The sequence below is a fragment of the Microbacterium foliorum genome, assembly GCF_003367705.1.
Lineage (GTDB): Bacteria > Actinomycetota > Actinomycetes > Actinomycetales > Microbacteriaceae > Microbacterium > Microbacterium foliorum.
In genome coordinates this window covers 2,830,804-2,886,793 of record NZ_CP031425.1, presented here as the reverse complement: position 1 = coordinate 2,886,793, position 55,990 = coordinate 2,830,804, and the positions used below count along the sequence as shown (strand labels likewise).

The 55,990-nt window shown below is 70.4% G+C and carries 54 protein-coding genes, 1 tRNA gene and 1 pseudogene (1 of these 56 cut by a window edge); 27 read left to right on the top strand and 29 right to left on the bottom strand.

The window, feature by feature from the left end; translation table 11 throughout:
* The 5 genes in view from phnC to DXT68_RS13715 are tightly spaced (at most 11 nt apart) and all read left to right on the top strand, a layout consistent with a single transcriptional unit that may run on beyond the window.
* A protein-coding gene (gene phnC / locus DXT68_RS13735; protein ID WP_045253917.1) for a phosphonate ABC transporter ATP-binding protein crosses the window boundary here: on the top strand, window positions 1-80 show its final stretch. 769 nt of this gene lie to the left of the window's left edge; 80 of the gene's 849 nt are visible here — the last part of the coding sequence; the start codon falls outside the window, past its left edge; its stop codon occupies window positions 78-80.
* Entirely contained in the window at window positions 77-1,813 is a 1,737-nt protein-coding gene (phnE, locus tag DXT68_RS13730) for a phosphonate ABC transporter, permease protein PhnE (RefSeq protein WP_052677696.1), read from the top strand. Before phnC ends, phnE begins: the two co-directional genes overlap by 4 nt.
* A complete protein-coding gene (locus DXT68_RS13725) occupies window positions 1,810-2,973 on the top strand; it encodes a TIGR03364 family FAD-dependent oxidoreductase (protein ID WP_244268169.1) in 1,164 nt (387 codons plus the stop codon). The genes phnE and DXT68_RS13725 overlap by 4 nt, the downstream gene beginning before the upstream one ends.
* Window positions 2,970-3,767: an HAD-IA family hydrolase gene (locus DXT68_RS13720; RefSeq protein WP_082068904.1), complete on the top strand. Its 798-nt coding sequence runs from the start codon at window positions 2,970-2,972 to the stop codon at window positions 3,765-3,767. Before DXT68_RS13725 ends, DXT68_RS13720 begins: the two co-directional genes overlap by 4 nt.
* 11 nt (window positions 3,768-3,778) lie before the next feature.
* Window positions 3,779-4,867: an alcohol dehydrogenase catalytic domain-containing protein gene (locus DXT68_RS13715; RefSeq protein WP_045253916.1), complete on the top strand. Its 1,089-nt coding sequence runs from the start codon at window positions 3,779-3,781 to the stop codon at window positions 4,865-4,867.
* A 130-nt stretch (window positions 4,868-4,997) separates the two neighbouring features.
* Here DXT68_RS13715 and DXT68_RS13710 read toward each other — a convergent pair whose 3' ends face one another.
* Window positions 4,998-5,588 carry a CinA family protein gene (locus tag DXT68_RS13710; protein ID WP_082068903.1) on the bottom strand — a complete coding sequence of 197 codons (591 nt, stop codon included), beginning with the start codon at window positions 5,586-5,588 and terminating at the stop codon, window positions 4,998-5,000.
* Window positions 5,585-6,106 carry an FHA domain-containing protein gene (locus DXT68_RS13705; RefSeq protein ID WP_045253915.1) on the bottom strand — a complete coding sequence of 174 codons (522 nt, stop codon included), beginning with the start codon at window positions 6,104-6,106 and terminating at the stop codon, window positions 5,585-5,587. Before DXT68_RS13705 ends, DXT68_RS13710 begins: the two co-directional genes overlap by 4 nt.
* 119 nt (window positions 6,107-6,225) lie before the next feature.
* Between DXT68_RS13705 and DXT68_RS13700 the strand changes: the two genes are divergently transcribed.
* The 3 genes from DXT68_RS13700 (at window position 6,226) to DXT68_RS13690 (ending at window position 8,698) form a co-directional block, all read left to right on the top strand.
* Complete coding sequence (locus DXT68_RS13700; RefSeq protein WP_045253941.1) at window positions 6,226-6,573, top strand: DUF7882 family protein; 348 nt, start codon at window positions 6,226-6,228, stop codon at window positions 6,571-6,573.
* 161 nt (window positions 6,574-6,734) lie between these two features.
* Window positions 6,735-7,619, top strand: a complete 885-nt coding sequence (locus tag DXT68_RS13695) for an SDR family oxidoreductase (protein ID WP_045253914.1) — start codon at window positions 6,735-6,737, stop codon at window positions 7,617-7,619.
* A 29-nt stretch (window positions 7,620-7,648) separates the two neighbouring features.
* Window positions 7,649-8,698: an EamA family transporter gene (locus DXT68_RS13690; protein ID WP_244268168.1), complete on the top strand. Its 1,050-nt coding sequence runs from the start codon at window positions 7,649-7,651 to the stop codon at window positions 8,696-8,698.
* 12 nt (window positions 8,699-8,710) lie between these two features.
* Here DXT68_RS13690 and DXT68_RS13685 read toward each other — a convergent pair whose 3' ends face one another.
* A complete protein-coding gene (locus DXT68_RS13685; RefSeq protein ID WP_045253913.1) occupies window positions 8,711-9,472 on the bottom strand; it encodes a YidC/Oxa1 family membrane protein insertase in 762 nt (253 codons plus the stop codon).
* Between the two features lie 63 nt (window positions 9,473-9,535).
* Window positions 9,536-9,808, bottom strand: a complete 273-nt coding sequence (locus DXT68_RS13680) for a DUF6412 domain-containing protein (RefSeq protein ID WP_045253912.1) — start codon at window positions 9,806-9,808, stop codon at window positions 9,536-9,538.
* 49 nt (window positions 9,809-9,857) lie between these two features.
* On the opposite strand from DXT68_RS13680, the gene DXT68_RS13675 reads away from it, so the two are divergent.
* Window positions 9,858-10,904: an NAD(P)H-dependent flavin oxidoreductase gene (locus tag DXT68_RS13675; RefSeq protein ID WP_045253911.1), complete on the top strand. Its 1,047-nt coding sequence runs from the start codon at window positions 9,858-9,860 to the stop codon at window positions 10,902-10,904.
* Between the two features lie 39 nt (window positions 10,905-10,943).
* Here the strand turns inward: DXT68_RS13675 and purU are convergent, their stop codons facing one another.
* Window positions 10,944-11,795, bottom strand: a complete 852-nt coding sequence (purU, locus tag DXT68_RS13670) for a formyltetrahydrofolate deformylase (protein WP_045253910.1) — start codon at window positions 11,793-11,795, stop codon at window positions 10,944-10,946.
* Window positions 11,796-11,872: 77 nt separating this feature from the next.
* Here purU and DXT68_RS13665 point away from each other — a divergent pair, with 77 nt between their 5' ends.
* A complete protein-coding gene (locus DXT68_RS13665; protein ID WP_045253909.1) occupies window positions 11,873-12,343 on the top strand; it encodes a hypothetical protein in 471 nt (156 codons plus the stop codon).
* 3 nt (window positions 12,344-12,346) lie between these two features.
* Here DXT68_RS13665 and DXT68_RS13660 read toward each other — a convergent pair whose 3' ends face one another.
* From DXT68_RS13660 to DXT68_RS13635, 6 genes are all read right to left on the bottom strand, one after another.
* Entirely contained in the window at window positions 12,347-13,063 is a 717-nt protein-coding gene (locus DXT68_RS13660; protein WP_045253939.1) for a glutamine amidotransferase-related protein, read from the bottom strand.
* Between the two features lie 79 nt (window positions 13,064-13,142).
* Window positions 13,143-13,883: a LysR substrate-binding domain-containing protein gene (locus DXT68_RS13655; RefSeq protein ID WP_045253908.1), complete on the bottom strand. Its 741-nt coding sequence runs from the start codon at window positions 13,881-13,883 to the stop codon at window positions 13,143-13,145.
* 43 nt (window positions 13,884-13,926) lie between these two features.
* The gene (locus DXT68_RS13650) at window positions 13,927-14,334 is read right to left on the bottom strand and encodes a DapH/DapD/GlmU-related protein (RefSeq protein ID WP_045253907.1); all 408 of its coding nucleotides are present in this window, start codon (window positions 14,332-14,334) and stop codon (window positions 13,927-13,929) included.
* Window positions 14,335-14,416: 82 nt separating this feature from the next.
* A complete protein-coding gene (locus DXT68_RS13645) occupies window positions 14,417-15,190 on the bottom strand; it encodes a DNA-formamidopyrimidine glycosylase family protein (protein ID WP_045253906.1) in 774 nt (257 codons plus the stop codon).
* The gene (locus tag DXT68_RS13640) at window positions 15,190-15,942 is read right to left on the bottom strand and encodes an EI24 domain-containing protein (RefSeq protein ID WP_045253905.1); all 753 of its coding nucleotides are present in this window, start codon (window positions 15,940-15,942) and stop codon (window positions 15,190-15,192) included. Before DXT68_RS13640 ends, DXT68_RS13645 begins: the two co-directional genes overlap by 1 nt.
* A gap of 34 nt (window positions 15,943-15,976) precedes the next feature.
* Window positions 15,977-20,683 carry an ATP-dependent helicase gene (locus DXT68_RS13635; RefSeq protein ID WP_045253904.1) on the bottom strand — a complete coding sequence of 1,569 codons (4,707 nt, stop codon included), beginning with the start codon at window positions 20,681-20,683 and terminating at the stop codon, window positions 15,977-15,979.
* A 69-nt stretch (window positions 20,684-20,752) separates the two neighbouring features.
* On the opposite strand from DXT68_RS13635, the gene DXT68_RS13630 reads away from it, so the two are divergent.
* Window positions 20,753-21,163: a DUF6157 family protein gene (locus tag DXT68_RS13630; RefSeq protein ID WP_045253903.1), complete on the top strand. Its 411-nt coding sequence runs from the start codon at window positions 20,753-20,755 to the stop codon at window positions 21,161-21,163.
* A 2-nt stretch (window positions 21,164-21,165) separates the two neighbouring features.
* Here DXT68_RS13630 and DXT68_RS13625 read toward each other — a convergent pair whose 3' ends face one another.
* Both DXT68_RS13625 and DXT68_RS13620 read right to left on the bottom strand, forming a co-directional pair.
* Window positions 21,166-22,857 (bottom strand): ABC-F family ATP-binding cassette domain-containing protein, encoded by a 1,692-nt coding sequence (locus tag DXT68_RS13625; RefSeq protein ID WP_045253902.1) that lies wholly within the window; start codon window positions 22,855-22,857, stop codon window positions 21,166-21,168.
* A 308-nt stretch (window positions 22,858-23,165) separates the two neighbouring features.
* Window positions 23,166-23,822 (bottom strand): alpha/beta hydrolase, encoded by a 657-nt coding sequence (locus DXT68_RS13620; protein WP_244268167.1) that lies wholly within the window; start codon window positions 23,820-23,822, stop codon window positions 23,166-23,168.
* Window positions 23,823-23,935: 113 nt separating this feature from the next.
* Here DXT68_RS13620 and DXT68_RS13615 point away from each other — a divergent pair, with 113 nt between their 5' ends.
* Window positions 23,936-24,538, top strand: coding sequence for a DUF4916 domain-containing protein (locus DXT68_RS13615; RefSeq protein ID WP_045253901.1), 603 nt, complete (start codon window positions 23,936-23,938; stop codon window positions 24,536-24,538).
* A gap of 7 nt (window positions 24,539-24,545) precedes the next feature.
* Window positions 24,546-26,465 (top strand): M3 family metallopeptidase, encoded by a 1,920-nt coding sequence (locus DXT68_RS13610; protein WP_244268166.1) that lies wholly within the window; start codon window positions 24,546-24,548, stop codon window positions 26,463-26,465.
* Window positions 26,466-26,501: 36 nt separating this feature from the next.
* On the opposite strand, the gene DXT68_RS13605 is transcribed toward DXT68_RS13610, so the two are convergent.
* Window positions 26,502-27,569: a threonine aldolase family protein gene (locus tag DXT68_RS13605; RefSeq protein ID WP_045253936.1), complete on the bottom strand. Its 1,068-nt coding sequence runs from the start codon at window positions 27,567-27,569 to the stop codon at window positions 26,502-26,504.
* A gap of 150 nt (window positions 27,570-27,719) precedes the next feature.
* Between DXT68_RS13605 and DXT68_RS13600 the strand changes: the two genes are divergently transcribed.
* Complete coding sequence (locus tag DXT68_RS13600) at window positions 27,720-29,210, top strand: MFS transporter (protein WP_045253900.1); 1,491 nt, start codon at window positions 27,720-27,722, stop codon at window positions 29,208-29,210.
* 17 nt (window positions 29,211-29,227) lie between these two features.
* Here the strand turns inward: DXT68_RS13600 and DXT68_RS13595 are convergent, their stop codons facing one another.
* Both DXT68_RS13595 and DXT68_RS13590 read right to left on the bottom strand, forming a co-directional pair.
* A complete protein-coding gene (locus DXT68_RS13595; RefSeq protein ID WP_045253899.1) occupies window positions 29,228-29,869 on the bottom strand; it encodes an SDR family NAD(P)-dependent oxidoreductase in 642 nt (213 codons plus the stop codon).
* Window positions 29,870-30,052: 183 nt separating this feature from the next.
* Window positions 30,053-31,492 carry a DUF6421 family protein gene (locus DXT68_RS13590; RefSeq protein ID WP_045253898.1) on the bottom strand — a complete coding sequence of 480 codons (1,440 nt, stop codon included), beginning with the start codon at window positions 31,490-31,492 and terminating at the stop codon, window positions 30,053-30,055.
* Between the two features lie 72 nt (window positions 31,493-31,564).
* Between DXT68_RS13590 and DXT68_RS13585 the strand changes: the two genes are divergently transcribed.
* From DXT68_RS13585 to DXT68_RS13575, 3 genes are all read left to right on the top strand, one after another.
* The gene (locus DXT68_RS13585) at window positions 31,565-32,029 is read left to right on the top strand and encodes an Lrp/AsnC family transcriptional regulator (protein ID WP_045253897.1); all 465 of its coding nucleotides are present in this window, start codon (window positions 31,565-31,567) and stop codon (window positions 32,027-32,029) included.
* A gap of 147 nt (window positions 32,030-32,176) precedes the next feature.
* Window positions 32,177-32,467, top strand: a complete 291-nt coding sequence (locus DXT68_RS13580) for a DUF4287 domain-containing protein (protein WP_045253896.1) — start codon at window positions 32,177-32,179, stop codon at window positions 32,465-32,467.
* Between the two features lie 199 nt (window positions 32,468-32,666).
* Window positions 32,667-33,644 (top strand): 1,4-dihydroxy-2-naphthoate polyprenyltransferase, encoded by a 978-nt coding sequence (locus tag DXT68_RS13575; protein WP_045253895.1) that lies wholly within the window; start codon window positions 32,667-32,669, stop codon window positions 33,642-33,644.
* A gap of 68 nt (window positions 33,645-33,712) precedes the next feature.
* Here DXT68_RS13575 and DXT68_RS13570 read toward each other — a convergent pair whose 3' ends face one another.
* Window positions 33,713-34,006 carry a DUF4229 domain-containing protein gene (locus DXT68_RS13570; protein ID WP_045253894.1) on the bottom strand — a complete coding sequence of 98 codons (294 nt, stop codon included), beginning with the start codon at window positions 34,004-34,006 and terminating at the stop codon, window positions 33,713-33,715.
* A 37-nt stretch (window positions 34,007-34,043) separates the two neighbouring features.
* The gene (locus DXT68_RS13565) at window positions 34,044-34,937 is read right to left on the bottom strand and encodes a hypothetical protein (RefSeq protein WP_156149285.1); all 894 of its coding nucleotides are present in this window, start codon (window positions 34,935-34,937) and stop codon (window positions 34,044-34,046) included.
* 149 nt (window positions 34,938-35,086) lie between these two features.
* Here DXT68_RS13565 and DXT68_RS13560 point away from each other — a divergent pair, with 149 nt between their 5' ends.
* The 5 genes from DXT68_RS13560 to DXT68_RS13540 all read left to right on the top strand — a co-directional run bounded on the left by DXT68_RS13560 (window position 35,087) and on the right by DXT68_RS13540 (window position 41,137).
* The gene (locus DXT68_RS13560) at window positions 35,087-36,067 is read left to right on the top strand and encodes a glycosyltransferase family 2 protein (RefSeq protein WP_045253892.1); all 981 of its coding nucleotides are present in this window, start codon (window positions 35,087-35,089) and stop codon (window positions 36,065-36,067) included.
* Window positions 36,064-37,422, top strand: a complete 1,359-nt coding sequence (locus DXT68_RS13555) for a polysialyltransferase family glycosyltransferase (RefSeq protein WP_045253891.1) — start codon at window positions 36,064-36,066, stop codon at window positions 37,420-37,422. Before DXT68_RS13560 ends, DXT68_RS13555 begins: the two co-directional genes overlap by 4 nt.
* Before the next feature lie 59 nt (window positions 37,423-37,481).
* The gene (locus DXT68_RS13550; RefSeq protein WP_208856515.1) at window positions 37,482-38,717 is read left to right on the top strand and encodes an acylneuraminate cytidylyltransferase; all 1,236 of its coding nucleotides are present in this window, start codon (window positions 37,482-37,484) and stop codon (window positions 38,715-38,717) included.
* 84 nt (window positions 38,718-38,801) lie between these two features.
* Window positions 38,802-39,674, top strand: a complete 873-nt coding sequence (locus DXT68_RS13545) for an N-acetylneuraminate synthase family protein (RefSeq protein ID WP_045253890.1) — start codon at window positions 38,802-38,804, stop codon at window positions 39,672-39,674.
* Window positions 39,671-41,137 (top strand): DUF6716 putative glycosyltransferase, encoded by a 1,467-nt coding sequence (locus tag DXT68_RS13540; protein WP_156149284.1) that lies wholly within the window; start codon window positions 39,671-39,673, stop codon window positions 41,135-41,137. Before DXT68_RS13545 ends, DXT68_RS13540 begins: the two co-directional genes overlap by 4 nt.
* A gap of 46 nt (window positions 41,138-41,183) precedes the next feature.
* Here the strand turns inward: DXT68_RS13540 and DXT68_RS13535 are convergent, their stop codons facing one another.
* A complete protein-coding gene (locus tag DXT68_RS13535; protein ID WP_045253888.1) occupies window positions 41,184-41,786 on the bottom strand; it encodes a TetR/AcrR family transcriptional regulator in 603 nt (200 codons plus the stop codon).
* Window positions 41,787-41,894: 108 nt separating this feature from the next.
* Here DXT68_RS13535 and DXT68_RS13530 point away from each other — a divergent pair, with 108 nt between their 5' ends.
* From DXT68_RS13530 to DXT68_RS16990, 3 genes are all read left to right on the top strand, one after another.
* Entirely contained in the window at window positions 41,895-42,608 is a 714-nt protein-coding gene (locus tag DXT68_RS13530; RefSeq protein ID WP_045253887.1) for an SDR family oxidoreductase, read from the top strand.
* A gap of 25 nt (window positions 42,609-42,633) precedes the next feature.
* Complete coding sequence (locus DXT68_RS13525) at window positions 42,634-43,632, top strand: NADP-dependent oxidoreductase (RefSeq protein WP_045253886.1); 999 nt, start codon at window positions 42,634-42,636, stop codon at window positions 43,630-43,632.
* 345 nt (window positions 43,633-43,977) lie between these two features.
* Window positions 43,978-44,053, top strand: a tRNA-Met gene (locus DXT68_RS16990).
* A gap of 39 nt (window positions 44,054-44,092) precedes the next feature.
* Here the strand turns inward: DXT68_RS16990 and DXT68_RS17255 are convergent.
* From DXT68_RS17255 to DXT68_RS13480, 10 genes and pseudogenes are all read right to left on the bottom strand, one after another.
* Complete coding sequence (locus DXT68_RS17255) at window positions 44,093-44,584, bottom strand: siderophore-interacting protein (protein ID WP_244268171.1); 492 nt, start codon at window positions 44,582-44,584, stop codon at window positions 44,093-44,095.
* A gap of 93 nt (window positions 44,585-44,677) precedes the next feature.
* Window positions 44,678-44,934 (bottom strand): annotated as a pseudogene (locus DXT68_RS17250) (siderophore-interacting protein); the annotation flags it as partial.
* A 44-nt stretch (window positions 44,935-44,978) separates the two neighbouring features.
* Complete coding sequence (locus DXT68_RS13515; RefSeq protein WP_052677695.1) at window positions 44,979-46,841, bottom strand: ABC transporter ATP-binding protein; 1,863 nt, start codon at window positions 46,839-46,841, stop codon at window positions 44,979-44,981.
* On the bottom strand, window positions 46,834-48,483 hold the full coding sequence (locus DXT68_RS13510; RefSeq protein ID WP_045253885.1) for an ABC transporter transmembrane domain-containing protein: 1,650 nt from the start codon (window positions 48,481-48,483) through the stop codon (window positions 46,834-46,836). Before DXT68_RS13510 ends, DXT68_RS13515 begins: the two co-directional genes overlap by 8 nt.
* On the bottom strand, window positions 48,480-49,268 hold the full coding sequence (locus DXT68_RS13505; RefSeq protein ID WP_052677694.1) for an ABC transporter ATP-binding protein: 789 nt from the start codon (window positions 49,266-49,268) through the stop codon (window positions 48,480-48,482). The genes DXT68_RS13510 and DXT68_RS13505 overlap by 4 nt, the downstream gene beginning before the upstream one ends.
* Window positions 49,269-49,279: 11 nt before the next feature.
* Entirely contained in the window at window positions 49,280-50,377 is a 1,098-nt protein-coding gene (locus tag DXT68_RS13500) for a FecCD family ABC transporter permease (RefSeq protein WP_052677693.1), read from the bottom strand.
* Window positions 50,374-51,447: a FecCD family ABC transporter permease gene (locus DXT68_RS13495; RefSeq protein ID WP_045253932.1), complete on the bottom strand. Its 1,074-nt coding sequence runs from the start codon at window positions 51,445-51,447 to the stop codon at window positions 50,374-50,376. Before DXT68_RS13495 ends, DXT68_RS13500 begins: the two co-directional genes overlap by 4 nt.
* A gap of 8 nt (window positions 51,448-51,455) precedes the next feature.
* Window positions 51,456-52,523: an ABC transporter substrate-binding protein gene (locus tag DXT68_RS13490; RefSeq protein ID WP_045253883.1), complete on the bottom strand. Its 1,068-nt coding sequence runs from the start codon at window positions 52,521-52,523 to the stop codon at window positions 51,456-51,458.
* A 164-nt stretch (window positions 52,524-52,687) separates the two neighbouring features.
* Entirely contained in the window at window positions 52,688-53,530 is an 843-nt protein-coding gene (locus DXT68_RS13485) for a helix-turn-helix transcriptional regulator (protein ID WP_045253931.1), read from the bottom strand.
* Window positions 53,531-53,550: 20 nt separating this feature from the next.
* Entirely contained in the window at window positions 53,551-54,168 is a 618-nt protein-coding gene (locus tag DXT68_RS13480) for a TetR/AcrR family transcriptional regulator (protein ID WP_045253882.1), read from the bottom strand.
* Window positions 54,169-54,238: 70 nt separating this feature from the next.
* On the opposite strand from DXT68_RS13480, the gene DXT68_RS13475 reads away from it, so the two are divergent.
* Both DXT68_RS13475 and arfB read left to right on the top strand, forming a co-directional pair.
* Window positions 54,239-55,525: an MFS transporter gene (locus DXT68_RS13475; protein WP_244268165.1), complete on the top strand. Its 1,287-nt coding sequence runs from the start codon at window positions 54,239-54,241 to the stop codon at window positions 55,523-55,525.
* Window positions 55,526-55,549: 24 nt separating this feature from the next.
* Window positions 55,550-55,990 (top strand): alternative ribosome rescue aminoacyl-tRNA hydrolase ArfB, encoded by a 441-nt coding sequence (gene arfB, locus DXT68_RS13470; protein ID WP_045253880.1) that lies wholly within the window; start codon window positions 55,550-55,552, stop codon window positions 55,988-55,990.

The window sequence follows — 55,990 nt, the reverse complement described above, 5'->3', positions numbered from 1 at the left end:
CAGAGATCACCGCCGTCCAGGCCGAACTCGTCGAGATCGCGGCAGACGTGACCGAGCTCGACGGCGCGAGAGTCTCGTGACTCTCCTCTCCGACGCGCGGGCGCACGAGGTCCCCGCGAGGGTATCCGTCGCCGATCGAGCCCCGCGGCGTCCGATCTCGCCCGAGCGCATCGCCGCAGGGCTGACCCTTCTCGCTCTCCTCGTGCTCGGCATCCTCGCCGTGAACGAGGTGGGCATCTCGATCCCCGCCATGGTGCAGAGCTGGGGCAACGCCGAGAACTTCATGGCCCGCGTCGGCGGTCTCACCTTTCCGGAGCCGGGCGACCTCGCCTGGCTGACCGCGCTCACGGTCGGACTCGTGCTGGTGGGCACCCTGCTGGCCGCGGTGCTGTCGGTGCCGATCGCGTATCTCGCGGCATCGAACACGACGCCGGGCAACGGATGGCGCGCCGCCGCACGATTCGTGGGAGCCCTCACCCGCGCCCTTCCCGACGTCGTGCTCGCCATGGCGTTCGTGCTCATGTTCTCGCTCGGCACGCTCCCCGGAATCCTGGCGATCGGCATCCACTCGATCGGCATGATCTCGAAGATGTTCGCCGATGCGATCGAGCAGATCGACGAGGGGCCGCGGCTCGCGATCCGTGCCGCGGGCGGATCCAAGATGCAGGAGTTCGCCGCCGGCATCCTTCCGCAGGTGCTCCCGAGCTGGGTCGCGACGGTGCTGCACCGCAATGACATCAACCTTCGCGGAAGCGTCGTCCTCGGATATGTCGGCGTCGCCGGGCTCGGGCTCGAGATGTCGTACGCATTCAAGGCGCTCAACTACGGCAAGGGCCTCGGCATCGCGCTGGTGATCTTCGTCCTCTGCGTCGTGATGGAGATCGTCTCGAGCATGGTGCGGGGCGCGATGCTCGGGCAGCAGAGGCACACCCGCTCGTGGATCGACCGGCTGATCCACCCCCGCCTCGGCGACCGGGCGACGAGCGATTCCCCGACCACGAGCCCGGCGTGGGCGGTCTCTCCGCAGACCGCGGTGCGTCGGCCGTGGACCGCGGAACGAGTGCGCAACACCGTGGCGGTCGCGGTCGCCGTGCTCGTGATGATCGGCAGCGTCATCGTCAGCCAGATCAACTGGATGGACTTCTTCACCGTCTGGGCCAGGATCCCCGAGGTGGCAGGCCGGTTCTGGCCGCCGTCGTTCGGCAACTACGAGGCCGCGGCGATGGTCTCGGCGATGCGCGACACGGTGGCCATCGCTCTCGCCGCCACCGTGCTCACCCTGCTGCCCTCGCTGATCCTCGGATCGCTGGCCGCGAGCAATGTCGCACCGAGCGCGGGTGCGCGAGGCGTGGCACGGTTCCTGCTCGTCGGCATCCGCGGCATCCCCGAGCTGATCCTCGCGATCGTGCTCGTCGTGATCACCGGTCTCGGTGCCCAGGCCGGCGTCATCGCCCTCGCGATCGGCGGCATCGGACTGCTCGGCAAGCTGATCGCCGACTCGTTCGAAGAGGTCGACCGAGGCCCCGAGCGCGCCCTCCGCGCCGTCGGCGCGACCCGGCTGCAGACCTACGCCTCTGCGACCGTGCCGCAGGGCATGCAGGCGCTGATCGGACACAGCTTCTACATGCTCGACACGAACATCCGTGCGGCGACCATCCTAGGCATCGTCGGCGGTGGCGGGGTCGGCTACTACCTGCTCAACGCCAGCCAGGGCTCGCGCTACGAGACGGTGACCGCGATCGTGCTCATGATCCTCGTGACGGTGCTCGTCGTCGAGGGACTCGCGATGTGGATGCGCAGGGTGTTCCGGTGACCGGCGTCGCACTGACCACTGCGGCGAACACGGCCGATACGGCAGATGTCGTCGTCGTCGGCTCGGGCATCGTCGGTCTCGGCGCCGCCTATGCGGCCGCGCGACGAGGGCTGAGCGTCATCGTCGTCGACAGAGCGGATGCTCCGGTCGGGGCGACGATCCGCAACTTCGGCCACCTCTGCATCGGCGCACAGACGGGAGAGGCGCGGCGGTACGCGGATGCGTCGCGCGAGCTGTGGCTGCGCCTGTCGCGCGACGCCGGCTTCTGGCTGCGTGAATCCGGCACCCTGGTCGCGGCCCGTCATGCCGACGAGATCGCGGTGCTCGAACGGGCGGCGGCAGACGGCGGCATCCGGATGCTCGAGACCGACGAGCTGCGGCGGCTCGCGCCGCTGCGGGCCGAGGGTCTCGTCGGCGGTGCGCACATCGAACCCGACCTGCAGACCGATCCGCGCACCGCGGCCGCAGCCATCGTCCGCCACCTGGCGACGCTCGGCGTGGACTTCCGCTTCCGCACCGCGGTGACCTCCGTGGCGGGCGGAAGGGTGGAGACGAGCAGGGGGTCGCTCACCGCCGGCGCGGTGGTGGTCGCGGTGAACCAGGACATCGACCAACTGCTGCCCGAGATCGCGGAGACGGGCGGCGTGATGCGCTGTGCCCTCGACATGATGCGCGCCGCCGTCTCGATGCCGCGTCCGCTCTCGGCTCCGCTCCTCACGGGCTGGTCGCTCGTGCGGTACGGGCGCTTCGCCGACGGCGACGCGGCGACAGCACTGCGGGAGCGCCTGCACGCGGAGCGCCCCGATCTCGCCGCTCTCGATCTGAATCAGATGTACACGCAGCTGCCGGACGGCACCCTCATCATCGGCGACTCGCACAGCGTCGCCGTCTCGCCGTCGCCGTTCCAGCCCGAGGCGGCCTTCGCCGCGTTCCTCGCCGAGGCGGAGGCGCTGTTCGAGATGCCGCCGCCACGGGTGCTGGAGCGGTGGCAGGGCGTCTATGCCAAGGCCGCGCAGGAATTCCTCATCCGGACACCGGACGAGCGGATGCTGGTGCTCGCCGCGACCACCGGCATCGGAATGACCACGGGGCTGGGGCTCGCCGAAGAGAATCTCACCGCCGCCTTCGGGTGGGCACCCGCACTGGAAGGAACACCATGACCATCTCGTCCGACTCCTCGCTGCACCCGGCGGCACCGCACCCGGCGGCCGCGCACCCGGCGGCACCGCCCACCGCGTCCTCCCTGACCGCCGCGCCCACAGAACTCGTCGTGCTCGACATGGCCGGTACCACGGTCGTCGACGACGGCGTGGTCGAGACCGCGTTCCGGCGTGCGGCCGAGCGCACGGGTGTCGCCGACCGGATGCCCTGGGACGACGCCCTCGCCCATGTTCGCGCGACGATGGGCCAGTCCAAGATCGATGTCTTCACGCACCTCGCAGGCGGCGACCGTGCCGCAGCCGAGCGCGCCACCGCGGCATTCGAGGGCGCGTACGCCGAGATCGTCGCTGAGCAGGGGGTCTCCGAGATCCCCGGGGCGGCGCAGGCGATCCAGGGATTGAAGGATGCCGGGCTGGCCGTGGTGCTGACCACGGGGTTCGCCCCGGTGACCCGAGACGCCCTGATCGAGGGCCTGGGATGGCGCGACCTGGTCGACCTCGCGCTGTCGCCGATCGATGCGGGGCGCGGTCGCCCCGCTCCGGACCTCGTGCTCACGGCGGCGATCCGCTCGCGGGTCTCGTCGATGTCGGCGGTCGCCGTGGTGGGCGACACGGCGAGCGACGTCGAGTCCGGACGCCGGGCCGGTGCGGGCTTCGTCGCCGGCGTGCTCACCGGAGCGCACGACCTGCACACCCTCGTCGCCGCCGGAGCCGATGCCGTGCTCGCCGATGTCACCGGACTCCACGACGTGCTCGCCGAGCGAGGGCTGCTCGCCGCCGCCCGCACCGTCTGAATCGCGTGCACATGGGCACCCTGCTGATCCGACCGCCCGGCAACCGTCGAGACGTCACGCTGCGCCCGGCCGCCACCGCCATGGTGTGGATCGGCGAAGGGCAACCGCACGAGATGATCGCGGTGCCGGGGGTCGCGCTCGGCGAGAAGGACGTGCTGGTGGCGGTCGAGATGTCGACGATCTGCGGCTCCGATGTGCATACCGTGCAGGGGCACCGCTCAGCCCCGACGCCGCTGGTGCTCGGCCACGAGAGCGTCGGACGGATCATCGCCATCGGCGATGCCGGGGCGACCGCCGTCGATGGCGCAGCGCTGCGCATCGGCGACCGCGTGGTCTGGTCGGTGACGGTCTCGTGCGGAGCCTGCGACCGGTGCCTGCGGGGTCTGCCCCAGAAGTGCCGCACGCTGGGCAAGTACGGCCATGACCGCATCGGGGTGCACGGCGATCTCTCCGGCGGTTTCGGCACGCACGTGCAGGTGCGCGAGGGTTCGGCGATCGTCCGAGTGCCCGAGTCGCTGCCGGCGGCCGTGCTCGCCCCGGCGTCGTGTGCGACCGCCACCGCCTGGGCCGCCGTCGCACGGGCCGCGCGAGACCACGACCTCGAGGGTGCCGCCGTGCGGATCCACGGGGCGGGACTCGTCGGCCTCTCCGCCGCCGCGATCGCCGCGGACCGTGGCGCGATCGTCGAGGTCCTCGACCCCGCGCCCTCGCGCCTCGCGCTCGCCGCACGCTTCGGAGCGAGCACGCTGGATCGGGATCCGGATGTCGTGATCGAGGCCTCGGGCCACGCGGTCACCGAAGCGCTCGACGGCGTCGCCACGGGCGGGACGGTGGTGCTGGTCGGCAGCGTGTTCCCCGCGGACCCGGTGGCGCTGGATGCCGAGAGCATCGTCCGCCGCCTGGTGACGGTCGCCGGCGTGCACAACTACACCGGCACGGAGCTCGCGGAGGCCGTCGCGTTCCTCGCCGGTCGCGGTCGCGCGCATCCGTTCGTCGACGCGGTCGGCGACGTGCGGCAGCTGGCCGCTGTCGACGAGGCCATCGGCGTGGCATCCGCGCCGGGTGCGCCGCTGCGCGTCGGTCTGGTGCCGCGACTCTGAGATCTCTCCGTCAGGCGCGCAGTGCGTCGGCGGGACAGTACGCCTGAGGCACGGCCTGCCGTCAGCTCAGCCCGTGGGCAGCTCGGTCCGTGCGCAGCTCCGTCCGCGCACAGCTCCGTCCGCGGGCGGCTCAGTCCGTGGGCGGCGCCGACGATCCGGTGCGCCGCGGACCCGCGGGGTGCAGACCCTCGGCGTGGAAGGCGAGCAGCCGGGCCGCCGTGTCGACGGTCGCGTCGAGGACCTCCGACGGATCGCCGGTGAGGGCGAGCATGCGATGACCCACGCCGTGATCAGTGGCCCACCCGAGGAACACCGTTCCGGGCTCGTGGCCACCGTCGGCCTCGGGCCCGCCGACACCCGTCGTCGAGACGCAGAGGTCGGCGTCGAACAGCTGCCGCCCGTTCGCCGCGAGCTGCTCGGCGCACTCCGCCGAGCAGGGGTCGGTGCCCGGAGTCAGCCCCAGCATGCGCTCCTTGACGTCGGTGAGGTAGGCGACGAGGCCGCCCGCGAACCACGTGCCGGCATCCGCGCCCGCCCCGACCGTGCTGGACAGCCGCCCCGAGGTCAGCGATTCGACCACGCAGATCCGCAGCCCGCGTTCCGCGGCGACCTGACTGAGCCGGTCGAGGGGGCTTAGCCGATCGAGGGGGCTGAGCCGATCGAGGGGGCTGAGTCCGTCGAGGGGGCTGAGCCGGTCGAGAGAAGCGTTCTCGGTCGTCACTGCTCTTCGGCGGAGTCCGCGTGCGTGGGGGCGTCGGACTCGACCGCCGCCTCGTCGGAGTAGTCCGGGCGCTCCGGCTGCAGGGGCTGGTCGGAGTACTCCCCGCCCTTGCGCCCGCCGTAAGGGCGACCGTGGTCCGCGAACTCCTCGCGGGCGAAGACGAGCTCCCAGTCGCCGACCGTGAAACGGGCGCCGGTGCGCAGGGTCTGCGTGCGCTCACCGGGGTGCGTGGCCTCGGCGTCGGGGTTGGTGTTCATCTCGCCCGCGCCGTGCATCTCGAGAACGTACTCATCGCGGTCGTCGTGCGTGATCGTCGCGTGCACGGCGTCGGCGCCGTCGAGGGTGAGCTCGTTGTCGGGCGAAGAACCGATGCGCGCCACGTCGACGTCGAGCGCGAACTCCGACCGCAGACCGTCCCGCGACACGCGAAGGCGTGGGTTGCCGGCACCGAACTCGGCGTGAGTGGTCGTGGGGGTGTACCCCTCGTCGGGCCGGTCGTCGATGTGTCGAGCGTTCATGGTTCCGCCTCCTCGCTTTTCCTCCCAGGCTAGACGCCCGGGGCACCCCTCCGCAGGGGGTTGACTTCACTCGGAGATCCTCACCTATGCTCGACGCCAGGAGCAGCGAGGAGAGCCGCATGGGCAAGTTCATCTACGAGGGCACCGTGAAGTCCGAGATCGAGGACCGCGCCCTCACTCACCTGCAGCTCGTCATCACCGCGAAACTGCGCCGCGCCGAGCCGTTCTCCTTCAGCTGGAGAGAGGATGCCAGCGTCGGCGGCGGACGCACGACGGTGTGGATCCACCCGGCGAGCTCGCTCGTGTTCAAGTACTTCGGCAGTCGTCAGCCCTCCATCAATCGGGCGTGGGTCGAGGCGCTCGCCTTCACCGCGAACGCCCCGAGCGGCCTGCACATGGTCCCCGAGCCCCAGGACGCCTCGGGCGTTCCGGCGAGCGCGGATCCGGCGGATCACCCGCACCTCTGACCTCCTCCTCTCTCGCGACGGGCACGGGGTTGTCAACCCCCTGCCACGTCTCGTTCTCTGCGGCGAGGGTCGATGGAACACCCATCGGCCGGCGTCGGCACCCGACGTCGGCATCCGACATCGGCCCATCCGCCGACGCGCAGCGCAGACGAGGAGACACCATGGCAGACACCACGCCCGACCCCCGCGACCAGCACCGCCAGGACGGCTTCCCCGGCCAGCAGCAGGACCAGCCGGGAGTGACGGAGCAGACGGGCCCCCGGCCGGATCACGGCGAACAGTCGTACGTCGGCCACGGGCGCCTCGAAGGACGCCGTGCACTGATCACCGGGGGCGACTCGGGCATCGGGCGCGCGGTCGCCATCGCCTACGCCCGGGAGGGCGCCGACGTCGCGATCGTGCATATGCCCGAGGAGCAGCAGGACGCCGATGAGACGGTCGCTCTCATCCGCGCCGAGGGCCGAAAGGCACTGAGCATCGCGGGAGACCTTCGCGACGAGGCGTTCGCGACCGACGTGGTCGCCGAGACGAGGAGCGCCTTCGACGGTCTGGACATCCTGGTGCTGAACGCCGCGTACCAGCACGACATCGACGGGTTCGAGAACCTGGAGACGGATCGACTGCGCCGGGTGTTCGAGACGAACCTGTTCGGACTGCTCTACTCGGCACGCGCCGCGTATCCGCATCTGGCTCCGGGGTCGAGCATCATCGTGACCTCGTCGGTCCAGGCGTTCGAGCCGTCGCCCGGACTCATCGACTACGCCATGACGAAGGCCGCACAGGTGGCGTTCGTGAAGGCTCTGGCGGAGGAAGCGGGGGAGCGCGGCATCCGCGTCAACGCCGTCGCCCCCGGTCCGATCTGGACGCCGCTGATCCCCGCGACCGGATGGGGCGAGGAACGCCTGAACACCTTCGGTGACGACACCCCGCTCGGTCGCGCCGGGCAGCCGGCGGAGCTGGCAGGCGCGTACGTCTACCTCGCGTCCGCGGAGTCGTCGTACACCTCCGGCGCGGTGATCGCGGTCACCGGCGGCAAGCACCTCTGACGAGCGGGCGGCACCCCTAGGCTGGACGGGTGCAGCACTCCGCGTCATCCCGTCCGCTCGTGGGCGTGGTGCTCGTCGTCTGCTCCTGTCTCTCCCTGCCGTTCGGCGCGGCGGTGGCCGCGCAGCTGTTCCCGGTTCTCGGCCCCTGGGGCGTCACCTCGTTGCGCGTCGCCATCGCGGCAGTGCTGCTGCTCGTCATCGCGAGGCCTCGACCGGCGCGGTGGACCCGCACCCAGTGGATCGCGGCCGCCCTGTTCGGGCTGTCGCTGGCGGGCATGAACGGTTTCTTCTATGCGGCGATCGACCGCATCCCGCTGGGCCCGGCGGTCGCGATCGAGTTCCTCGGGCCGCTGGTGCTCGCCGCCGTGCTCACGAGGCGCCTCACCGACGCCGCCTGGGTCGCGGTCGCACTGCTCGGGATCGTGCTGCTGGGCGTCGACGGTCTGATCGGGGCCGAGCCGCTGGATCCGATCGGGCTCGTGCTGATCCTGATCGCCGCCGCGTTCTGGGCGATGTACATCAGGATGAGCGCCCGCGTCGGCACCCTCATCCCCGGAAGCGGCGGCCTCGCCGTGGGTCTGGCCGTCGCTGCGGTGCTGCTGATCCCGGTCGGCGTTCCCGCAGCGGTCACGGTGGTCGGTGACATGCAGCTGCTGCTGCTCGCCGCGATCACCGCCGTGCTCTCGTCGGTCATCCCGTACAGCTTCGAACTCGCGGCGCTGCGACGCCTGCCGCAGCGCGTGTTCGGCGTGCTGCTGAGCCTCGAGCCGGCCTTCGCGACGCTGGCGGGATGGCTGATCCTCGAACAGAACGCCACCCCGCTGCGCATGCTGGCGATCGCGCTCGTCGTCATCGCCAGCATCGGCACCACGCTCGGTGTGCGCCACGCGCGGCGCCGGGCGGATGCCGACGCGCGCCGTGACGGCGCCGGCTCCGATGTCGGCACCCGCTCCGCTGACGGGACTGGTCGGGGTGACGGGACTGGCCCCGACGAGGGCGGCCCCGACGAGGGCGGCGCCGACGAGGGCGGCGCCGACGATACGGGGCCGTTCACCGCACCGATCCCTCTTCCCGGCTGAAGGCTCTGCGCCTCACACGGTGACCGATGCCGGCACGGGAAGCGGGTATCGGCGTCGCAGCAGCACCCGCTGCACGAGCGTCCAGATGACGGTGACGGTGAGGTACAGCGCCGCAGCGAGGGGCACGAACGCCGCGAACACGGCGGTCAGATAGTGCAGTGCCCCGGTGACGCGCATCATCGTCGGGGAGTTCAGCGGTGAATCGCCCTCCATCGGGAGGGGACGGAACACGCGCCGCGAGATCTCGGCCACGCCGATCATCACGACGATCAGCGCTCCGAAGACCACCAGCGTGCTCGGCGACGCGCTGCCGCCGAAGACCGCCGAGACGAGGCTGGTGCCCAACGGCGCTCCGAACAGGTCGTGCGTGAGCAGGTCGTTCGGGTGCCCGGCGATCTCGGGCCGGAGGAACAGGGTGTACAGGATGCCGACGACGGGCGCCTGCGCGAGCACCGGCAGCATGCCCGCGAAGGGCGACGTGTTCTCCGAGCGGTACAGCTCGAGCATCTCCTTCTGCAGACGCTCCGGGTTCTTCTTGTGGCGGCGCTGGAGCTCGCGGAGCCGTGGTGCGAGCCGCGCCCGCGTCTGCTCCGCTCTGGCCTGCGAGAACCCCACGGGGATCAGCAGGGCGCGCACGATCAGGGTGACGAGCACCACGGCCAGTGCGGCGGCGGAGGCGCCGGCGAAGGGCTCGACGGCGGACGCGAGTCCGGCGAGGGCCCCGTAGGCGGCGTCGAGGAGGAGAGTCAGTGGAGGGAAGGCGAAGATGTCCATGCAGGTGTCCGTTCGTGTGGTGGGAGGGTCGGCGACAGCCGCGCAGTCCCGCACGAGGGGGGACTACACGGCGACGGCGACTCCCGGCGCACGAGGGCGCGGATGACCGGCGGCATCAGGATCGCTCTGGGCGAGCATCGCGGAGACGTCGATCGCCCTGAGCGGATGCGGCGCACTGCTCGCGGAAGGGGGCGCCAGGCTCAGCGCGACGACGATCGTCAGCGTCGCGAGGGCGACCAGGGCGATGGCGAGACCGAGGGCGGCCGCATCCGGCACCGCGACGATCCCGAGGGCGGCCGCGACGACGCCGAGCATCTGCCCGAACCACTCGCTCATGCGCGCCTCCTGAAGGCGAGCGTAGCATCGCGGCGGATAGCCTCGTGGCATGGCTGATCTTCGTGAACTGCTCGGCATCGAGCACCCGATCCTCCTCGGTCCGTTCGGCGGACTCTCGTCGGTGGCGCTGACTGCGGCGGTGAGCGAAGCCGGCGGTCTCGGCGGCTTCGGTCTTTACGGCTACAGCGCCGACCGCATCCGCTCGACCGTCGACGACCTGCGCGCGGCGACAGCCCGGCCGTTCGCGCTGAACATCTGGCTGCCCACCGGCGACGAGGTCGCACCCGGCCCGCAGCACACCGTCTTCGCGCAGGCGCTCGAGCCGTTCTACGAGGCCGTCGGGCTCGATGTCCCCGCCCGCCCCCAGGCCTACCTTCCCGCCCTCGAAGAACAGCTGGATGCGATCTGGGAGGCCGCGCCCGCCGTGCTCAGCGTGGTCTTCGGCGTGCCGTCCGACGCGGTCGTGGCCGAGGCGCACGGCCGCGGCATCCGTGTCGTGGGAGCGGCGACGACGGTCGCCGAGGCCGTGGCGCTCGCCGGCTCCGGTGTCGACGCCGTCGTCGCGACCGGGCTCGAAGCGGGCGGCCACCGCGTGTCGTTCCTGCGCCGGGCCGAGGACTCGCTCGTGGGCGTGCTGGCGCTGGTGCCGCAGGTGGTCGACGCCGTCGACGTGCCGGTGATCGCCGCGGGAGGCATCTCCGATCGGCGGGGCGTGGCGGCGGCGTTCGCCCTCGGCGCGTCTGCGGTGCAGGTGGGGACGGCATTCCTCGCCACCGCGGAATCGGCGGTGAACGACGCGCATCGCCAAGCCATCCGCTCCACGTCCGCCGACGAGACCGTGCTCACCCGGGCCATGAGCGGGCGCCTCGCCCGGGGTGCCCGCAACCGCGTCGTCCGCGCCATCGAGGCGAGTGGGACGATCGCCCCCTTTCCGATGCAGAACTGGCTCACCGGGCGGTTCCGCACCGCCGCGGGGGAGCAGGGCCTGGGCGAGCTGCAGTCGCTGTGGATGGGACAGGGCGCTCCGCTCGCCGACTACCCGACCGCCGCAGAGGCCTTCGCCGAGCTGCTCGCCGGAGTGCCGCGCGGGGCATGAACAGCAGTCGACCTGCCGGAGGTGCGCCCGACCGGCCGGTCAGAGGATGACGGTGGAGCGCCCGTGCACGATCACACGGTCCTCCGCATGCCACTGCACCGCACGGGCGAGCACCTGGCGCTCGACATCCGCACCGCGGCTCTGCAGCTGAGCGGCCGACTCGGCATGCGTCACGCGGGTGACGTCCTGCTCGATGATCGGGCCCTCGTCGAGGTCGGCCGTCGCGTAGTGCGCCGTCGCCCCGATCAGCTTGACGCCGCGATCCTTCGCCCTGGCGTACGGGTTCGCACCGATGAACGCGGGCAGGAACGAGTGGTGGATGTTGATGACCGGAACACCGAGGCCGGTGATGAAGTCGTCGGTGAGGATCTGCATGTAGCGCGCAAGAACCACCAGATCGACGTTGCCGCGCAGCAGGTCGAGCTGGCGCTGCTCCATCGCCTCCTTGTCGCCCGAGGGGATGTGCACGAAGGGCACGCCGAACGAGCGCACCGACTCGGCCAGGTCGGGGTGATTCGACACGACCATCGTGATGTCGATGTCGAGCTGGCCGCGCTGCGTGCGCCAGAGCAGCTCGAGCAGACAGTGGTCGTACTTCGAGACGAAGATCGCGACGCGCTTGCGTCGCGCGGTGTCGTGCAGGGACCACTCCATGCCGAAGCGCTCGGCGACCTGAGCGATGTCCGCCTCGAGTGCGGGGCGCGCCGCCGACAGGCCGGGGAGGTGGATGACCGTGCGCTGGAAGAACCGACCGCCCTCGGAATCGGTCGAGTGCTGGTCGAGCGAGATGATGTTGGCGCCGTGGGTCGAGAGCACCCCGGCGACGGCGGCGACGATACCTGGCTGATCGTCGCAGGCGATGAGCAGGCGGGCGGTGTCGGGCTGAGACATGGGGGCTCCTCGAGGGGTGTGCATCGATTCTGCCGTGGATGCGACCACCGGGCGAATCGCGCCCCTACCCTGGAGGGATGCACGAGTCACGGACGTCGGCGTCGCAGCTGCTCTCGCAGGCGCGGGGCGCGCTCGCCGGAGTGCCGAAGGAGGGGCTGGGTGAGGAGCGCGACTCCCGCTGGCGCGGCAGGCGCATCGTCCGCGTCGGAGACGCCTGGCACCTCGGAGTGCTGCTGCTCACCGACACCCACGCCCTCGCGACGGCGGAGGTGCTGCGGGCAGCCGATCCCGGACGCCGGGGATACACCGCCGAGTCCGCCCGGGATCGCGCGGAACGGCGGGCTCTGGCGCTGCGGGGCGGATTCGACGAAGGAGCGGTCGCTCATGTCGGCTGGACGGTGATCGATGTCGACGCTGTGGACGCCGGGGGCGCCTCCGGTCCGCTCTCGACGATCGACGGGGTGGCCTCGGTGCGGTGGAGCACCGCCGGCGGATGGATGCCGTTGGAGGCATATCTGCGCGAGCGGATCGCTCTGCTGCAGGGCTGAGGGTCAGCCGAAGGTCTCGGCGAAGCGGCGGAGCAGGGCCGCCCCCTCCGTCACCGAGGCCGACAGCACCTGCCTCTGGACGATGTCGAACTCCTCGGGGGCGAAGTAGCCCGTGGTGCGATAGAACGTCATGCGATCGGCGAAGTCGCGGGGCGTGGGCTCGGGGTGGAACTGCGCCGCGTAGAGATGCGAGCCGACCCGGTAGGCCTGCACGGGGCACGCCTCGTTCGTCGCGAGCAGCACGGCGCCCTCGGGCAGGCGCACCGCGCTCTCCTTGTGCGCGGTGAACACGGTCAGCGAGGGGGCGCTCGGGCCGAAGACCGGGTCGGCGGCGCCCTCGTCGGTCGTCGAGATCACCGTGGCGCTCGCCGATTCGGGGGTGGCGGAGCCGACCTCGCCACCGAGCATCCGAGTGACGACCCCGATGCTGAAGCAGGTGAAGAACGCGGCGATCTGCTGATCGATGGCGCGCCGGGCGATCTGTGCGAGATCGGCCTCGACCCTCAGCTGCACCGTCGACTTCTCGGCGTCGCTCACGTTGAAGGGCGAGCCCCCCACCACGACGCCGCTGTACCGGGCGAGGCGAGCCGGATCGAGCCGTTCGGTGAGCAGATCGAGGCGGTCGACGACGTCGACGTCGAGCGCCCGACGGAACGAGGCGTGCTCGGCGTCGGCCGCCCCGAGCTCGGGGCGCACACAGACGTAGAGAAGCGAGACCACCACGAGAGTCTAACGACGAGGCGGAGGGGTCTTCGTCTCGAGTCGACCGGGCACGGGGCGGGTACGGGGCGGGCGGAGGTCAGCGCGAGGAGTTGGAGGTCCGTCCGCGCACGATCCCCACGAACGTGTCGACATCGGCCGTGGTGTGCTCGCGCCGCCAGGCGAGCGCCACTGTCGAGAGAGGCCCGTCGGCCAGCGGGCGATGGTCGGCGTCCTTGCGCCGGTGCAGACGCGCCAACGAGAGCGGCACGATCAGGATGCCGGTTCCCGCGGCAGCGGTCGCCACGGCGTCGGCCACGGGCATCGCGGCGAAGCGGGGCGCGAGCGCTCCGGGGATCTCGACGGGGCCGAGCGGATCGTCCGAGAGCGTGATCACGATCTCGCCGGCGAGGTCGGCGATGGTCAGCTCGTCGGCGGCGAGAAGATGCGATTCGCGGGATGCGATCACCACGGGGGTCTCGTCGTAGAGGGCGATCACGTGTATCGCGTCATCGGTCAGTGGCAGACGGACCAGAGCCGCGTCGACATCGTCGAGAGCGGAGCGCTGATCGGCGACGTCGATCGGCACGAGCTCGAGCGGCACATTCGGCATCCGCTGCTTCCACGCGTCGATCCATTTGCCGGGCGTGGCACCGGGGATCACTCCGAGGCGGAAGGAACGCGGCTCTTCCGGAGCGTCGGTCGGCCGGTCGAACACGACCTTCGCGGTCTTCTTCGGCGGCTTGGGCGGCGGGAACCGTTGGGCGGGCGCTGCTCTGTTGCGGCGCACGGGAGAACCCTTGCCGGCGCGCCCCGCCGGTCGCCGTCCCTGTGTCGCCATGTGATTCAGGGTACCCGCCCGATCGGCGGACGGACGGCCGGTCTCAGGCGGCGAGCCACAGGCCCTTCGGGTCCGTGGCGACGGTGAGGCCTGCGGCGACCGTCTCGTCGTCGCCGATGCGTGCGCCGCGTACGATCCGCGCACCCGCCCCGACCTCGGTGCGGACGCCGATGTGCGCGCCGTCGCCGACGGCGGCACCCTGGCCGATGTGTGCGTGCGCGTCGACGTGCGCACCCTCGCCGATCACGGCATCCGGTTCGATCCAGGCGCCTCGGGCGACGGTGGCACCGGCGCCGATGCGTGCGCCGGGCTCGATGTACGCGCCCGCCTCGATGTGAGCCTTCGGATGGACCTTCGCGCCGTGTGCGACGAGACCTCGACCGTTCGCGTGCTTGCGGTAGCGCAGCGTGGCTCCCTGGTCGTTCTCGATGTCGACGTAGTTCTTTCCCACGATTCCTCCCCGTGTTCCGGAGTTCTCCGGATATATCAATAACCACGGGTGGGTCCGGTTCATTCCCGAGAATGGATGCGGGTCATCTCTGACAGTTCGGACACCAGAAGGTGATGCGCTCGCGGGTCGGATCGGCGCCCTGCTCGCCGCGTCTGATGAGTGTTCCGCAGCGGCGACAGGGGCGTCCGGCCCTGCCGTAGACCCAGGTGCCCTGCCCCGGTCGGTCGACGCCCGTGAACGTCCGGTGCCGTCGATCCCGGTTCACGCGGATCGTGCGCACGCCGAGCTCGATCAGTGCGGCGACATCGACCTCCGGCGCGGGAGCGGTGGGCAGGATTCCTCTCAGGAACAGGAGTTCCGCCGCATACTCATTGCCGAAGCCCGCGACGTTGCGCTGATCGAGCAGGGCCACATGGATGCTGCGGGCGTCGGCCGCGACCCGGCGGACCGCCTCGGCGGCATCCCAGTCCGAGCCGAGCGGATCGGGGCCGAGGTATCCGACCAGCTCCTCCTCATCGCGCGTGGGCACCAGCTCGATCTCCGCGAGGTCGATGCCCACGGCCTCGTGCCGCGCCGTCCCGACGACGGCCCGCACCTTGAACGCCGGATGCCGCCATCTCTCGCCTGCGCGGTACACGAGCCACGCGCCGTCCATGCGCAGATGGGAATGCAGCGTGCTGTCGCCGATGCGCAGCAGCAGATGCTTGCCGCGCGCCACCGACGAGACGATCGGCTGGCCTGTGAGGTCTGCGGTCGCGAAGCGGGGGACCCGCAGATCGAAGCGGGTCACCTCGTCGCCGACCAGGGCCTCGTCGAGGCGTCTGGCGGCACGGAAGACGGTATCGCCCTCGGGCATCAGCCGGGGACCGTGGCGAGGGGAGTGCGCTGCAGCATCGTGCGCGCCAGCGTGGTGGCCCCGGCGACTGCGGCGGGCATGACGGCCACCGCACCGCCGGGGATCAGGAAGCACAGCTGTGTCGCGACGCCGAACCCCAGCACCCGCGCCCTGCTTCCGCGGAACAGGGCCGCGCGGTCGGCGGGGCTGAGATCGCGCGCGTCGAAGGCCCGCCCGGTGAGCTCGCGTGCGAGCATGCGCCCCGACAGCACGACTCCGGAGATCGGCCCCAGGAACCCGCCGACCAACGGCACGATCCCGAGCAGCAGCACCAGGACCGCGATCAGGATGCCGAGCAGGACGAGACGGATGCCCTCCCCGACCGCCGTCCAGAAGCCACCGCCGTCGGCGGGCGGCGGATCACCGAGGTCGACCTCGACCGCGCGCCAGATCCTCTGATAGAAGGGGTCTCCGATGGCCAGGGCGAGAGCGCTGAACACCGCGCTCGCGAGCGCGAGCGCCGCGGCGAAGACGACCACGCCGACCGCGAGGCGCAGCGCGGTGCGCCATTCGGTCGCCCACCCGTCGGCGAAAGGGGTCAGGGCGTCGGCCACGACAGGCAGCGAGAGGGCGAGCGGCACGAGCCCCGCCAGCAGCACGATCGCGGCGATCACCCCGGGCACGAGCCCGAGCGCCATGAGGCCGGGGCGGCGACGCCACGTGCCGAAGCCGCGCAGGAGCAGACGGACGCCCTCGGCGAATTCGCGGATCATGGACCCAGCCTAGGAGCACTCGGCATGGCGCCCGTCAGATCGCCTTGCGCAGTGTGTAGCCGCGGGGGGTCGCCACGAAACCCGCCTCCTGCAGGGAGACCGCGAGGTCGGTGCCGTATACGCCGTCGCCGTTCACCTTCTCGACCGTGAGGGTGTCGAGACGGCGTGCCCGGGCGGTCGCGGACAGATCTGCGGCCGCTGCCCGCAGCACGTCGGTGTCGTCGGTGAAGCACAGCACGGTGCGACCGCCCCGTTCGAGGTAGAGCACGAGCGAGCCGTCGACGAGCACGACCAGGCCGCCGGCCTTGCGCCCGGGTCGATGCGACACCTCGTCGCGCTTCGGCCACCCGAGCGCGGCACCGTAGGGGTTCGCCGGGTCGGTGGCCGCCAGCGTCACCGCGGTGCGCGGTGGCGGATCGGCGAGACCGGCGAAGGTGCGCAGGCGGTCGACGGTCGCGGAGGCGGCGAACTGCGCCGCACCCAGCTTCTCGATCACGTACCCGCGACGGCAGTGCCCCGCCTCCTCGAACCCGGCGAGCACGCGATAGGTCTGGGCGAACCCCCCGGGCACGCCCTCGGCCTGCACGGCTCCGCGGGTGACGACGCCGTAGCGGTCGAGCAGCAGCCCGGCGATCACGGTCGCCCTGCGCGCCGCATCCGTCTCGACCGTGGGCAGCAGCGACCATCGCCCGCCGACGGAGCTGGGGCGTGGTGTCGTGCTGCGCGTCAGCGACATCCCCCGGTAGGTGCGGGTGCGCGGCGCGCGTCGGGTGACGCGGTGGGCCTGCGAGCCGCCGGCCAGCAGCGAGCGGATCGGGGCGAAGGTGTCGTTGGTGACCCGGCCGGACCACGTCAGGTTCCACAGCGCCTCGAGCACCGACTGCTCGTTGTCGGCGGCGACCATGTCTCTGAGCTGGCCCGCGAAGTAGGCGCCGCCGGCGCCGAGAGCGTCGAGCACCCGCGCCTCGAGGGAGTCGGCGGCGAGCTCGTCATCGGGCTCGGGCAGCGTGAAGGGCGCCAGATCTGCAGGATGCAGCGACACCCAGCCGTCGCGACCGGGAAGCGTGCCGTGTCCCGACCAGATGACCTCGCCCGCCGCGGTGAGCTCATCGAGCAGAGCAGGGGAGTAGTCGCGCACCCGGGAGGGCAGCACGAGCGACTCCCAGGCGCTCGCCGGGATCGGCACCCCCGCGAACTGCTCGATCACGGCGAGCACCCCGTCGACCCCCTCGAGAGGGCGGCCGAGGTGCTGCCAGTCGGGGAGGAACCGCGCGAACGCCTCCGGTGACACCGGTTCGACGCTGCCGCGGATGGCGGCGAGCGAGCGCATCCGCAGGCGGCGCAGCACCTCGCTGTCGCACCACTCTGTGTCGTCCCCCGAACCGCTCCCCGAGCCCGCCGAAGGGTCGGGCAGGAAGAAGCCGCTCGTGAGTCTGCCGGAGTGCTCGAGGCGCTGCAGCGTGTGCCGCGCGACAGCCGCGCCCAGACCGAACCTGGTCGCGATCGCGGTCGTCGTGAACGGGCCGTGGGTGCGTGCGTAGCGTGCGACGAGGTCGCCGAGCGGATCTGCGAGCGGCTCGAGGAAGGCGACGGGTATCCCCGTCGGCAGTGCGGCGCCGAGTGCGTCGCGCAGCCGCCCGGCGTCTTCGATCGCGGCGATTCTCGTGGTGCCGGCGACGGTGACCGGGATCGCCCGTCGTGCCGAGACGAGTGCGTCGAGATGCTCCGCCGCCGATCCGGTCTCGGGGTCGAGGCGCGCGTCGATCTCTGCCGCATCCATCGGGCCGAGCATGCGCAGCAGATCGGCCACGCCCTCGAGTCCGCGCGCCCGACGGTCGGGATCGAGGCGCTGCGCCTCACGCTCGAACTGGGCGATCACCTCGGGGTCGAGCAGCTCGCGGAGCTCGACCGTGCCGAGCAGCTCGCCCAGCAGGGCCGGGTCGACCGAGAGGGCGGCCGCACGGCGCTCGGCGAGCGGCGAATCGCCCTCGTACATGAACGCGCCGACGTAGCCGAACAGCAGATCACGGGCATAGGGCGACGGCTGCGCGGGCTGCGTCTCGACCAGTCGGATGCGCCGATCGGCGATCGACACCGCGAGCCGGCGCAGCGAGGGCAGGTCGTACACGTCCTGCAGCACCTCGCGCAGCGTCTCGAGGATCACCGGGAACGTCGGGTGGCGCCTCGCGACCTCGAGCAGCTGCGCGGAGCGCTGACGCTGCTGCCACAGCGGCGTGCGCTTGTTCGGATTCATGCGCGGCATCAGCAGGGCCCGTGCGGCGCACTCGCGGAATCGCGACGCGAACAGCGCCGACCCGCCGACCTCCTGCGTGACCAGCTGTTCGAGCTCGTCGGGGTCGAACACGAAGAGCTCGGCTCCGGGGGGCTCCGCCTCGGCATCCGGGATGCGCACGATGATGCCGTCGTCGCTCGCCACGGCCGACCCCTCGACGCCGAGCCGCTCGCGGATTCGCGCGTTGATCGCGAGAGCCCACGGCGCGTGCACCTTCATGCCGTACGGGGAATGGAGGATGACCCGCCAGTCGCCGACCTCGTCGCGACCGCGCTCGACCGTGAGCGTGCGGTCGGTGGGCAGCGTGCCCGTCGCCTCCCGCTGCTCGGTGAGATGGGCCATCAGGTTCATCCTCGCCTGCTCGTCGAGCCCGGCCTCGATGAGTCGCTGGGCGGCCTTCTCGGGCGTCGCCGCAGAGACCTCCCGCGAGAACCGGCCCAGCGCCTCGCCCAGCTCGAACGGCCGGCCGATGCCGTCGCCGTGCCAGAAGGGCACCTTGCCCGGCTGTCCGTATGCGGGGATCACGTTCACCCGGTCGTGGGTGATCTCGGCGATGCGCCAGCTCGTCGTGCCCAGGGTGAACACGTCGCCGACGCGGGACTCATAGACCATCTCTTCGTCGAGCTCGCCCACACGGGCGCCCGTCGACTCGCCGGCGACGAACACGCCGAACAGTCCGCGGTCGGGGATGGTTCCACCGCTGGTCACGGCGATGCGCTGCGCGCCGGGACGGCCGGTCAGGGTGCCCGCGTCGCGGTCCCACACCAGGCGCGGTCGCAGCTCGGCGAACTCGTCGGAGGGGAATCGCCCGGCGAGCAGGTCGAGCGTCGCCTCGTAGGCCGAGCGGGGCAGCGACTGGAACGGCGCCGACCGGCGAACGGTCTCGAACCACTCCTCGACGCTGATCTCGCCGAGCGCGCAGGCCGCCACGGTCTGCTGCGCGAGGATGTCGAGCGGATTGCGGGGCACCTGGATCGCCTCGATCTTGCCGGCCAGCATGCGCTCGGTGACGATCGCGGTGTGCAGCACGTCGCCGCGATGCTTGGGAAAGAGCGCCGCACGGCTGATCTCGCCGACCTGGTGGCCCGCGCGTCCGACGCGCTGGAGTCCCGAGGCCGCCGACGGCGGAGCCTCGACCTGGATCACCAGATCGACCGCTCCCATGTCGATGCCGAGCTCGAGGCTGCTCGTCGCGACGACGCAGCGGAGCACGCCGGACTTCAGCTCCTCCTCGACCTGCGCCCGCTGCTCCTTCGACACCGAACCGTGGTGCGCCTTCGCCAGCACGGGGTCGGCGCCCGCTGTGGCACCCGCCTGCGCCATCATCGCGGCGGGCACGGTCGCGTCGGGCAGAGCGACGCCGATGCGCTCCGAGTAGATCTCGTTCAGCCGGCCGGTGAGGCGCTCGGCCAGCCGTCGGGAGTTGGAGAAGACGATGGTCGACTTGTTCTGGAGGATGCGGTCGACGATCGCCTCCTCGACGTGCGGCCACACCGAGCCGGTGACTTCGGTGTATTCCGCGTCGCCGCCGTCTGCGGCGCCCTTCGGCGCGCCGGGCGGAGGGGGCGGGTTGGTCATGTCGTCCATCGGGACGACGACGCCCAGCTCGAACGTCTTCGACGCCGGGGGCGCGACGATCTCGACGGGGGCGGCCCCGCCGAGGAAGCGCGCGACCTCGTCGATCGGTCGCACCGTCGCCGACAGGCCGATGCGCTGGGCGGGCTCCTCGTGGCCATGCGAGCGACGGAGCGCATCGAGGCGCTCGAGACTGACCGCGAGGTGGGCGCCGCGCTTGGTGGCGGCGACCGCGTGCACCTCGTCGATGATCACGGTGTGCACGTCGCGCAGTGTCTCGCCCGCCCGGCTCGTGAGCATCAGGTAGAGCGACTCGGGGGTGGTGATGAGGATGTCGGGAGGGTCGGAGACCAGCTTGCGCCGATCGCTCGAGGTCGTGTCGCCTGAGCGCACGCCGACCGTGACCGCGGGGGCGGCGAGACCCAGTCGTCGCGCGGACTGACCGATCCCGATGAGGGGCGAGCGCAGGTTGCGCTCGACGTCGACGCCCAGTGCCTTCAACGGCGAGATGTAGAGGATGCGCGTGCGCGAGGTGCCGTCCTTCGCGGTCGCGGCCTTCGTGGTCGCGTCTTTCGTGGTCGCGGCCTTCGCGGTCGAGTCCTTCCTCGTCACCGCCGTCGTGACCGTCGGCGTCGTGACCGTCGGCGTCGTGACCGTCGCCGGGGCGCCCGCGCCGCGCTCTCGGAAGACGCTGTCGATCGCCCACAGGAACGCCGACAGGGTCTTGCCCGACCCGGTCGGCGCGACCACGAGCGCGTGCTTGCGCGCCGAGATGGCCGTCCATGCGCCCGCCTGTGCGGGAGTGGGTGCGGGGAAGGCCCCCCGGAACCAGTCCTGTGTGGCGGGGGTGAAACGGTCGAGCACGTCGCTCATCACTCCATCATCACCCCGGCCACCGACATCGGGCTCGCCATTGTCCGTGGCCAGGCGCATCCTGTATGCATGGCGTCGCACACCACCAACTATCTGAGAACCTTCATCGAGGTCGCTGAGGACTGCCCGGTCGATCACGCCGAAGAGCCGCCCGCGGGCGATACGCCGACGATCGCCGCACTGCACTACCGGCTGATCGCCGAGCAGCCCTACGGTCGCACCTCCGACGATGTGCTCTTCGCGACGCACGCGCTGCGCCACGGCATCCCTCTCGACGACGCTGCGGCGCGCGACGCGTTCTTCTCGAAGGGTCAGCCGTGTCTGCGCTCCTCACCGCTCGGCAAGCGGTACGGCTGGGGGATCGATCACGACGACGAGGGGCGTGTGGCTCTGGTGCCACGCGAATCCGACGACTACGCGCTGCGCGCGGCCGACCCCGCGATCGCCCATACCAGGGCGATGCGGAGTCGGCGCGCATGAGGTCACCGCTCGGCGAGTGAGCCGTCCGGCAGGATCTCGAGAGTGAGATCGAGCCCGAGACGGCGCAGGAACGCGTCGTCGTGGCTCACGACGAGCACGGCGCCGCGGTAGGCGCGCAGCGCCTCGACCAGTTGATCGACGGTGTCGATGTCGAGGTTGTTCGTCGGCTCGTCGAGAACCACGAGATGCGGCGGAGGATCGGCGAGCAGCAGCGACGCCAGCGCCACACGGAAGCGCTCGCCCCCGGACAGCGCGGCGACCGGTCTCTCGGCGGTGGCCCCTCGGATCAGGAACCTCGCCAGTCGGTTGCGCAGCTCCTTCTCGGGCACGTGCGGAGCGGCATCCGCGATGTTCTCGAACACCGAGCGGCCCTCATCGAGCCCGTCGACCCGCTGCGGCAGATATCCGATGCGGTCGGTGAGCGCGGTCGCCGTCAACGCCGGTCGTTCCGCATTCAGCAGGGAATCGTCGAGAGCATCCGCCGCGCCGTGAGTCGGACGGATCGGCGGAATCTGTGCTGAATTGTGAACGCTGCCACCACCATCGGCATCCGCCACCAGACGCTCGAGCAGCGTCGTCTTGCCGGCGCCGTTTCGCCCCACCAGCGCGACGCGGTCGGGGCCCTGGATGATCCACGACCGCTCCCCGTCGCCCAGCGTGGCGATCCGTCGTCCGCGCGAGACGTCGGGATCGGGAAGCTCGATCTTCATCGATGCATCCGCGCGCAGCCGCCTCCCTGCCTCGTCGAGCGCAGCGCGGGCGGCATCCTCCTTCGCGCCGACCTCGGTGCGCAGTCTCCCGGCCGACACTTCGGCCGACATCCGGCGTCCGTGGGCGATGATCTTCGGCACCCGCTTCTCGATCTCGGCCTTCTTCGCCGTCCGGGCGCGGTGCGCGAGCTTGACCTCCGCCTCGATGCGCTGGCGTCTCTCCTTGCGGAATTCCTGCTTGGCCGTGACCTCGGCCTGCCGCGCGGCCTCCTGCTCGGCATCCAACCAGGCGCGCCACTGGGAGTACGGACCGCCGAACACGCTCAGCGTGCGGCCGTAGAGCTCGGCGGTGTCGTCCATGAGCTCGAGCAGCGACAGGTCGTGGCTCACCACGATCAGTGTGCCCTTCCACGAGGCGATCATGGCCGCGAGCCTCGATCTGGCCTCGCGGTCGAGGTTGTTGGTGGGCTCGTCGAGCAGCGTGATCGGCGCACGCCGCAGTCGGATGCCGGCGATCGCGACCAGCACGGCCTCGCCGCCCGAGAGCTCCCCGACCGTGCGGTCGAGGACGTCGGGCGAGAGGCCGGCCTCGGCGAGCGACACCTCGGCGCGCGCTTCGATGTCCCAGTCGTCGCCCACCGCGTCGAAGTGCGACGGGTCGACGTCACCGGAACCGATCGCGCGCACCGCATCGAGCGCGTCGGCGACGCCGAGGAGCTCGGCGACCCTGCGGCCGGTGTCCAGCGTGAGCTGCTGCGGGAGATAGGGGACGTCGCCCGACGTCGTGAGCGACCCGGAGGTCGGGCTCAGCTCGCCGGCGATCAGGCGCAGCAGGGTGGACTTCCCTGCGCCGTTGCGGCCGACGAGGCCGGTGCGCCCTGCGCCGAAGGATCCGGAGACGGCGTCGAGAGCGACCGTGCCGTCGGGCCAGGTGAATGAGAGCCGGTCGAGGGTGACCGACGGGTGAAGAGCGGGGACTGACATGGTGTCTCCTGTCGAGTGCGAGGGTGCACTGACACCGGGGTGCCCGAAGACTCCCGCCGGGGCGGGATGCCGTCGCGAAGGACGGCGGGCGGTGGTCGGCCGTGGAGTCGGCGATCGTCGGGTCAGCGCGCGGAAGAATGGGCGCGGAGGCGACGGATCAGATCAAAGGACTTCCAGACACGGCGGACAGGACTCCACGACGATACCCGGGCGTGTCGAGGCGGCGCAACCCCGGGCGTGTCGGATTCGGGGATCTCGCTCCGAGGAGTCCCGGGTCTCGCTCGGATCGCTCCGGGGTCGCTCCGCGGTCACGCCTGAGCGGCTCGCTCCAGCCACTTCGAGAGGAAGGCGTGGACGTCGCGCAGCTCGTCTTCGGAGATGCTGTGCGTGAGGCCGGTGTACACGCGGCCCGACAGCTCGGAGTGCGCGGGGAGCCACTGCGCCGTGTGGGCGACACGTGCCTCCGGGATCACCTGGTCGTTGGTGCCGCGGCCCCAGAAGACATGCGGCTTGCGCCGGGCCAGCGCCTCGTCGTGCGGCAGGTCTCCCGCGGCGACGTAGCCGCTGAGCGCCACGACCGTGTCGACGCGGGCGGGGTCGAGGCGCATGGCCTGCAACGCCACGGCGGCTCCCTGCGAGAACCCGAGCAGGGCGACGCTCGAGGCATCGGCCGCGGTCTCGTCGAGCCAGCGCAGGAGCGCCTCCGCAGCGGTGGTGACGGATTCCGGGCTACGGCCGTCGAGACCCTCGATGGCGTACCAGGAGCGTCCGGGCATCGGCCACGGGGGAGCGAGCGGGGCGGCGACGGATGCCAGGGCGATGCCCTCGGGTAGATACGGCGCGAGGCCGAACAGGTCGTTCTCGTCGGCGCCGTAGCCGTGCAGCAGCACCAGCAGCGGCATCCCCGCCCGGTCGGGCACGGACCAGCGCGTGAGGGTGTCGTCGATCGTCAGTGCTTCGCTCACGACCCCATCCTGCCAGGGGGTCCGGACACCCGCTCGGGCGTCGGGTGGATCGTATGGCGATCCGCCGGGTGAAGTCCGTGTCGCCCCGAGGGCGCTGCTGGTAGAAAGGACACATGGCTGTCCGCACACCTGACCCCGAACCCGAACCCGACGACGGGATGGACGACTTCGGAGATGCGAAGCCGCCGGCGCGCGACACGAACCCCGGGTGGCTGAGCGAGTTCGAGCTGGCGGAGGCGCGACGCCACCTGCCCATGATCTACGTCGAGGCGATCCCGGTGCGCACCGACGGGTCGGGGCAGGTCACGGAGATCGGGATCCTGCTGCGCTCGACCCCGATGGGCGAGATGACGCGCACGATCGTGTCGGGGCGCGTGCGGTTCGGCGAGACGATCCGCGATGCGCTCTTCCGCCACGTCGAGAACGATCTCGGGCCCATGGCCTTCCCGCTGCTCCCCCCGCAGCCGCTGCCGTTCACGGTCGCCGAGTACTTCCCCATGCCGGGGGTGAGCGCGTATCACGACGACCGGCAGCACGCCGTCTCGCTGGCGTTCGTCGTTCCGGTGACGGGCACCTGCGAACCCCGCCAGGACGCTCTCGAGGTCACCTGGTTCTCGCCGGAGGCCGCGGGCTCCGATGCCGTCGCCGCCGAGATGGAGGGCGGTCGGGGGACCCTCATCCGTCAGGCTCTGGCCAACCTCGGTCTGCTGCGCTAGCCGCTGAGTGACTGAGCGTCTGTTGGAACCGATCGGCTTTCCCAGCGCGTCGGACGAGTGGATCGCTTTCGCGCAGGAGAGACCCCGGCGACGCCTCACGCGAATCGACGACCTTGTCGCAACCCTGTGCGACGGTTCCGACCGATCAGCGCTGGAATCGCTCACGATCTGGAACGATCTGCAGATAGATCTCACTGCGGTGAGGAACGAGGCAGAGCTGCTCAGTGAGGTGCACCCGGATCGCGATGTGCGAGAGGCCATGGAAGCGGTGCTCACGCAAGCGCAGGCGAAGGCGTCTTCGATGATGGCCGATTCTCGGCTCGCCGATCTTTTCGCCTCGACAGGGGAAAGTGGCCTCGATCCGGCGGCGCTCCGCGTGCATACTCACCTGCTCCGAGACTTCCGGCGCGGCGGCGCGTACCTCGATCAAGAAGCACGCCACCGTGTCGCCGAGTTGGCTGCCCGTGACAGCGAACTGAGCGTCCGGTTCTCGCGCAACATCCGCGAGGGCGGTCGACGGATACGGGTCGATCCGGCGGCGCTCGTCGGACTGCCGGATGACTTCGTGAAAGCGCACCCGGTCGGGGATGACGGTCGGGTCGCGCTTTCGACCGATGCCACCGACTTCATGCCGGTGCAGCGCTATGCGAACGACCGCGAGTTGCGCATCCGGCTGGCGAAGGAGAGAGCCGACCTCGCCTGGCCCGACAACGATGCGATCCTCGAAGAGCTTCTCGAGGTGCGTCGGCAGAGAGCGGAAATCCTCGGGTACGGCACATGGGCCGACTACGAGGCTGACGGGCGTATGGCCGGTTCAGCGGACCGAGTGTCTTCGTTCTTGGACGAGATCGATGCTGCGTCCGGCCCGGCCGCCGAGCGAGAGTATCGAGTGCTTCTGGACCGGCTGCGTGAGGAAGAACTCGATGCGGATGCGGTCACGATCGCCGACCAGCCGTACTTGCTCAGGGCCTTGCACGCCGAACGATTCGATGTCGACGCGCAGAAGGTCCGGTCGTACTTCGACTATGAGAAGGTTCTGCGTGGGGTGCTCGAGATCACCGCGATGCTGTGTGACGTGGACTTCGTAGCTTCGGATGTTCCTGCCTGGCACGAGGACGTCCGAAGTTTCGACGTGAAGCGAGGAGGCTCGCGCCTCGGGCGCATCCACCTCGACATGCATCCGCGCGGGGGAAAGTTCAATCACGCCGCGTGCTTCCGCATCGCTCCCGGTATCCGTGGCCGGATTGTCGCCGAAGCCGCGCTGGTGTGCAACTTTCCGACCGGGCTCATGGAACACAGGCAGGTGCAGACCTTCTTTCATGAATTCGGTCATCTCATGCACGAGATCCTCGCGGGGCAGCACGATTGGGTGGAGTTCGCGGGCATCGCGACGGAGTGGGATTTCAGCGAGGCACCGAGCCAGATGCTCGAAGAATGGGTGTGGGACGCCGATGTGTTGCGCACCTTCGCGACCGACGCCTCAGGGGAACCCATCCCTCACGATCTCGTCGAACGGATGAACCGAGCTGATCGCTTCGGACGAGCGCTGCTCGTTCGCACTCAACTCGGGCACGCCAGGGTCTCACTCCACTTGCACGTCGACGACCGACGGGACCTTGCAGCGGCAACGGCGCACTGGTACGAGGTCTCGACCCCTGTCGCTCGACTGAACGGATCTCACTCGTACGCGGCTTTCGGCCACCTCACGTCTTACGGTGCCTGCTACTACACCTACCAATGGAGCCTCGTGATCGCGCGCGACCTGCTCAGCGGGTTCGTGGACGGTCTACTCGACCGCGAGGCTGCCGCTCGATACCGGCGCGAGATTCTGGAGCCCGGGGGCAGTAGAGACGCAGCGGATCTCGTGGCTGCCTTCCTCGGCAGGGGGTTCAGCGTCGATGCGTACCGCGCCTGGCTCGACGGATGATGCCGCCGAGCCGTTGCTGCGGCGCCGCGCCGAGGCTCAGCGGGCGGTGAGGCGCGCGAGCTCGGCGACGAACTCGTCGACGTCGGACTCCTCGGTGTCGAAGCCGCACATCCAGCGGACCTCGTTGCGTGCGGCATCCCAGTCGTAGAAGCGGAACTTCTCGCGCAGCAGATCGGCGACGCCGTCGGGGAGCTGTGCGAACACGCCGTTCGCGTGGGTCGGCTGGGTGAACGAGACCCCGTCGATCGTGCCGTCGGCGATGCCCGCCTCGATCGCGCCGCGCAGTCGCTGCGCCATCGCGTTCGCATGCCGGGCGTTGCGCAGCCACAGGTCGCCCTCGAGAAGCGCGATGAGCTGGGCCGAGACGAAGCGCATCTTCGACGACAGCTGCATGTTGAACTTGCGCGAGTACTGCAGTCCGTCCGATGCCTCCGGGTTCAGCACGACGATGGCTTCGCCGAGCATCGCGCCGTTCTTCGTGCCTCCGAAGCTGAGCACGTCGACGCCGGCGTCTCGGGTGAACGCACGCAGAGGCAGGTCGAGGGCGGCCGCGGCGTTGGAGATGCGGGCGCCGTCGAGGTGCAGCCGCATTCCGCGCTCGTGCGCGTGGTCGGCGAGGGCGCGGATCTCGTCGACCGAGTAGACGGTGCCGAGCTCGGTCGACTGCGTGATCGAGACGACGAGCGGCTGCGCGCGGTGCTCGTCACCCCAGCCCCAGGCCTCGCGGTCGACGATCTCGGGCGTGAGCTTGCCGTCGTCGGTGGGCACCGCGAGGATCTTGAACCCGCCGATCTTCTCCGGCGCTCCGCCCTCGTCGACGTTGATGTGCGCGCTGGATGCGGCGATCACGGCGCCCCATCGCGGCAGCATCGACTGCAGTCCGGTGACGTTCGCCCCCGTGCCGTTGAACACGGGGAAGGCTCGGACGCCGTCGCCGAAGTGGGTCTCGAAGACCTCCTGCAGGCGCGCGGTGTAGGCATCCTCGCCGTACGCCACCTGATGGCCGCCGTTCGCCGCCGCGATGGCCGCGAGGACTTCGGGGTGGACGCCGGAGTAGTTGTCGCTGGCGAAGCCGCGGACCGCGGGATCATGCTGAATAGTCACCACCCAAGCCTACGGGGGCATTCCGGTCCGATCTGCGGAGCGCGTCCCGATCCGCTGCTCCTTCCGCCGGATTCGTCCGCAGTTCGGGACCGCGTCCGCAGATCGCGCAGGGGCTACCGGATGTCCGAGGCCGCGCCTACCCTCTGAGTCATGGAGCGCACCGCAGCGAAGACCGCCTTCGCGAACGTCCTCGTCAACACGCTGGTCGCCAACGTGACGACGAGCTTCCTGTGGTTCGCCCTGACGTTCTGGGTCTACATCGAGACGCAGTCCGTGCTGGCCACCGGTGTCATCGGCGGCGCGTACATGCTGTTCATCGCCTTCTTCGCGATGATCTTCGGCACGATCGTCGACCGCAACCGCAAGCACACGGTGATGCTGCTCTCGAGCGTGGTCTCCGCTCTCGCCTTCCTGATCGCCGGACTGCTGTACGTCTGGCAGACCGAGGCGGTGCTGCTCGATCTCGGCGGCCCGTGGTTCTGGATCTTCTCCGTGATCATCCTCTTCGGCGGCGTCATCGAGCAGCTGCGCAACATCGCGCTCTCGACCACGGTGACGCTGCTGGTGCCCGAAGAGCGGCGCGCCAACGCGAACGGGCTCGTCGGCACGGTGCAGGGCCTCGCCTTCCTCGTCACGAGCGTCTTCTCGGGTCTGTCCATCGGGTTCCTGGGCATGGGGTGGACGCTCGCGATCGCCATCGGCGCCATGGTGGTCACGTTCGTGCACCTGCTCTTCATCCGCATTCCCGAGAGTGCACCGACGCCTGACCCCGAGGCGAAGAGCGCGCTCGACTTCCGCGGCAGCGTGAAGGCCATCCGGCTCGCTCCGGGGCTCTTCGCGCTGATCATCTTCTCGACCTTCAATAACCTCATCGGCGGCGTGTACATGGCGTTGATGGATCCGTACGGCCTGACCCTGTTCGATGCCCAGATGTGGGGGTTCGCGCTCGCGTTCTCCTCGACGGGATTCCTGATCGGCGGGGGCCTGGTGGCGAAGTTCGGCCTCGGCGTGAGGCCCATGTGCACGCTTCTGCTCGTCGTGATCGCGATGGGACTGCTCGGCTCGGTGTTCATGCTGCGCGAGTGGTGGCCGCTGTACGTGATCGGCATGTGGATCTACATGGCGCTCGTGCCGCCTGCCGAGGCGGCCGAGCAGACGATCATCCAGAAGGTGGTCCGTTACGACCGGCAGGGCCGGGTGTTCGGAGTGGCCGCCGCGATGGAGGCCGCCGCCGCACCGATCACGGCGTTCCTGATCGCGCCGATCGCCGAGTTCCTGATCATCCCGTACATGAGGACCGACGCCGGTCAGCGACAGTGGGAGTGGCTGCTCGGCGAGGGAGAAGCCCGGGGCATCGCCCTGATCGGCCTGTTCGCGGGCGTCGTCATGGTGATCGCAGGAGCACTCGCGTTCTTCACGAAGTCATATCGCACGCTCACAGAGCTCTACGCGAACGCGCCGGAGCAGCACCCGGCCGGCGAGGAGGGCGCGAGAGAGGAGGGCGCGAGAGAGGAGGGCGCGAGCATCGAGGGTGCGAGAGAGGAGGGCGCGAGCATCGAGGGTGCGAGCGAGCAGGCCTTTCCCGAGGCCCCGGCCCCGGTGCGGGGTTCGCCGCCGGACATGCCCGAATTCCGGCGCTAGTCAGGGGCGAGACCTGTTCAGTCGAGCGCGAGCACCTGGTCGTTGAGTTCGAGGGCATCGACGTCCCACAGAGACAGCACCCGAGGGACGAGCGCGTCAGGATCCAGCGCCTTCGCGCGGAACACCAGCGATGCCGCGCGCAGCGGCTCTCCGGCATCGCGGGCCGCCTTGGCGAAGCCCTGCGCCACCGCTCGGGCCCAGGCCTCGCTGGCGGCCTTCACCGCGGCGTAGTTCGCACCACCCGCCAGGGGGCGCGCCACCGCAGTCGACGACACGATCGCGAAGCGGCCGGCGTCCGATGCCCGCAGCGCCGCGTCGAACGCCCGGCTGGTGGCCCGCACGGCCTCGAGAGCAGGAAGAAGAGCCTGGAGATCGTCGTCAGACTGCCCGGCGAGACCGCCTCCTCCGCGCCAGCCGCCCACGAGGGGGAGCACCGCGTCGACCGCGCCGAGACGCGTCGCCAGCGAGGTCATCGATTCCAGGGAGGTCGCGTCCGCCGTATCGACCTCGGCGCCGACAGCGCTCAGCGGTGCGAGCCGCTCCGCGGAGCGCCCGGTCGCGACGACTCGGGCCCCGGCCTCCACGAGCGCGCGAGCGAGGGCGAGTCCGGAGGCGCTGGTCGCTCCGGCGAGGACGATGGTGCGGTCGGTGACGCTCATGTGCTCAATTCTCGTGAAGGAACGGATTCTCATGGAGGAACGGATTCTCAGGCAGATGCGGATCGTCCTGCACGAACGGATTCTCGCGCAGGAACAGTTCTGCGGCCACCCTCCGGGAGGAATGGCCGCAGACGCTGCGTCCGGTCGCACCACACGATCGGACCCCAGAAATGCGCTGTCGAGTCAGGCGTCGCTGCCCCTGATGCCGACGGTCGACTCGATGACCGGCTTCATCTTCTTGTCGAGGGCTTCGAAGAACATGGAGAGGGGGAACTCGTCGTCGAGGACCGCGTCGGTGAACCCCTTCGGGGCTCCCGCGAGGATCTCGTCGGGCAGACCGCGCGCCCACCGCGACGCGGGGTGCGGGGTGAGGACCCCGCGAACGAGGTCGTACGCGGCGAGCCAGTGCGACGTCTTGGGACGGTCGATCGAACGCCAGTAGAGCTCGTCGATCGCATCGCCCAACGCCACCACGGCGTCGGGAACAGCGGCCCAGTCGAACGTGAGGGCGGTGTCGGTCCAGTGCAGAACCCCGCGCTGGTGCAGCCAGGCGAACAGCAGCTGACCGCCGAGGCCGTCGTAGTTGCGCACGCGCGACCCGGTGATGGCGAAGCGGAAGATCCGGTCGAAGATCACCGCGTACTGCACGAGTCCTGCGTGCTCGAGCATCTCCTGCTCCGACGCGGTCAGCTCCTCGCCGGCCTCGGAGCGGGCGCCCAGCGTGCGCTCGATCCGCACGGATTCGCGGAACGCGGTCAGATCGCAGCGCAGCTCTTCCAGGGAGTAGAGGAAGAACGGCATGCGCTGCTTGATCATGAACGGGTCGAACGGAAGGTCGCCCCGCATGTGCGTGCGGTCGTGGATGATGTCCCACATCACGAACGCCCGCTCGGTCAGCGCCTGGTCGTCGAGCATCGCCGCCGCACGCTCGGGAAGCTCGAGCTTGGTGATCTCCGCGGCGGCCCGTGTGACGCGGCGGTAGCGTGCGGCCTCGCGATCCTGGAAGATCGCCCCCCACGTGAACGAAGGGATCTCGCGCATCGCGACGGTCTCGGGGAACAGCACGGCCGAGTTCGTGTCGTAGCCGGGCGTGAAGTCGACCAGGCGCAGCGAGACGAACAGCTTGTTGCCGTAGTCGCCCGCTTCGAGGGCGGCGATGAACTCGGGCCAGATCGTCTCGACGATGAGCGCCTCGACGAGGCGATCGCTCGATCCGTTCTGCGTGTACATCGGGAAGACCACGAGGTGCCGGATGCCATCGACACGGTGCTGCTGCGGCTGGAACGCCATCAGCGAGTCGAGGAAGTCCGGCGTGGCGAAGTCCGTCGCCACCCAGCGCTCGAAGTCGGCCACGGAGGCGGCGAGGTACTCGGCGTCGTGCGGGAAGGCGGGGGCGAGAGCGCGGATGCCCGCGGTGATCGCGCCGACCAGGTCTCGGGCTGCGGCGTGGTGCGCGGCATCCGGGATCGAGCCGTCCTTGATCTGCATCTCACGGAGGGCGATGGCCGCGTCCTTGAGCTGGGCCCAGGCGGCGCTCTGCTCGGCGACCCGAGCGTCTTCGACGACCTCGGGTTCGCCGACGATGGCCTGTGCAGCGGAGCTGTTGGCGGAAATGATGGACATCGGGACCTCCGATCGGAGAGTTTGACGGAAAGATTCCGGTGATTACGGAATCCTGACGATAATCTTACATACATGGATGATTCTGTCGACCGCGCGATCCTCGCCGAGATCTCCCGTGACGGCCGGGCGACGCTCGCCCACCTCTCGGATGCCGTCGGACTCTCGGTCTCCGCCGTGCAGTCACGACTGCGGCGACTGGAGACCCGCGGTGTGATCAGCGGATATCGCGCCATCCTCGATCCCGAGCTGGTCGGGACCCCGCTGTCGGCCTTCATCGAGATCACTCCGCTCGACCCGGCGCAGCCCGACAACGCCCCCGAGCTGCTCGAGCACCTCGTCGCGATCGAGGCCTGCCATTCCATCGCGGGTGACGCGAGCTACATGCTGTTCGTTCGGGTCGCCTCGCCGCGCGCGCTGGAAGAGCTGGTGCGTGACATCCGGCTCGCAGCGAACGTCAGCACCCGCACCACGGTCGTGCTGCAGACGTACTACGAGCACCGGCCGATCATCGCCGTCGCCCCTGACATCTCCGGGTAGTCGCCCCGGACGTCTCTGCGCAGTCGCCCTGTCGTCTCCGCGCAGCGGAGTGCAGGGGGTGCGCGATGTCGGATGCCTGCGGCATCATGATCGTGCGACATCTCCGCCGCACCGACATCTCCGCCGCACCGACATCCGGGAGCATCCATGTCCTTCCAGGCCTACCTCGACAAGGTCGAGGCGCAGACCGGTCTCACTCCTCGGCAGTTCATCCGGCTCGCCGAGGAGCAGGGTTTCGACGCCACGACGAAGTCGACGGTCGTCCTCACCTGGCTCAAAGAGGAGTACGGCCTCGGGCACGGCCATGCGCAGGCGATGGTGCACGTGATCCTCAAGGGTCCGAAGATCAGTGACAAGCATGTCGGCAAGGGCGGGGCGCACGGCGACGCCTCCGACACGCTCTGGCTCGACGGCAAGGACAGCAACCCGAACGCCTGACCCCCGTCCGCCGAATCGTCAGAGAAAGCGAGCAGCACCATGGCAGTACGCGTCGACCTCAACGTCTCTCTCGACGGGTTCGCGACGACCACCGGCCGAGAGCGGTGTCGCTCACCTCACCTTCGGCCGCGACTGAGGGGCGGGCGCACCGGCGCACACCGCCGCCCGACCCATCGCCGCCCCCAGTAGGATTCCGAGCGTGGCAGCATCCTCGAAGCGCAAGAACACCCCCGCCCGCGTGAGCGGCAATCCCGCGAAGCGGGCGAGCGGCAACCCGGCACAGCGACCCGTCATCGAGGCGGGCCCGGTCACGATCGGCGATTGGATCGGCGCCGCGCGTCTGCGCACCCTTCCGCTGGCCGTGGCCCCCGTCGTGATCGGCACCGGCGCGGCGCGCTCCACAGGGCCGGAGTTCCACTGGGTGATCGCGCTGGCGTGCCTGGCTGTCGCCGTGCTGCTGCAGATCGGCGTGAACTTCGCGAACGACTACAGCGACGGCATCCGCGGCACCGACGCCGTGCGTGTGGGTCCCGCGCGTCTCACCGCATCGGGCCGGGTGACGCCGCGCACCGTGCTCGTGATCGCGCTCGTCTTCTTCGCGCTCGCCGCCGCCGTGGGCATCGCGATCGTCGTGCGCACCGAGCAGTGGTGGATGCTGGCGATCGGCGCGGCCTGCATCATCGCCGCCTGGTTCTACACGGGAGGCAAGCGCCCCTACGGGTACAACGCTCTCGGCGAGGTCTTCGTCTTCATCTTCTTCGGGCTCGTCGCGACCCTCGGCACCACCTGGGTGCAGGTGTTCCAGCTGCCGCAGCAGGCCTGGCTGGGAGCCGTCGCCGCCGGTCTGTTCGCCTGCGCCGTGCTGCTCGCCAACAACCTGCGCGACATCGAGCAGGACCGGCTGGTCGGCAAGAGAACCCTCACCGTGCTGATCGGCGCCCGGGCCACCCGGGTGCTGTTCACGCTGTTCGTACTGGTGCCGTTCGGCATCCTCGTCGTCATCGCGCTGCTGTACCCGATCGCGTGGATCGGACTGCTCGCCCTGCTCGCGGGACTGCCGGCGATCCTGATCATCTGGACGTACCGTCAGCCGAAGGAACTGGTCATCGCCCTCGCCCTGACGTCGCTGACCGCGCTGCTCTACGCCGGCGCCCTGTTCTGGGCGCTCGCCGGCTGACTCGCCCGAACCCCACAGCGGGGGAGTGTGCACGGTGGCGGACGTGAGCGCGGTGGGGGACCTGCGGGTCAGTCCTCGCGGCGGGTGATGCCGCCGTCGATCGCGGCGTCCTCGGCATCCGCATCGGCCTGTTCGGCGGAGCCACGGCTGTCGCGTCGCGCCACGATGCGCGCCGATGCGTCGGTGAGAGGCGCCCGCAGGAAGAGCATCGAGATGCTCACCCCGATCAGGGCGGCGAAGATCGCGGCGAGCCACCAGTACTCGCGGAAGATCGGGAAGAAGAACCACATGATCGCGAGCGGCACGAGGAATGCCAGCAGTCGGAGCACGGTGTAGATCAGGAAGGGTGCGCGGTTCTTCACCCGCCCAGTCTACGTTCGCGATCTGAGGCGTCTCCTGTCAGCTCCCGATCCCCAGGTCACGCAGCGGGATGCCGCGGATCACGCGCCTCCACGGGTGCTCGCCGAGCGACCACAGCAGCGCCGCGTCGACATCGAGGGCGAGATCCTCGCATCCGACGGGGAGCGGCGTCGGATCGCGCACCAGCCCCTCGCGGGGTCCGGACCACAGCGTGCCGGGGTGCATCAGGTCGGACTGCGAGACGAGATGCCGGTCGCCCCAGCGCACCGCGCCCTGCATGTGGCGGATGCCGGGCGAGAACCGCGCCTGCTCGTGGAACGAGTCCTCGTCGGTCGCCGGCACCGTGAACTCCGCGATCCTGCCGGTGTCGTCCCTGCTGTATTCGCCGATCAGCACCCGGCGCAGCGGCGTGCCGTCGTCGTCGAACACCCGCCCGAGGTACGAGCAGCGCAGCTCGATCGGATGCACCCGGGTGCGCACGGCGACGAGCGCCGTACCGCGGAGCCCGTGACGGGACGCGCCCGCGAGGCGCCGTGCATCCGCACCGCGCACCCGGCGGATGCGCGCCAGATCGAACTCCCAGATCCCTCTGCCCGTGGCGGCGACGAACAGACGGTCGTCGAACCAGGCGAGCCCCCCGGCGTGGATGGCCGCGGGCTGCAGCACGCCGTCCTCCTCGACGGCGAGCAGCACGTCGAGGTGTCGGGAGCGGTCGAGGTCGATGAACGCGACCCGGGAGGCGAGGTGATGGCCGTCGAGCTGCTGGCGGAACCAGCTCACCGCGAGCGTGCGTCGGCCGTGCCAGACGCCGAGGTCGATGCCCTGCGGATACCAGCGGCGGGTCCACGACCGGGCACTTAACCAGCGCAGCTCGACCGCGCCGCGGCGCTTCTGCCGCACCGGACGCCACGTCGTTCCGAAGGGCCAGAGCATGATCCCATCGTCGTGCATCGCCGGGCGAGGGGGCGAATCCGACACCCGACGCACCTGACGGCCTCTGACGTCACCGCGCGTTCACCCCCGCGTCCCCGACCGGCAACGAACGCCTGAGATCATGCCGGGATCGCCGACCCGGGAGTCCCGTGCGCACACCGCTCGTCACCGTCATCCTGCCCGCCAAAGATGCCGGCGCCTTCATCGGCACGACTCTCGAGACCCTGACCCGTCAGTTCGACGACCCGGGGGCGCTCAAGCTCGTCGCCATCGACGACGGCTCTCGCGACGACACCGGCATCCTGATGCGGCACTATGCGGAACGGTTCCCGCACGCGACGGTGCTCGTGAACGCGCGACCCCGGGGTCTCGCGAGCGCTCGCAATCAGGGACTCGAGCACGTCGAGGGCGACGCCTTCTGCTTCCTCGACGGGGACGACTGGATGCAGCCGCAGCGACTGTCGGTGCTGACCCGCCGTCTGCACGAACTGGACTGCGACGTCCTGCGCACCGATCACGTCACCGTCAGGGACGGCGTGCGCACGCTGGCGACGGCGCCCTACCCGTGGCGGGAGAGGGTGGTCTCACCGCGGGACGCGATCCTGCCCGATGACCAGCCGACCATGGTGGACTATCCGTTCGCGTGGGCGGGCATCCTGCACCGGCGCGTGCTCGACGACGGTCTCGCCGGGTTCACCCCCGGACTCTTCACCGCCGAGGACCGCCCGTGGATCTGGCGCCTGCACCTGCAGGCCCGCTCGTTCGCCGTGGTCGACGCCCCCGCCCTGCTCTACCGCCGCGGGGTGTCGACCTCGCTCACCCAGGTGCGCGATCGTCGCCAGCTCGACTTCGTGCGAGCGATGGCGGAGGTGATCGAGATCGTGACCGCCGACCGCGAGGCCGAGCGCTTCCTGCCCAAGGCCGTGTGGAGTGTGCTGGCGCTGAGTTCGCGACACCTCGTGCGATCCCGCCGGATGACGCCGGGGCTGCGTGCCGAGATGCGCACCGCGGTCAGGGGGCTGCTCGCGAAGCTGCCGGACACCGAGGCCGCGGCCGTGCTCTCACGCCTCGACGGACCGCGACGGCGGGTGCTCGCACCCCACCTGCGGGCAGTCGGGAGGGCGGCATGACGCAGCTCTTCGCCCTGCACAGCGCGTACGGCCTCGCCACGGTGGCGGCGGCGCTCGACGGCGGACTGCTCGGCGCGCACGGCGAGCGCATCCTCGTGCCCTTCGTCTCGTCGCGCGTGCCGGAGACGTCGGTGGGGATACTCGCCGACCCGGCCCTCGCCACCCTGCGGGACCGCTTCGATCGGGTCGAGGATCTCGACGCGCTGCTCGGCCCTCTGCACCCGAGCGCATGGCAGCCTGATGCGGCCGACCTGCCGCTGCTGCGCCGCCTGCTGACGCGGGCGTGGCGACTCGACGAGGATGACCTCGAAGTGTTCGTGCAGAGCCCGCAGGTCGCGCCGGCGCTCACCCTCATGCTGCTGTTTCCGCACGCCCGGCTGACGATCGTCGGCGACGGGCTGATGACGTATTCGCCGATGCGCATCCGCCTCGCGCACACAGTGACCACCCGCATCGGCGCCGTCGTGTACGCCGATGTCGTGCCCGGGGTGACGCCGCTCGTCGGGGGCACCTCGGCCGCGGCCGTGCCCGTCGCCCCCGAACTGCTGCACGCGGTTCTCGCGGAGACGGCCGAGGCCGTCGACGACACGGCGGAGCTGGTCGATGCCCTCGGCGGGGAATCGACCGCGCTCGTGCTCGGACAGTACCTCTCGGCGCTGGGGCTGCTGAGCGAGCGCGAGGAGGTCGCCGCGCAGCGCCTGATGATCGACCGCGCGGCACGGGACAGCCCTCGCCACATCGTGTTCAAACCGCACCCCGCAGCTCCGCCTCGCCGCAACGATGCGCTGCGCGATCGGGCGCGAGCCCACGGCATCCACTTGCGCGAGTACCGTGGTGCGCTCGCCGCGGAGACACTGGCCGAGCGCATCGACGCCGACGTCGTCGTCGCCGGGTTCTCGACCGCGCTGCCGACCGTGCGCACCGTGTTCGGCCGGGAGATCGACGCGGTGGGCACCGCCGAGGTACTCGCCCGGCTGACCCCGTACGAGAACAGCAATCGCATTCCCGCGACGATCGTCGACGCGCTCACGCGCACGGACTCGCCCTATCGCGACCCCGAGCGGATGCAGCTGCTGGTCGACGCGGTCGGCTATGCCATGCAGCCCGTGGTCGCCGCTCATCTGCGTGGCCGTGCCGAGGCGCTGCTGACGAGCATGCGCCCCGCGGATCGCGAGCGGTACTTCGCAGCGGACCGGCTGGCGGAGCTGCGTCTTCCCGGGGCCCCGTCCGAGACGGTGCTGCGGCGGATGCTGCGGCCAGGGGGAGGCGTGGGGCGCGCCGAACAGGTCAGACTCACCGTGCGGGGTGCCGGCCGACGCGTCGGGCGGGCCTGGCGCGTGCTCAGGGGACGGTGACCGGAATGACCACGAGGAGTGCGAGGACCGCGATGAGTGCGAAGAGGGTGAGGACCGCGATGACGGATACGACCGAAGCGGCGGCGGATGCGACGACTGCGGCGGCGGATGCCGATGATCGGGGAAAGGTCGTCGCGATCATCCCGGCGCGGGGCGGGTCGAAGGGGGTTCCGCGCAAGAACCTCAGGAGGGTCGGCGGCATGCCGTTGGTCGAACGCGCCGTGCGCAGCGCCCTCGCGGTCGAGGACATCGATCTCGTCGTGGTCTCGACCGACGACGACGAGATCGCCGCGGTCAGCCGTGCCGCCGGCGCGCGCGTCGTGCGTCGCCCGGCCGCGCTCTCCGGCGACACCGCCTCGTCGGAGAGCGCGATCCTGCACGCCCTCGAGCAGCTCGAGTCCGCCGGTGAGCGCATCGGCGTCGTGGCCTTCCTGCAGGCCACATCGCCGTTCATCCCGACCGACGCGCTCGCCGCAGCCGTCCGCGAGGTCGGCGAGGGGCGGGCCGACAGCATGCTCGCCGCGCACGAGACGTACGGATTCCTCTGGGGGCGCGGAGGCGAGATCGATGCCGATGCGGCGGTCGATGCCGATGCGGCGGTCGCCCTCAACCACGACGCCGCGCATCGACCGCGTCGTCAGGACCGCGAGCCGCACTACCTCGAGACGGGCGCGTTCTACGTGTTCCGCGCCGAGGGCTTCCGCACGGCCGGGCACCGCTTCTTCGGCCGCATCCGCATCGCCGAGGTGCCGGAGTGGACGGCGATCGAGATCGACGACGAGCAGCAGCTGCGGATCGCGCGCGCGCTCGCCGCGCTGCACGAGACGCCGGAGCGGATACCGGTCAGGGCCGTCGTCACCGATTTCGACGGCGTGCACACCGATGACACCGCGAGCGTCGACGCCGATGGTGTCGAGCGGGTGCGGGTGAGTCGCGAGGACGGCATGGGGGTCTCGCTGCTGCGGCGGGCCGGGATCCCGATGCTCATCCTGTCGACGGAGGTGAATCCGGTGGTGCGGGCGCGCGCCGACAAGCTGCGCGTTCCGGTGCTGCACGGGATCGACGACAAGGAGTCGGCGCTGCGCGGCTGGGCGGCGGACGCCGGCATCCCTCTCGCAGAGATCGCCTACCTCGGCAACGACGTGAACGATCTTCCGGCGCTGCGCATCGTGGGGTGGCCGATCGCCGTGGCGAATGCGCATCCGCTGGTGCTCGAGGCTGCCCGCGTCGTCCTCCGTCGACGTGGAGGACACGGCGCCGTCCGCGAGCTGATCGAACGGGTGTTGCCGGGCTGACCCGTGCCGGTAACCGCGTGGTCGTGCGGCGTTCACCCCCGGAGCGTACTCAGGGAGGACGGCATCTCGACGACCGGAGGAACCATGACTGTCAGCATCGGCTCACGCGTGATCGGCGGCGGCCACCCCGCCTATCTGATCGCCGAGATCGGCCTGAACCACAACGGCGACGTCGACATCGCCAAGCGCCTGATCGATGTCGCGGCGAAGGCCGGTGCCGACGCCGTGAAGTTCCAGAAGCGCACACCCGAGATCTCCACCCCCGAGCACATGCGCGACGTGCCGCGCGAGACGCCGTGGGGCACCATGAGCTACCTCGACTACCGCCGGCGCGTCGAGTTCGGACGTGACGAGTACGTCGCGATCGGCGATCACGCCACGATGCTCGGCCTCGACTGGTTCGCCTCCCCCTGGGATGTGCCCAGCGTCGACTTCCTCGAAGAACTGAACGTCGTGGCCCACAAGGTGGCCTCCGCGAGCCTCACCGACACCGAGCTGCTCGTCGCGCTGCGCGAGACGGGCAAGCCGATCATCCTCTCGACGGGCATGTCGACGATCGAGCAGATCGACCGCGCACTCGCGACGCTCGGCACGGACCGGGTCGTGCTGATGCACGCCACCTCGACGTACCCGCTGGAGCCGGAGGAGGCCAACCTCCGCGCGATCGCGTCGCTGCGCGACCGCTACCCCGGGATCCCGGTGGGGTACTCGGGTCACGAGCGCGGTCTGCAGATCTCGCTCGCCGCCGTGGCGATCGGCGCCGTCGCGGTCGAACGGCACATCACCCTCGATCGCACCATGTGGGGCTCCGACCACGCCGCCTCGCTCGAGCCGACGGGACTGGAGCATCTCGTGCGGGACATCCGCGTGATAGAGACGGCCCTCGGCGACGGCGTGAAGCGGGTGTTCGACAGCGAGCGCGCGCCGATGGCGAAGCTCCGTCGCATCTCGGCATGAGCGGAACCGGCATGAGCGCATCGGGCATGAGCGCATCGGGCGCGAGCGGATCGGGTGCGCTCGGATCGGGCGCGCTGCGGGTCGTCGCGATCGCCGACGCCGACTCGTTCGTGAAGTGGTCGGCGTCGCTGCTCGGCGGTGTGCCCGGCATCCGTCGCCATCTGCTGCTCGTGCAGACGCCCCTGACGGCCAGCGTCGCGCAGCAGCGCACGGCGCTGGCCGGAACAGGGATGCTGCCCGAGAACGTCACCCGGGTGGCGTTCGCGCAGGCTGCAGGGTGGCTCGAGGGGCAGCGCCCCGACGTCGTCCTGCTCGCCGGTCGGGGTCCGTTCGTACGGCTCATGGGCAGGGTCGTCGACGCGCTCACCCGTCGCCCGGTCGTCGTCACGGGCCTTCCCGGTATGGCGATCCCCGCGCAACTCGGTGCGCTGGACTACCGCCGTCACAGCGACCTCCTCGTGGTGCACTCGCATCGGGAGGAGCGGGCCTTCGCCGAACTGGGGCGCCGGATCGGGGTGCAGGTGCCGACGGCCCTCGCCACGCTGCCGTTCGCGCGCGAGAGGTCGCGGATGCCGGCGAGCGACCCGGCCAGGGTGCGCGCCGCCGCCGGCGACTCCGACCGCCGCGCGAGCACCCTCGTCGCCGAACGACCGATGCCGCAGGCTTCGTCGCGCCCGCTGCGCCCGCCCGCGACCGACATCGTGTTCGCGGCGCAGGCCCTCGTGCCCGTCGACCGCGACCAGCGAGACGAGATCGCGGCCACTCTGGTGCGCGCGGCCGAGGCCGATCCGACCCGCCGTGTGGTGCTCAAGCTGCGCTCGCGGCCGGGCGAGGCCGAGACGCACCTCGAGAGCGCCCCGTACCTCGACCTGCTGCCGACGCGGCTGCCCCCCAACCTGGCGATCTCGTACTCGTCGATGGCCCAGGCGCTGTCGACGGCGGCGGGGCTCGTGACCGTGAGCTCGACCGCGGCGATCGAGGCCGTCGCCCTCGGAGTCCCCGTCATCGCCCTGGACTCGTTCGGGGTGAGCAAGAGTCTGTTGAACACGGTGTTCGTCGGCAGCGGTCTGCTCGGCGGGCGCAACGAGGTCGTCGCCGGTCGGTTCCGGCACCCGCATCCCGAGTGGCTGCGTGACAACTACTTCCACCCGTCTTCGGAGTCGACGTGGTGGTCGCATGTCGAGCAGCTGGTGGCGCTGCGGCGAGCCGGGGCGCTGCCTGCGCGCCGGGTGCCCGCGGCGCGCGGCGGACGGATGCACGAGGCCTGGCACCGCGCGAGCGTGCTCGGCTCGGAGGACCGCACGTTCAGCGGTGCTGCTGCTCTCGCGATCGGGGCGCCCGCCACCGCAGCCATCGCCGCGGTGCGCCGCGGTCGTGCACCGGTGGACGGCGGCACCTGGGCCGACGCGTCCACGGACTTCACGCTCGAGCCGAACCCGTTCCAGGACTCGATCCGGCGCTGAGCTCCGGCTTCACCGATCGAGCAGCGCTTCACCGATCGAGCGCGCTTCACCGATCGAGCAGCGCTTCGACCTGTGTCCTGACGTCGTCGGTGATGTCGTCGATGCTCGCTTCGGCGTTGACGCCGGCCGCCATCGTGACGAACATCGCGGCCGAGACCATGCGCGCGAGTGTCGGGGCGTGCTGGTCGTCGATCCGCGGATCGCGCTTCAGGATGTCGGTCAGTGCCGTCTCGGTCTCTCCGACGATCCGCAGCGCCTCGGCATGGTGCGCGTCGGCCGGATTGCCGAACACCATCTCGCGCAGGTAGGTGCGGCCGTTCTCGACCTGCACGCGGTTGCATTCGATGATCGGGCGGAGCAGAGCCATGGTCGCGTCCAGCGTGCTCTCTGCCCGTGCGGCCGCCTGGCGCCCGGTCTCCAGGGCCGCGGCGTAGTGCACGTTCTGCACGAGCAGCAGCAGTTCGCCCTTCGTCTTGGCGTAGAGGAAGAGCGTGCCGGTGCCGACATCCGCCTTCTCGGCGATCTGCTGGGTCGTGACGTCGTCGATGCCGTGGGCGGTGAAGAGTTCGGCCGCAGCCGCCCTGATCCTCTCGAGCTTCTGCTGCTTGTTCCGCTCGCGGCGTCCGAGAGGCGTGGCCTGGCTCGACATTCTGATCCCCTCGGAATAGAAACTGAGTACAGTCGGTTATGAGTTGAGTCGCTTGTGCGTGTGCTCAGCGATCATCCCCTCATTGTCGCAAAGAAGAAAGAGCGGTCCATGCCTTCACTCCAGGGAGCTGTCGTCCTCGTCACCGGTGCGAACGGAGGTATCGGCACGCAGTTCGTGCACCAGGCTCTCGAACGCGGCGCGGCCAAGGTCTACGCCAGTGCCCGCACCCCGCGCGAGTGGGCTGACGCGCGGGTCGTGCCGCTGACGCTCGATGTCACCGACGCGCAGTCCATCCGCGACGCCGTGGCGGTGGCATCCGACGTGACGGTGCTGATCAACAACGCCGGCGCCTCCGTGCCGACGGCGGGGATCCTCACGCACACGGACGACGAGATCCGCCACAACGTCGAGACGAACTTCCTCGGGCCGCTGTTCCTGGCGCGCGCATACGCCCCGCTGCTGTCGGGTCGCGAGGGTGCCACGGTCATCGACATCCATTCGGCTCTCGCGTGGTTCGCGGTCGGCGGCATCTACAGCGCCACCAAGGCCGCCCTGTGGTCGGCGACCAACTCTCTGCGTCTCGAGCTCGCTCCGGCGGGCGTCCACGTCGTCGGTGTGCACGTCGGATACGTCGACACCGCGATGGCCGAGAACGTCTCAGACCCCAAGACCGACCCCGCAGACCTCGTGCGCGCGGTCTTCGATGCGACCGGACGCGACGAGTACGAGGTGCTCGCCGATGAGATCTCGGTGCAGCTCAAGGCCGGGCTGAGCGCGCCACTCGATGCGGTCTATCCGCAGCTTCGTCCGTCGGCCGTCTGATCCCGAGTCGCGAAGGAGAACGGTGATGCGTGCATTCGTCCTCGAGAGATATCGGCAGCCGATCGAGCTCAGGGAGATCCCCGAGCCCGAGGTCGGCGACCGTGACGTCCTGATCAGGGTCGAGGCCGTCGGGCTCAACCAGCTCGACGAGAAGATCCGCATCGGCGAGTTCGCGCAGAAACTGCCGTACTCCCTGCCGGTCGTACTCGGCAACGACGTGGCCGGCACCGTGATCCGCGTCGGGCGACTCGTGGAGTCCTTCCGGCCCGGCGATCGGGTCTTCGCCCGGCCGGATCAGGGGCGCATGGGCGCGTTCGCCGAACGCGCCGCGGTCGCCGAGGCCGATCTCGCCCTCATCCCGACGCGGATCACGGCGGCCGAGGCCGCGTCTCTGCCGCTCGTGGCGCTCACGGCCTGGCAGGCGCTGGTCGAGCGTGGTCGGATCGAACCAGGGCAGAAGGTCCTCATCCACGCGGGCGCGGGCGGCGTCGGCTCGATCGCGATCCAGCTCGCGAAGCACCTCGGAGCGACCGTCGCCACCACGGCGAGTGCGGCGAACGCCGCTTTCGTCCGCGCACTGGGTGCCGATGTCGTGATCGACTACCGCGCGGAGGACTTCGCGGAGGTGCTCTCGGGCTACGACCTCGTGCTCGACAGCCTCGGCGGTGAGAACCTCGAGAGATCGCTGCGGGTGCTGCGCCCGGGTGGCCTGGCCATCGGCATCTCGGGCCCGCCCGACCCCGCGTTCGCGAAGCGCATGGGTCTGAACGCCGTGGTGCGACTCGCGATCGCCGCGATGAGCCGACGTATCCGACGCCAGGCGAAGCGCCTCGGGGTCGACTACGAGTTCCTGTTCATGCGCGCCGAGGGCCGACAGCTCGCTCGCATCGCGTCGCTGGTGGATGACGGGGTGATCACGCCCGTCGTCTCGAAGACCTACCCGTTCGAGGAGCTTCCGGCAGCTCTCGCCGATCTCGCCGTCGGCGGCGGCCGGGGAAAGATCGTGGCCACGCTCGAGGTCTGAACGCGCCACATGTGATATTCCGGGCGACCGCGTAATGATCCGTGATCTCCCGCGTCTCTACAGGGGGAGGGCCCTCTGCGGTCCTTCCCCCGGCACTCTCTGCCGGGCGGCCGCAGCCTTTCCTGGCTCCGGCGGGGGAAGGCGCGGGGGCGTCTTCCCCCTTTTCCGTTTCGGCAGTCTCTGTGCCGCGTGGGCGTGGGCGTGGGCGTGGGCGTGAGCGTGGGCGTCGGGGATGACGGGCGAGAGAGTCACGGGGCGACGTGCGGCGTCATGATCCGACGCACTCTGTCAACCCCCGCAACGATCTTCGCCATCGGCGACGGACCCGGGTAGCGTCGTCATCATCGCGGCGATCCGGGCGGTCCCGGGCCTCAGCTCATACCTGATGGCGTGGCGGGTTCGACTCCCGCCGTCGCGTCCACTTCAGAGGTGCACGTGCCTCTCGCGAACACCGTCGGGATCAGAGGCCGAGCGCATCCAGCCGTTCCTCGAACCGCACCTGCACGTCCTCGGGCTCGGCGCCCTCGCTCTCCGTCCAGGTCGCGTCGAGATCCCTGCGCACCGACTCGGGCAGGGCTGCGAACTTCGTGTCCCACGAGTCGATGGGGGTCCAGTATCCGACGACCTTGAACCGGGTCGCGGCGAGGCCGAGCTCGCGCCTGAGGTATTTGCGGGCGTCTCGCAGGGCGACCGTCTCGCCCGCGACCCAGACGTATCCCTCGTCGAGCGAGAGTCGTTCGTCGACGATGCCCCGCACCAGCTGACCGAGCGCACTGGGGCCGTGACCGTTGCCGCCGACCACCCAGGTGACGTCGGCCTCCGAGCCGAAGTCGAAGGCACCCCGATCGTGCTCTGGCGGCACTTCGACGACGATCCGGGTGCGGACGCCGGCCGCAGTGTCCGCAGCGATGCGCGCTGCCGCGGGAAGTCCTGTGAGATCGCAGACGAGCACCTGCCAGGTGATGCCCGCAGGCGGCGAGTACAGCCCTGTCGGCGAGGTGAGTCCGAGCACATGGCCTGGCTCGGCGCGCGCCGCCCACGGCCCTGCGACCCCCGAGCTGTGGATCACGAAGTCGATGTCGAGTTCACCGGCATCCGGGCGCACGCCGCTGATCGTGTACGTGCGCATCGGGGCCTGGGGCGCTCCATCCGGGGTCTCCCACCAGTCGCCGGCCGGTACGGGCAGCGAGACGACCGTCGGGTCGTCGCCGTGGGGAAGAAGACGCGCACGTACTCGTCGCCGATGCCCGTGCTGAGGAACTGGGCGACATCGGCGCCGCCGAGAGTGACGCGGGTGAGCATCGGGGTCAGGGCGGTGGTGTGGGTGACGGTGCCGCGGTGGATGCTCACGGGGTCTCTCTCTGCTCGTTCGGGTGGCGATGTGCGTTCGGGTGGTGATGCTCGTTCGGGTGGCGATGTGCGTTCGGATGGCGATCGGGCTGCGGGGCTTCCGTCTGCGCGAGCCAGAAGCGGCGGTAGAGCCCGTCGACCGCCAGCAGGTCACGGTGCGTGCCGCGCTGGGCCGCGCGCCCCTCGGCGAACACGATGATCTGGTCGGCGGTCGACACCGGCTCCAGCCGATGCGCGATGAGCACGGTCGTGCGATCCCTGCGCAGCACCCGGATCGCCGCTTCGACGGCGTCGCGATGGGGGAGCCCGACATCGGCCGTCGCCTCATCGAGGATCACGACGGCGGGGTCCGCGAGCAGCGCCCGCGCGATGGCCAGCTGCTGGATGCGTCCCTCGTCCATGGCGATGCCGGTGTCGGTGCCGCTGTGGGTGGAAGACGATGAGGTGCCCGGCGATCTGCCCAGCGAGGTGATCGCCCATTCGGCTCCGACGGCGATGAGCGCGGCGACCATCTGGTCGTGGGTCGCCGTGGGGGCGACCAGGCGCAGGTTGTCGGCGATCGTGCCGCGGAACAGGTGCAGCTCCTGCGACAGGTAGTACGGGACGGTCGTCTCGGGTACGAGGTTCACGACGCCAGAAGTCGGCGGGTGGTGCCCGGCGATGACCCGAGCGAGGGTGCTCTTGCCCGAACCCGAGGATCCGACGAGCGCGGTGGTCGTGCCAGGGGCGATGCTCAGCGTGACGTCGCTGATGCCGCGCCCCGTCGTCGGGTACCGGTAGGCGACATCGCGCAGCTCGATGCCGACCGCCTGGCGAGCGGCGGGTCGGCTGTCGCCGGCACCGCGCGGTGCGCCCCGCGGCGCCGCCGGAGCGAGGTCGATGACCCCCACGAGCCTGGCAAGTCCGATCGCCGCGCGCTGGATGTCGTCGAGACCGAAGATGAGCTGACCCACCGGATCGAACAGCCGATGGAACAGCAGCGCCGCGGTGGTGACCATGCCGACGGTGACCGCGCCGCTCGCGTGCAGCAGGAACCCCGTCGCGAGGATGGCGCCGAGGCCGACCAGCTCGCCGCCGTTGATCCAGCGGAACAGCCGGTTGCGCACCCGCACGCCCTCGACCTGCATCCGGATCGAGTTCTCCGCCCGCGTGCTGACCCGTTCGAGCGCGTGGTCCTGCTCGCCGAGAGCGGTGAGCGTCTCGATGCCCTCCACCGCCTCGAGCACGGCCTGGCTGCGGGCGGCCTCGCGCACGCGCACCTCACGGAAGACCACACGAGAGCGACGGAGGAACGCCCGGGTGCCCAGCACGTAGAACGGCACGCTCGCGACTCCCGCGAGAGCGAGCCACGGATCGAGGGCCGTCAGTGCGATCACGGAGACCCCGATCGCGAACCCCGCGGAGAGCAGCACCGGTACGACGTTGCCGCCCGCCTCGGCCACCGCATCGATGTCACCGGTCACCCGGGAGAGCAGGTCGGCCGTCTCTCCGTCATCGACCGTGCTCACCGGCAGGCGCATCGCCGAGGCGAACACGTCTTCACGCAGGTCGGCCAGCACATCCTGAACCAGTCCGGCCAGCACACGAGCGGCCCAGAGCATCGCCAGGGCGGCGCCGACGGCGCCTGCTCCCGCGGCGACGACCCAGCCGGCGACGACCGCGATGCCCGCATCGTTCGAGACCGCGTCGACGATGCGGCCGAGGCACGCGGGCAGCACCACTCCCAGTGCGGACGCGACGAGGAACAGTGCGGCGGTCGCCACCGCCCGTCCGCGGTGGCGGCGCAGCAGCGTCGCGATGACGACGCGCACCCTGGCGCCCGTCGCGATCGGCAGCAGCGGGGTCGGGGCCTCAGCCATGGGCGGCATCCGTTCCTTCGGGGGACAGGTCGATGACCCGATCGCAGGCGCCGAGGAGCACCGGTGACGTGCTGATCACGATGGTCGTCCGGTCGAGCGCGGCCAGCGCTGCGGCGATGTGCGCCTCGGTGATGGCGTCGACGGCCGAGGTCGGCTCGTCGAGCACCAGCACGTCGGCGTCGGTGTGCAGTGCACGCGCGATCCCGATGCGCTGACGCTGGCCCCCCGACAGCCGTCTGCCGGCCTCTCCGACCTGGGCGTCCCATCCGCCGGCCTCGGTGATCGTGTCGTGCAGAGCGGCGACCGCTGTCATCTCGGGCGACGGGGCGGCCGTGACTCCGTGGCCTCCCACGGCCTCGCGCAGCGTGCCGCTCGCGATGGTGTGACGGTGGGGCAGCGCGACGACGCGTCGGCGGTACTCTCGCGGATCCAGATGCCTCGGGTCGTGCAGGGCGCCGTCGATGGCGACCGCGACCGCGTCGGGGCCGGGAGGCGTGCGAAGCCCCAGCAGCCGCGAGAGCGTGCGGGCCTCGTCACTGTCGGAGGGGCGGATGCCGAGCAGCTCGCCGCGGTGCACATCGATGTGCGCAGAGCCCTCGGGGCCGGGGCGGAACGTCAGAGCGACACCCGCCTCGGCGGGGCGGCGCTGCGCGGAACGGGGCGCGGTGAGCGGGGCGTCGAGCAGGTCGTCTGCGTCGATCATCGCGGCCAGCCGCTTCGCCGAGGCGAGCTTGTGGATCCAGTTCGAGGGGAACGATCCGGCGTACGCGAGCGAGCCGCTGAGGAACTGCGCGAGACCGAGCACGGTGACGAGCTCGCCGATGCTGATCTGGCCCTCGGCCGCGAACCACGCCGACAGCCCGGCGAGCGCGGTCGTCGCCACCGCCGCGAGCGCGGCGCTCACCGCGTCGTAGGCGGCGAGCGATCGCCCGGCGGTCGTCGCCGCGATCCGGCTGGCGTCACTGGCCGTGACGTAGCGGCGCACCGCCTCCTCGCGGGCGCCGATGCCGACGAGCACCCGGAACCCCGCCATGAAGTCGGCAGCGACGGCGCCCGCCTCCGTCGCGGCGTGCTGCTCTGCGGCACCTCGACGCTCGAGCGGACGCGAGACGATCCGCATCGTGACCATCATCGCGACGGTCGACGCGAACACGACAAGCGTCGTGACCGGAGAGATCAGCAGCATCGCGAACGCGGCGCCCGCGATCGCCGCGATCGTGGCGCACTGCTGGGCGACCGACCACGCGACGCCCGCCACGCGATACGTGTCGGAGGTGACGAAGGTCAGCGCCTCGCCCGGGGTCATCGTCCGTCGGGAGAGGCGAGGACGCAGCATCCGCGAGAGGGTGAGGTGGCGCAGTGCCTGCTCGCCGTAACCGTAGACGCCGACCATCAGACGGGAGGCGGCCTGGTAGCTCGCGGTCAGCACGAGGAACGTGCCGAGGAGCACGCCGAGCCACAGCGCGAGAGCCTTCGGGTCTGACGGCAGCACGGCGCGGTCGATCGTGGCGCCGATGATCACCGGGATCGCGGCCTCGGTGAGCGAGTGCACGATGAGCAGCGTCGTCGCGGCGGTCAGGGTGATCCCGCGTCCCTGCGAGGTGAGGGCCAGCGCGAAGAGCCGGCGGGGTGTGGTCGTCATCGCGTCCGCCGCCCCAGCGGCAGCACGAGCGGAGTGCCCGAGACCGGATCGGTGATCACCGTGCAGGGCAGGTCGTACACGGCCTCGACGAGTTCGGCCGTGATGATCTCCCGTGGGTCTCCCTGTGCCACGATCTCGCCGTCCCGCATCGCGACGAGGTGGGTGGCGTAGCGGGCCGCGTGGTTGAGGTCGTGCAGAACCGCGACGAGGGTCGTGCCGTTGCGGTGCAGGTCGGCGAACAGCTCCATGAGGTCGATCTGGTGCGCGATGTCGAGAAAGGTCGTCGGCTCGTCGAGCAGCAGGTGCCTGGTCTGCTGAGCCAGGGCCATCGCGACCCAGACGCGCTGGCGCTGACCGCCCGAGAGCTCGTCGACGAGGCGCCGGGAGAGGTCGGTCACGCCGGTGGCGGCCATCGCCTCGGCGACGGCCCGCTCGTCGGCGCTGCTCCACGTGCGCATCGCGCTCTGATGCGGAAAGCGGCCGCGGCCCACGAGGTCGGCGACCGTGATGCCGTCGGGTGCGATCGAGGACTGGGGGAGGAGTCCCAGCTTCTTCGCGGCGTCCTTCGGCTTCAGGGAGCGCAGCTCGGCGCCGTCGAGCAGCACCGTGCCTGTGCTCGGGCGCAGCAGCCGGGCGAAGCCGCGCAGCAGCGTCGACTTGCCGCACGCGTTGGGGCCGATGATGATCGTGAACGAGTCATCCGGCACCTCCAGCGTCAGCCCCGAGACGATCGGGGTGTCGGAATAGCTCAGCGTGATGTCGCGGGCCTGCAGCGAGGTGGTCATCGGTGGTCCTTTCAGGAGCGGCGCGCGTACTGGGCGGCCAGCAGCCAGGCGAGGTAGATCCCGCCGACCGATACGGTCACCACTCCCACCGGCACGGCGACGAGCTGGGCGAGGGTGTCCGAGACGACGACGAGTGCGGCACCCGTGAGCATCACGGGGACCGTGTCCATCGGCGTGTTCGATCGGGTGAGTCGCTGCGAGATCTGCGGTGCGGCGAGGGCGATGAACGAGATCGGACCCGCGGCGGCGGTGACGAGGGCCACCAGCGCCACCCCGAACACCATCGCGGAGAGCCTCGTGCGTCCGGGGCTCACGCCGAGGGCGGTGGCCGCATCATCGCCCATCTCGAGCACCGGCAGGGTGCGGTTCAGGGGCAGGGAGGCGAGGGCGACGACCGCGAAGACGATCGCGGCGGGAACCAGCTGGTCGAATCCGAGGGAGGCGAGGGAGCCGGCGCCCCAGGTCGCCGCCATCATGGCCTTCTCGACGCTGACCGAGATCAGGATCCAGGAGGTGAGCGACCCGAGGCCCGCGGAGACGCCGATGCCCACGATGATCAACCGGAACGACGACAGCGTGTTCCTGTGGGCGAGAACGTAGACGAGCAGAGCGGTGATCAGCCCGCCGACGAGAGCGCCGACCGCCTTGAACATGTAGGTGTTCAGCTCGAGCACGACCATCATCAGGGTCACGCCGAACTGGGCGCCGACGCCGAAGCCGATGATGTCGGGGGAGCCGAGCGGGTTGCGGGTGAGCGACTGGAAGATGCCGCCGGCCAGAGCGAGGGCCGCCCCGCAGAGCACCGCGAAGAGCACCCGCGGCAGCCGCCATTCGAAGACGACCTGGCGGATGTCGGGATCGGATGCCGGGTCGACGATCGCGCGGATGACCGAGGGGAAGTCGACCTCGTAGGCGCCGATCGTCATCGATGCGAGGCCCGCCGCGATGATCACCGCGACGAGGACGGCGCTCACTGCGACCGCGCGCACCGGGATGAGTGCCGCGACCCGCGAGGTCTCGATGCGGAGCAGCCGACGACTGTGATCGACAGGGGCGAGCTCGGGGGTCCGCAGGTCCGAAGACGGCGCGCGGCGCTGGTCGATGCTCACAGTCCGCTCACCCGCTTGCGACGCACGAGGATGATCAGGATCGGTGCGCCGAGCAGCGCTGTGACGATGCCGACGCGCAGTTCGCCGCTGGGCAGCACGATGCGGCCGAGGATGTCGGCGAGGAGCAGGAAGGCCGGACCGATGATCATCGAGTACGTGAGGACCCAGCGCTGATCGGGTCCGGTGAACCAGCGCACGACGTGCGGGATCATGAGGCCGACGAAGGCGATGGGGCCGGCGGCGGCGACGCTCGTGCCGGCGAGGACCGTCACGGCGATGATGACGAGCACGCGCGTCACGCGCACGCGTGCCCCGAGCGACTGCGCCAGGTCGTCGCCGAGTGCCAGGGCATTCAGCGACCGTGCGCACAGCAGTCCGATGACGAGCCCGGTCGCGATGAGCGGGGCCGCCCAGGCGAGCTGGTCGAGGGTGCGCCCGCCGATGGATCCGACTCCCCAGAAGCGCATGACCTGCAGCGTGCCGAGGTCGCGCAGCACGATCGCGGTCGTGAATCCGGTGAAGGCGGCGCCGAGCGCGACCCCCGCGAGTGTGAGCTTCATCGGCGTGGCGCCTGAGCGCCCGAACGAACCCAGCGCGTAGACGAGCATCGTCAGCACGAACGCGCCCAGCAGTGCGAAGGGCACGTAGGCGCCGGGGGTGGTGAGCCCGAGGATCCCGACGGCGAACGTGACGGCGAACGAGGCGCCCGCGTTCACCCCGAGGATGCCGGGGTCGGCCAGCGGGTTGCGGGTGAAGGCCTGGATCAGCCCGCCGCAGACGGCGAGGGCCGCTCCGACGACGATGCCGAGCAGCGTGCGGGGCACGCGCAGCTCCCGGACCATCAGATGCAGGGGGTCGTCATCGTCGTAGGCGAAGAGCGCGTGCAGGACCGTCGCCGGATCGATCGCACGGTTGCCGATCGCGAGCGAGGCGATGGCGGCGGCGCCCAGCACGATCACCGACACGATCAGTCCCGCCGCGAGCGTGCCGGTGCGGCGCGGGGAGCCGTCTGCACGACTCCCCGCGCCGGTGTTCGAGACGTCCGTGCCGTCTTCCGTCGCCAAGGACATCTCTCGGATCACTCGCCGGCGATCGTCGGCTCGCCCTGCAGCGCGGCGGCGAGGTCGTCGACGTACTTCGGCAGGATGTACTTCAGCGAGAGCACGGTCGGTGCGCTGATCGCCGATGCCTCCGCGGCGTCGGCGTAGATCACGTACGAGCCGGCCTCGATCGGCGCCCAGCGCGAGACGACCTTGTTCTCGACCGTGTACGTGCCTTCATCCGCACTGCCGCCCCATGCGGCGAACAGGTCGGCCTGCACGTCGTAGAGCTTCTCGAGGCTCACGCCGGTGTACCAGTTGTCGCCTTCGGCGCTGGCCAGGAAGCTGTCCATCGCCGACGTCGATGTGAAGCCGAGCGCCTCGGTGATGCGCACGCGCGGGTCGTACTCGAGGTAGACGCCGAGGTCGGTGCCGCCCTCGTTCAGGGTCAGGCCCCAGACGAAGGTCTTGTCGTCGAACTCGGGGTGCTCGTCGGCGAGCGTGGTGATCATGTCCTCGGTCTCGGCGATCAGCTCTTCGGCCTTCGCGTCCTCCGACATCGCCGCGCCGATCGTGCGGGTCATGTCCTCCCACGTGCTCGGGTCCCAGGCCCGCTCGATGTAGGGCACGGTCGGTGCGATCTCGGTCAGACGCTCGTACTCGACGTCGGTGACTCCCGAGTAGAGGCTCAGGATGAGGTCGGGCTTGAGCGCCTTGATCGCCTCGTAGTTCGGCCCGTCCTCCGTGAAGGGGATGATCTCGGGCGTCTCTCCGTACTCCTCGGTGACGAAGTCCTCGAACCAGGGCTGGTAGCCGCTCTCGTCGGCGCCCCAGACCTCTTCCATGCCGACCGGGCTCGTGCCGAGGGCGGCGACGATGTCGGGGGTCATCCAGCCGAGGGTCACGATGCGCTGCGGCTTCTCGGGGATGACCGTCTCGCCGTGGGCGTGCTCGATGACCACGGCATCGCCGGATGCCGAGGCGGAGGCGGATTCCGCGGTGTCGGCCGGTGTCGCGCACCCCGCGAGGGTGAGGGTCGCGGCCAGGGCGGCCGCGACGAGCGCGGCACCCCGGCGGGTCTTCGGGCGCGCAGAAGCGTGCGTCATGATTCTCCTTCAGAGAGAGGGGAGGGGCGTGCCGCGTCCACGCGGCGGAAAGTTAGGTAAGCATGCCCTAACACAACGATGCTAGAACGCGAGATGCCCGCTGAGTGTCGAGGGGCAGACGACTTGTGTCGCCGAAACGACAGTCCGGGGTCATCCCGGGAGCGTCACCGCCAGTACCGCTGATGAACCGGGTCGGCCTGCACGCGCGCCACATGCTGCCGCGGGGTCGAGCCGAACCGCTCTTTGAATGCCGCGGAGAAGGCGCTGGTCGTGGCGTATCCGCAGCGGTGCGCCGCGGCGCCGATGGGTGTGCCGTCGACGATCAGTCGTGCAGCCAGGGTCATCCGCACGCCGGTCCGCCATCGGCCGAAGGACATGCCGACGTCGTTCTGGAAGATGCGCAGGACGGTGCGCTCGTGAAGCCCGTGAGCGCCGAACAGATCCCGCGCACTGCGGGGGTCGCCCGGGTCGGCGAGCACGGCCTGCACCAGCGATCTCACCCGCTCGTCGGTCGGCATGGGCACCTCGCCCCAGCCGTCTGCGGTCTCTGTCGACGGGTGCTGCAGCATCTCGATGAGCACCGACTGGATGCGCACCCGCAGTGCGGTGGGCATGTCGTTCACTCCGAGGTGCAGCAGCATCTCCTGCACGGCTCGCGGCACCAGCACCTGCACGATGTCGTCGATGGGCGAGAGCAGCGACGCATCGGAGATGTAGGTGTAGCACCCGGTCGAGTCGCGCTCATGGCGAGCGGTGTGCGGCGTGCCTGCGGGAATCCAGATGCCCTGCCCGGGGGCGAGGCGCCACATGGCGTCCTGCAGCTGCACCCAGACCGTGCCGCGGTAGCACCAGGCGAGCATCGCATCGGGGTGTGCGTGCGGCGGTGCGAGCGGCCGGGTGTCGGTGTCCTCGCCGGTGACGACACCCGTGCCCATCAGGTACGGCTCTCGGATGGTCGACGGCTGCACCGGGCTCGCGGCCCACTCGTCCTGTCGATAGGAGTTCACTCTGCGCTCCGCGTCGGGCTCTATCGGGCGTCGCTCGCGGCGATCCGCGCCTCGACCGGGGCCCATCCGCTCTCGAGCACGCGGAACCCCGCATCGAGGATGCCGAGCTGGTCGTCGTTCTCGTTGACGAGCGGCTGCATCTGCAGGACGAAACGTGAGTACACCCGGATCTCCGGGGTCGGCGCCGTCAGTCCGAGCTCATCGGCGATCGCGGCGGCCAGGGCGTCCTCGTGCCGCAGCCACATCCGCGCCGCGTAGTCCCGCAGCGCCGGAGTGTCGTTGAGGAAGCGGAGGAAGATCCGCGCCACGTCGTTGCCGTGCTCGTCGATGTTCGCGCCCACCTCGGCCGTGTAGAAGTCGCGGATCGCCTGATTGATCGTCACGCCGGTCGCACGCTCGCGGACGGCGGAGACCAGTCGATCGCGTTGCTCGTCGTCCTCGTCGAAGACGAGCGCCTCCTTCTGCGGGAAGTGCGCGAACACGGTGGTGGGGGAGACGTCGGCGGCGTCGGCGACCTCGCGGATGCTGACGTTGTCGAAGCCGCGCTCGAGGAACATCATCGTGGCGACGTCGGAGATGTTCTTGCGGGTCGCTGCCTTCTTGCGTTCGCGGCGTCCGAGCGGCTCGGTATCGGTCATGCGTCCAGGGTATCGCGCACTCGTTCCACAACCGGCTTGACACCAAAACTGGTATTGATACAGTTACGGAGTGACTACACCTAAAATCTCGTCTCCACGCGGCGAAAAGCGCGCGTGGCTCATGCTCGTCGTGCTGACGATGCTGGCCGTCGTCGGTATGACCGTCGTGCTCCCCGTCCTGCCCTTCGTCGTCCTGCAGTACGTCTCGCACGAGGGCGACCTCGCGATCTGGGTCGGCGTGCTCGAGGCGATCAACGGCCTGTGCGCGTTCCTGGTCGCCCCGTTCCTCGGCCGGCTGTCCGATCGCTTCGGCCGCCGCCCCGTGATCATCGGCGCCGCATTCGGCGCCGCGTTCGCCATGACCCTGTTCGGCATCGGCGGCGCCATCTGGGTGCTCGTGCTCGCCCGGGTCATCCAGGGGCTCACCGCCGGCGACCTGCCCGCGCTGTTCGCGTATCTCGCCGACATCACCCCTCCCGAGAAGCGGGCTCAGCGTTTCGGTCTGCTCGGCGCCCTCTCGGGCATCGGCATGATGATCGGGCCGGCCATCGGCGGTCTGCTCGCCACCGTGAGTCTGCAGCTGCCGGTGTTCCTCACCGCCGCCGTCGGCCTCACCATCGCGATCCTCAGCATCTTCCTGCTGCCCGAGAGCCTCGCGCCCGAGAACCGCATCGCTCGGATCGCCGTGCGCGACATCCAGCCGTTCGGAGTCTTCAAGGAGGCCTTCGGGCGCAGGGAGCTGCGCGGCCTGATGATCGGCTTCGGCCTGCTGGCGCTGCCGTTCGGCTTCTTCGTCAACAACTTCAGCGTGCTGGCGCTGGATGCGGTGCAGTGGGGGCCGACGCAGATCGGTCTGCTCACGGCCGGCGTCGGCATCATCGACATCCTCATCCAGGGCCTGCTGCTCGGCATCCTGCTTCCTCGCATCGGCGAGCGCGGTGTGATCATCAGCGGCATCGTCGCGCAGGCGATCGGACTCACCGCCCTCGCGATCGTCGCCTCGATCTTCGCGCAGCCGTGGGTGTTCATCGTGGGCGCCCTCCTGCTCGCCGCGGGGCAGGGGGCGTCGACCGCGGCGATGGACGGCGCGATGTCGAATGCGGTCGGAGACGACGAGCAGGGATGGCTCGGTGGCGCGACGCAGTCGCTGAACGCGGCGATGGGCACGGTGGCGCCGCTGATCGCGGGCGCCCTCTACGTGACCGTGAGCCATGCCGCGCCGTACTGGCTCGGAGCCGCGCTCATGGTCGTCGCCGTGGTCGTGGTCGCCCGCGCGCACATCGTGGACACCGCGAAGCGCCGGCCTGTCGACGGCGATGCTGTCATGCCGACGGAGCTCGCGCGCGTGAACAACTGACCGGACGGGAGGGATGATGGAAGCATGCCGTCATCCCACCGTCCAGGGCTCCGGGTCTCGTCAGGTCTGACGATCCCTGAATCCGAGCTGTCGTGGCGTTTCTCGCGGTCGTCCGGCCCGGGCGGTCAGGGCGTGAACACCGCGGACTCCCGCGTCGAGCTGGTGTGGGATGCGGGGGCGAGCGCATCGCTCACCCCCTACCAGCGCGAGCGACTTCTCGACCGGCTGAGCGGTCGCCTGGTGAACGGGGTGCTGACGATCGCCGCCTCCGAGCACCGGGCCCAGCTGCGCAACCGCGATGCCGCCCGCGAGCGGCTCGTGGTGCTCGTCGCCGATGCGCTGCGCCCGCCCGCCCCGCAGCGCCGTGCGACGAAGCCGAGCCGGGGCTCCAAGGAGCGGCGCCTGACCGCGAAGAAGCAGCGCACCGGCGTCAAGAACCTGCGCAAGCCCCCGCGAGACGGGTGA

Excerpts from the sequence above, each read along its gene's own strand:
- DXT68_RS13720 (WP_082068904.1), top strand. The coding sequence starts at position 2,970 with ATGACCATCTCGTCCGACTCCTCGCTGCACCCGGCGGCACCGCACCCG.
- DXT68_RS13715 (WP_045253916.1), top strand. The coding sequence starts at position 3,779 with ATGGGCACCCTGCTGATCCGACCGCCCGGCAACCGTCGAGACGTCACG.
- DXT68_RS13705 (WP_045253915.1), bottom strand. The coding sequence starts at position 6,106 with ATGAACGCTCGACACATCGACGACCGGCCCGACGAGGGGTACACCCCC.
- DXT68_RS13700 (WP_045253941.1), top strand. The coding sequence starts at position 6,226 with ATGGGCAAGTTCATCTACGAGGGCACCGTGAAGTCCGAGATCGAGGAC.
- DXT68_RS13695 (WP_045253914.1), top strand. The coding sequence starts at position 6,735 with ATGGCAGACACCACGCCCGACCCCCGCGACCAGCACCGCCAGGACGGC.
- DXT68_RS13685 (WP_045253913.1), bottom strand. The coding sequence starts at position 9,472 with ATGGACATCTTCGCCTTCCCTCCACTGACTCTCCTCCTCGACGCCGCC.
- DXT68_RS13680 (WP_045253912.1), bottom strand. The coding sequence starts at position 9,808 with ATGAGCGAGTGGTTCGGGCAGATGCTCGGCGTCGTCGCGGCCGCCCTC.
- DXT68_RS13675 (WP_045253911.1), top strand. The coding sequence starts at position 9,858 with ATGGCTGATCTTCGTGAACTGCTCGGCATCGAGCACCCGATCCTCCTC.
- purU (WP_045253910.1), bottom strand. The coding sequence starts at position 11,795 with ATGTCTCAGCCCGACACCGCCCGCCTGCTCATCGCCTGCGACGATCAG.
- DXT68_RS13665 (WP_045253909.1), top strand. The coding sequence starts at position 11,873 with ATGCACGAGTCACGGACGTCGGCGTCGCAGCTGCTCTCGCAGGCGCGG.
- DXT68_RS13655 (WP_045253908.1), bottom strand. The coding sequence starts at position 13,883 with ATGGCGACACAGGGACGGCGACCGGCGGGGCGCGCCGGCAAGGGTTCT.
- DXT68_RS13645 (WP_045253906.1), bottom strand. The coding sequence starts at position 15,190 with ATGCCCGAGGGCGATACCGTCTTCCGTGCCGCCAGACGCCTCGACGAG.
- DXT68_RS13640 (WP_045253905.1), bottom strand. The coding sequence starts at position 15,942 with ATGATCCGCGAATTCGCCGAGGGCGTCCGTCTGCTCCTGCGCGGCTTC.
- DXT68_RS13635 (WP_045253904.1), bottom strand. The coding sequence starts at position 20,683 with ATGAGCGACGTGCTCGACCGTTTCACCCCCGCCACACAGGACTGGTTC.
- DXT68_RS13630 (WP_045253903.1), top strand. The coding sequence starts at position 20,753 with ATGGCGTCGCACACCACCAACTATCTGAGAACCTTCATCGAGGTCGCT.
- DXT68_RS13625 (WP_045253902.1), bottom strand. The coding sequence starts at position 22,857 with ATGTCAGTCCCCGCTCTTCACCCGTCGGTCACCCTCGACCGGCTCTCA.
- DXT68_RS13615 (WP_045253901.1), top strand. The coding sequence starts at position 23,936 with ATGGCTGTCCGCACACCTGACCCCGAACCCGAACCCGACGACGGGATG.
- DXT68_RS13600 (WP_045253900.1), top strand. The coding sequence starts at position 27,720 with ATGGAGCGCACCGCAGCGAAGACCGCCTTCGCGAACGTCCTCGTCAAC.
- DXT68_RS13595 (WP_045253899.1), bottom strand. The coding sequence starts at position 29,869 with ATGAGCGTCACCGACCGCACCATCGTCCTCGCCGGAGCGACCAGCGCC.
- DXT68_RS13590 (WP_045253898.1), bottom strand. The coding sequence starts at position 31,492 with ATGTCCATCATTTCCGCCAACAGCTCCGCTGCACAGGCCATCGTCGGC.
- DXT68_RS13585 (WP_045253897.1), top strand. The coding sequence starts at position 31,565 with ATGGATGATTCTGTCGACCGCGCGATCCTCGCCGAGATCTCCCGTGAC.
- DXT68_RS13580 (WP_045253896.1), top strand. The coding sequence starts at position 32,177 with ATGTCCTTCCAGGCCTACCTCGACAAGGTCGAGGCGCAGACCGGTCTC.
- DXT68_RS13565 (WP_156149285.1), bottom strand. The coding sequence starts at position 34,937 with ATGCTCTGGCCCTTCGGAACGACGTGGCGTCCGGTGCGGCAGAAGCGC.
- DXT68_RS13555 (WP_045253891.1), top strand. The coding sequence starts at position 36,064 with ATGACGCAGCTCTTCGCCCTGCACAGCGCGTACGGCCTCGCCACGGTG.
- DXT68_RS13550 (WP_208856515.1), top strand. The coding sequence starts at position 37,482 with ATGACGGATACGACCGAAGCGGCGGCGGATGCGACGACTGCGGCGGCG.
- DXT68_RS13545 (WP_045253890.1), top strand. The coding sequence starts at position 38,802 with ATGACTGTCAGCATCGGCTCACGCGTGATCGGCGGCGGCCACCCCGCC.
- DXT68_RS13540 (WP_156149284.1), top strand. The coding sequence starts at position 39,671 with ATGAGCGGAACCGGCATGAGCGCATCGGGCATGAGCGCATCGGGCGCG.
- DXT68_RS13535 (WP_045253888.1), bottom strand. The coding sequence starts at position 41,786 with ATGTCGAGCCAGGCCACGCCTCTCGGACGCCGCGAGCGGAACAAGCAG.
- DXT68_RS13530 (WP_045253887.1), top strand. The coding sequence starts at position 41,895 with ATGCCTTCACTCCAGGGAGCTGTCGTCCTCGTCACCGGTGCGAACGGA.
- DXT68_RS13525 (WP_045253886.1), top strand. The coding sequence starts at position 42,634 with ATGCGTGCATTCGTCCTCGAGAGATATCGGCAGCCGATCGAGCTCAGG.
- DXT68_RS13515 (WP_052677695.1), bottom strand. The coding sequence starts at position 46,841 with ATGGCTGAGGCCCCGACCCCGCTGCTGCCGATCGCGACGGGCGCCAGG.
- DXT68_RS13510 (WP_045253885.1), bottom strand. The coding sequence starts at position 48,483 with ATGACGACCACACCCCGCCGGCTCTTCGCGCTGGCCCTCACCTCGCAG.
- DXT68_RS13505 (WP_052677694.1), bottom strand. The coding sequence starts at position 49,268 with ATGACCACCTCGCTGCAGGCCCGCGACATCACGCTGAGCTATTCCGAC.
- DXT68_RS13495 (WP_045253932.1), bottom strand. The coding sequence starts at position 51,447 with ATGTCCTTGGCGACGGAAGACGGCACGGACGTCTCGAACACCGGCGCG.
- DXT68_RS13490 (WP_045253883.1), bottom strand. The coding sequence starts at position 52,523 with ATGACGCACGCTTCTGCGCGCCCGAAGACCCGCCGGGGTGCCGCGCTC.
- DXT68_RS13480 (WP_045253882.1), bottom strand. The coding sequence starts at position 54,168 with ATGACCGATACCGAGCCGCTCGGACGCCGCGAACGCAAGAAGGCAGCG.
- arfB (WP_045253880.1), top strand. The coding sequence starts at position 55,550 with ATGCCGTCATCCCACCGTCCAGGGCTCCGGGTCTCGTCAGGTCTGACG.